This window comes from Klebsiella sp. BIGb0399, from assembly GCF_003752615.1.
Lineage (GTDB): Bacteria > Pseudomonadota > Gammaproteobacteria > Enterobacterales > Enterobacteriaceae > Klebsiella > Klebsiella lignicola.
Window position 1 is genome coordinate 57,672 of the sequence record NZ_RKHT01000009.1, and the last position, 57,671, is coordinate 115,342.

Here is a 57,671-nt window from a genome sequence, read left to right on the forward strand (position 1 = left end):
CAGCCAGTTAACCTGACCTGTTTAATATATTATGCGAACTTCCATTATATTTCCGCTTCTGATGATTAGCGCGCTGGCAGGTTGCCAGCAGAACCGTTCGTCTACGCTCAGTCCCACCGTCAGCAATGAAGCCCAGCTGGAGCAGCTCTCCTCGGTGGCGGCCGGTGCGCGCTATCTGAAAAACAAATGCAGCCGAAGCGATCTCCCAGCGGATGAAACTATCGATCGCGCCGCGTGGAATGTCGGTAAAAAAAGGGGATGGGATAATATTGATTACGCCACGCTTAGCCAGCGCAGCACGCAAATGTACCAACAACTCCAGCAGGACAGTACGCCGGAAACCACTAAGTGCAACCAATTTAATCGTCAGCTCGCACCGTTTATTGCCAGCCTACGTCAGCAATAAAATGCCGATATAAGTAAATTGTTTTTTATTTCGCGCCGATTTATTCCCCTTGCGGACTCTCTTCAATAATGCCTCCTGGCCAGTCGTCCAACGCCGCCAGGGTGAACGTTTTGCCGTTAAAGCTGAACAGCGTGACATCTTGCTGAATCTGCTCGATCACCAGGTTTGGCAGCGGCGACTCCCCCTCTTTCCAGGATTGACCATTTAACACGATACTGCGCTTATCCGCTGATGAGGCGTAGACATGTGCGCTGTAGCGTAGCGCCGGCAGATTATCATCCTCAACAATGCGCTCCGTCTGCGGTTGTGGTGGCGTTTTCTCAGGTGACGGAGCCGGCTGCGGCTGACGCGTTTTCGGCGCTGGATGTGTCATCGGAACCAGCGCCGCATGCGCCACCGGCACCATCAACGCTGGCGCCACAGCGGTATTGCGCCACTGCTCGCCCGCAAACCAGCCGAGGGCAATCAGCAGCACCGCATAGACCGGCACGGTCAGGTACGGCACCTGCACCATACGCCCGACCACCAGCGGCGGTTCCTCCGCCTCAGGCGCCAGTAACGCAGGCACACGACAGGTTTTCTCATCAGGCACGACCACAGGCTCTCCTTAATCGCTAAAACGATAGCCCGGCAACGATCGCCGGGCTATCTGGCGCAGTTTGCAACACGTTGCAAGCCACCCCCAGGTTACTGCATTACTTACTGCTCACCGGCAGGCCAGTTCCCTGGGCATCGCCCTGCGGTTTTTCCAGAACCACCACGGACCAGGCTGGCAGCGTAATCGCGCCATTGGCGGCAATCTCCACGCCGCTCGCCAGCGAAGCGTCACCAGCCGCCTGTTGAATGGCGCTCAGTTGCAGATTCTCACCGGCAAAGTCATCGAGAGTCCGGCTTTCAGGTGCGGCGTTAATCGCCACCACCAGGCCATCCACCCGACTATCAAGGCTCGTCCCCGCCTGCACGCCATCGTCGATTGTCATGATCAGCAGACCAGCCAGCTGTTCAGGTCCGGTGTTGCGGAAATCAACGCGCTTCATGACCGCGCTTCCGTCACCTAAAGTAAACAGCGGGGAGGATTTACGCAGCTGAGTCAGCTCCTGATAGAAAGCGGTCATCTGCTGCAGTTCCGCCTCGCCCGGCGTGGCGACCATCTCTTTCACGCGGGAAATCAGGTCGTAGTTATCACCATCGTCGCTGCTGCGCGGCATCCCGACGTTAAAGTTATTATCCTGCATCGCGTAATCCACGCGGTTAAACCAATCGCCGGAGTCATAGGAATCGCGGGTGAAGGATTTCGAGCGCAGCAGTTCCGAACCTTGCTGATCGAAAGCAATCCCCTGACCCAGCATCACCGTCGCCAGCGATACCGCCTGCATCCGCACCCGGGTATTCAGATCGGCCTGCTGCGCGGCTTTGTAGGTGATCATATCCCACAGGGTTTGGTTATCATGCTTGGAGACATAGTTAACCACTTCCGTCGGGTCAGCCGCATAGCCGCCAGGCGCGCCGTTGTAGTCAATCTCGCTGCCTTTTTTCACCGCACCGTCTTTATCAATCAGGATAAAGTCGGCGAGGTTGCCGGCCATGCCGAGGCGGGTCAGATCCGCCAGGTGGCGCGCATCGTCTTCACTCTGCTGGGTCAGCTCGTTAGGCAGGATCCCGGCACCGCTGCCGATACCCTGGTTCTGACGCAGCGCATCGCCGGAGTCAAATGGACCACCGCCACGCACCGCGTCACGCAGGCGATCGGAGAAGGTCCCGATGCCGGTTCCTTTCAGGTTGATTTGCGACGCGATATCAAAGCGGTCGCCCTGGCTTGAATCCCAGCCTTCACCGAAGAAGTAGATATCCGGATTTAACGCTTTCACGCGATCCCACGCCGACAGAATCTGCGCTTTCGGGTGGTAGCCCATTAAGTCGAAACGGAAGGCGTCGATCTTATAGTCGGTGGTCCATACCGCCAGAGAATCGGCGATCAGCTTGGCAAACATGCGGTGCTCCGGCGCAGAATCCGAGCAGCAGGTCGCCGACTCAACGCTACCGGTGGTTTCGTTGAGACGCTGATAGTACCAGGGGACAATTTTATCCAGCACCGATGTGCGGTCAGTTGGCCCCGCAGCATTGGTATGGTTATACACGACGTCCATAATGACGTTCATCCCCAGATCCTGCTTGATCGCCTGAATCATGGTGCGGAACTCTTTAATACGCGTGGTTCCTTCCGGGTTGGTCGCATACGATCCTTCCGGCACCGTATAGTGGAACGGATCGTAACCCCAGTTATAGGAGTCCGTCTGCGCCACCAGCGTATTCAAAGCCTGCACCTGCGGATTGTCCTGACTGTCGTTCTGCTTCAGCTGGTTGAGCACCTCTTCAACGGTGGAACCGCTTGCGCAATAGCCGGCAAATTCGCTGCTCTTCACCGCGCTGTTCACCTCGCACAGATGGCTGAACGGTTGCTGAATATCGGCGACTTTATCGCTGAACTCATTAACCGTCGCCAGATCGAAGACCGGCAGCAGCTCAACGTGGGTCACCCCTGCGCTGGAGAGCTTTTTCAGATGCTGCACCATATTGCTGTCCTGCGCGGTGAGCGCGAGATATTTACCGCGCAGCTCGGCCGGCACGGTCTGATCCCAGGCAGACAGATCGCGAATATGCGATTCATGGATCGTCATTTTGGCGAGGTCGGCCTTGGTTTTCTGGGCATGAGGCATCGCCAGGCTATCCCAGCCTTCCGGCTTGAGATCGCTGTCGTTAAGGTCAACGACCTGACTGTATTCCGAGTTCGTCGACAGGCTATGGGAGTACGGGTCGGTGACTTCGTACTGCTCAACCTGCCGCGACTGCGGATGGTAGACCGTCAGCGCATAGCGGTAGAACGCCCCTTTCAGGTCGCTGCCGCCCTGCCACGCCCAGGAGCCGGAGGCGCTGTCGCGGGTCATCGGATGGCTGGCCAGCACTTTTTTGTCGGCACTGTAGATAACCAGATCGACCTGCTGCGCGGTCGGCGCCCACAGGCGGAAATTGACCCCGCCGCTCTCAATCTGCGCGCCGTAGCTCAGCGCTTCGGCTGCCGACGCATAGGTATCATCCAGCACGCCTGCCGTTTGAACCTGGGTGGCAGAGATCAGCACCCCATCTTCCTCCGCGGCAATCGCCACGGTTTCGCCTTGCAGCAGCTCATCGGTTTTGGCGTCATCCGGCAACTTAAACGCCGCATAGCCGGAAAGCTGCGGGAAGCGCATGCTGACCTGCTGGCTGATGGTGGTTGGCGTCAGCTTCAGGTAGCTGTCGGTAAATTTCCCTTCGCTATCCGCCGCCACTTTGCTGCTGTGGCTGTAGTACAACCGCACGATGGGTTTATCTTCACCCGCCGGCCACAGCAGCGTCGTTTTATCGACCCAGTGGGCTTCGGCAAGCGCCACGCCGAAGGCTGCGCGAAACGCCTCGGCGCGGGAGTCGTAGAGCGAGCCGCTGCCGGCAATGACCGAGACCGTACGATCGGTAAAGTCACCAAACGAGACCTGCAGATCGCTGTCGATCAGTTTGTTGGTGCCATCCCGGACGATGACGTTGATACAACCGCTCTCTTTATTCAGCGGAATAACCCAGTACGGGCCGTATTTATCGCTACCGGCCGGGGTGGTGCTGACGTCATTCCAGTCGGCAACTGGCGAGCTTAACGCGTCGCAGGTTTCATTATTCCAGAGATAGAGGTTCTTACTGCTGTAATCCACCGTGCCCGTTCCGGTGATACCCGCGATATCGACCAGGTGGATGACCGCCTGGTTCGCCGTCGCCGTGGCGGCTTCGCCAGGCACCGCCACATCGGGTAAACGGACAACGACATCCTGATTATCAGGATTGCCAGGGTTATCAGGTGAGCCAGAGGAAGAAGATGAAGAACTATTATCGCAGCCGCTAAGTAAAATCAACGAGCCAAGGAATAGGGCATTACAGGTATATCTGAGCATTCGATAGTCCCTAATATGCTTAATAATTTATGGAGGGTAAGAAAGATGTTTATCTGTGAAGCGTCGCAATTAGATATTTTTGTTTTCTCCGGTTCAATCATCCATTAACAATTAATGGGGGGGCGTAGGCGGCCGGGGGAGTAAAAATAAAAAGGGAATGACGACCCCGATCGCGAAACTCATTATGATTCGCGACGACCCGTTCGGTTTCTCGAAATACCAGCTCGCAATATAAAAAAATCACCCACCAATACAGGTAGGGAGACCGTACTGCCTCGAGGGAAATTAAATGAGCGACAAAATAAAAAGATATATTTCTGTGATGCGGTTAACAAAAATAAATAAAAAAAATATTCCTCACGCCTCATCAATCGTCATGCTCATCATTTTATTACTGACCGCCCAACAGCTGGCTAAATTAAGCTGGCGGGCGATCGTCCCGGCCACCGTTCCCGATATTGAGATTAACGACACCGCCGAACCTACGACCATTCTCCCGGCAGCCAAAACGGAATTACCGCGCTTCACGCTGTTTGGCCGCGCGGAGCAAACATCGCCGTCCTCTTCCGCTGGCGGCAGCCTCGAACAGGCCCCGCTCTCCGCGCTTAAGCTGCGGATCACCGGCCTGCTCACCAGCAGCGATGCGTCGCGCTCGATCGCGATCATGGCTAAAGGGAATCAACAGGTTAGCCTGATGACTGGCGACAGTACGCCGGGCAATGAAGCCCGGATTATCGCGATTCTGGCCGACCGCATTATCGTGAATTACCGTGGGCGGAATGAAGCGATTTTATTGAATGACGACGCCACGGAAAAAGCGGCGACACCCTCCGCTACTCCGCAGACATCACGTCTCAGCCAGATTCGCCAGCAGCCGCAGAGTATTCTTAATTACCTTAATATTTCTGCGGTAATGGTCAATGAACAACTCAGCGGATATCGGCTCAACCCGGGTAAAGACCCCACGCTTTTCCGTGAATCAGGTTTACATGAAAACGATCTGGCGGTGGCTTTAAACGGTCTTGATCTCCGCGACAAACAACAGGCTCAGCAGGCATTAAAACAGCTTCCGGAGCTCAACGAAATAACACTTACCGTCGAACGTGAAGGCCAGCGACACGATATCTATTTAGCTTTGAGGGATGAATAATTGGCAAACGCAACGATTTTCCGCCTGATGTTCATCACCCTGATGATATTCAGCTCGCTGTTATTCAGACCGGCCGGCGCTGAAGAATTTTCCGCCAGTTTTAAAGGAACGGATATTCAGGAATTTATTAATACGGTGAGCAAAAACCTGAATAAAACGGTGATCATTGACCCCAACGTACGCGGGACAATTACCGTCCGCAGCTACGATATGCTCAATGAAGAACAATATTATCAGTTTTTCCTTAGCGTACTGGATGTCTATGGTTTCGCCGTTATCAATATGAATAACGGCGTGCTGAAAGTGGTCCGCTCAAAAGATGCCAAAACCGCAGCAGTACCGGTAGCCAGCGATGCCGCCCCGGGTGAAGGGGATGAAGTCGTGACCCGGGTTGTGCCGTTGACCAACGTCGCCGCCCGCGATCTGGCGCCGCTGCTGCGCCAGCTCAACGATAACGCCGGTGCCGGTAGCGTGGTCCACTACGAACCGTCTAACGTCCTGCTGATGACCGGACGGGCCGCGGTGATCAAGCGCCTGTTAACCATCGTAGAGCGCGTTGATAATGCCGGCGATCGCAGCGTGGTGACGGTCCCGCTGTCGTGGGCCTCGGCGGCCGACGTCGTCAAACTGGTCAACGAGCTGAACAAAGACACCAGCAAATCCGCCCTTCCCGGCTCGATGGTGGCAAACGTGGTCGCCGACGAACGCACCAACGCCGTGCTGGTCAGCGGCGAGCCGAACTCCCGTCAACGCATCATCGCCATGATTAAGCAACTCGACCGCCAGCAGGCGGTGCAGGGAAATACCAAAGTTATCTATCTGAAGTACGCCAAAGCAGCCGATCTGGTGGAGGTATTAACCGGGATCAGCAGCACGATACAAAGCGAAAAGCAGAGTGCCAAACCAGTGGCCGCGCTCGATAAAAATATCATTATCAAAGCCCACAGCCAGACCAACGCCCTGATTGTCACCGCCGCACCGGACGTCATGAACGACCTTGAGCGGGTTATCACCCAGCTGGATATTCGCCGCCCGCAGGTGCTGGTTGAGGCGATCATTGCCGAAGTTCAGGACGCCGACGGCCTCAATCTGGGAGTCCAGTGGGGCAACAAAAATGCCGGCATGACCCAGTTCACCAACAGCGGTCTGCCCATTTCGACGGTGGTCGCCGGGGCCAATCAATACAACCAGGACGGCACTCTCACCAGTTCGCTGTCCAGCGCCTTAAGCTCGTTTAACGGCATCGCCGCCGGGTTCTATCAGGGGAACTGGGCCATGCTGCTGACCGCACTCTCCAGCAGCACCAAAAACGATATTCTCGCCACCCCCAGCATCGTCACCCTCGACAACATGGAAGCAACCTTTAACGTCGGCCAGGAAGTGCCGGTGCTCAGTGGTTCGCAAACCACCTCCGGGGATAACATCTTCAACACCGTGGAACGTAAAACCGTCGGCATCAAGCTGAAGGTCAAACCGCAGATCAACGAAGGCGACTCGGTGCTGCTGGAGATCGAACAAGAAGTGTCCAGCGTCGCCGACTCCGCCTCCAGCACCAGCTCGGATTTGGGCGCCACCTTCAACACCCGTACGGTTAACAATGCGGTGCTGGTGGGCAGCGGCGAAACCGTGGTCGTCGGTGGGCTGCTGGATAAAAGCGTCACCGACACCGCCGATAAGGTGCCTCTGCTCGGCGATATTCCGGTCATTGGCGCCCTGTTCCGCTCCAGCAACAAGAAAGTCTCCAAGCGTAACCTGATGCTGTTTATCCGCCCGACGATCATTCGCGATCGGGATAGCTACCGTCGGGCCTCGTCCGGCCAGTACGAGGCCTTTAACGAAGCCCAGACCAAACAACGCGGCAAAGAGAACAACGAGGCCCTGCTGAACGAAGAGCGACTGCAGATTTACCCCCGCCAGGATACCGTGGTGTTCCGCCAGATCAGCGCCGCCATCGATGCCTTCAACCTTGGAGGCACCCCATGATGCCGGTAACCGAACCTCGTCCGCTGCTGCCATTCGCCTATGCCCGCACCCACAATATCGTGCTGCTAAACGATGGCGTCTCGTGCCTGGCCCGCTGTCTGAGCGGCACCTCCGCGCAGGCATTGCTGGAGGCCCGGCGGGTGGCCGACGGCCCGATTATCGTCGAGCGCCTCACCAGCGAAGCGTTTGAAAAGCTGCTGGTGCTCAGCTACCAGCGTGACTCAGCGGAAGCCCGGCGCATGATGGCCGACATCGGCAATGAGCTGGATCTCTACACCCTGGCAGAAGAGCTGCCGGATACCGATGACCTGCTGGACAGCGACGACGACGCGCCAATCATCCGCCTGATTAACGCCATGCTGACCGAGGCCATCAAAGAGAAAGCCTCAGATATTCATATCGAAACCTACGAACGCCACCTGCAAATTCGCTTTCGCGTGGATGGCGTGCTGCGTGAGATCCTGCGCCCGCAGCGGCGCCTCGCCGCGCTGCTGATCTCACGCATAAAAGTCATGGCCAGCCTCGATATCGCGGAAAAACGCATTCCTCAGGATGGACGAATGGCGCTACGCATCGGCGGGCGGGCGATCGATGTTCGCGTCTCAACGCTGCCCTCCAGCTATGGCGAACGCGTGGTATTGCGTCTGCTGGATAAAAACAGCGTCAACCTCGACCTGCTCACCCTCGGGATGCCGCCGGCGCTGCTACAGCAGGTCGACGATCTGATGGCCCGTCCGCACGGCATCATTCTGGTCACCGGCCCGACCGGCTCAGGCAAGAGCACCACTCTGTACGCTGCCCTCAGCCGGCTTGACGCCCGCGAGCGCAATATCATGACCATTGAAGACCCGGTCGAATATGAACTGGAAGGCATTGGCCAGACTCAGGTGAATGCCAAAGTGGAGATGACCTTTGCCCGCGGCCTGCGGGCGATCTTACGTCAGGACCCAGACGTAGTGCTGGTCGGTGAAATCCGCGATGGCGAGACGGCACAAATTGCCGTCCAGGCCTCGCTGACCGGGCACCTGGTGCTTTCCACCCTCCATACCAACAGCGCGCTGGGGGCCATTTCGCGCCTGCAGGATATGGGGGTGGAGCCGTTTTTACTCTCGACCTCGCTGCTGGCGGTAATGTCGCAACGGCTGGTGCGCCAGCTCTGCCCGCACTGCCGCCAGCCGCAACCGGCCGATACTCAGACCGCCGGCCAGATGGCGATCCCTCCGGGAACCCCGCTGTGGCGGGCGGTGGGCTGCGCGGAATGCAGTTTCACCGGCTATCGCGGCCGTACAGGGATCCACGAACTGCTGCGGGTTGACGACCGCGTACGCAGGGCGATCCACCGGGGAGAAAACGAAGTCACGCTGATCCAGCAGCTGGGCGAAGACTACACCACGCTGCGGGATGCCGGGCGCGCGAAGGCGCTGGCCGGTATCACCAGTTGGGAAGAGGTGCTCAGGGTGACCGAACAGCGAACAACGGAAGCAGACTAAGATGGCTATTTTCCGCTATCAGGCCCTCGATTCGCGTGGCAAAACCCAGCGCGGGGTACAGCAGGCCGATTCCGCCCGTCATGCGCGTCAGTTGCTGCGCGATAAAGGCTGGTTGCCTCTGGAGATCGACGCCGTTGAACGCGCCTCGCCAGGCGCTGCCCGCTCGCTGTTAACCAGGCGCACCAGCGCCAGCGATCTGGCTTTGCTGACCCGTCAACTGGCCACCCTGGTGGCGGCGGCCATTCCGTTAGAGAAAGCGCTGGATGCCGTGGCCCAGCAGTGCGAAAAAGCGCACCTCAAAACCCTGATGGCAGGCGTACGCAGCAAGGTCCTGGAAGGCCATTCGCTGGCCGAAGCCATGCGCGGCTATCCGGGGTGTTTTGATCGGCTGTATTGCGCCATGGTGGCCGCAGGCGAAACCTCCGGCCACCTCGACGGCGTCCTCAACCGTCTGGCGGACTATACCGAACAGCGCCAGCAGCTGCGCGCCCGCCTGCTGCAGGCGATGATCTACCCCATTGTCCTGACGCTGGTCGCCGTCAGCGTCATCGCTATTTTACTCTCCACGGTGGTACCCAAAGTCGTCGACCAGTTCATCCATCTGAAACAGGCGCTGCCGTTCTCCACCCGATTGCTCATGGCGCTCAGCGATATCGTCCGTACCGCCGGCCCCTGGCTGCTGCTGGCCCTGCTCGCCGGCGGCCTGCTGTTGCACTACCTCCTACGCCAGCCCGCGCGTCGCCTGCTGTGGCACAAACAGCTGCTGCGCCTGCCGCTGATTGGCCGGGTGGCACGCAGCATCAACAGCGCCCGCTACGCCCGAACCTTAAGCATTCTGAATGCCAGCGCCGTTCCGCTGCTGCTGGCGATGCGCATCAGTGCGGAAGTGCTGAGCAACGCCTGGGCGCGCCGCCAGCTGGAGGCGGCTACCGAAGCGGTCCGCGAAGGTATCAGCCTGCATCGCGCCCTCGAAATGACCGCCCTCTTCCCGCCCATGATGCGGTACATGGTCGCCAGCGGCGAGCAGAGCGGAGAACTCGACGGCATGCTGGCACGTGCCGCCGACAACCAGGACCGTGAGCTGAGCGCGCAAATACAGATGGCGCTCAGCCTGTTTGAACCTTTGCTGGTGGTGGTGATGGCCGGAATGGTGTTGTTCATCGTTCTGGCGATCCTGCAACCGATCCTGCAGCTCAACACCCTTATGAGTATGTAATTGTCTTAATGGAGAAAAATATGCAACGGCAGCGCGGCTTCACGTTACTCGAAATCATGGTGGTGATTGTCATCCTCGGCATTCTTGCCAGCCTGGTGGTGCCCAACTTAATGGGCAACAAAGAAAAAGCGGACCGCCAGAAGGTGGTCAGCGACCTGGTGGCGCTGGAGGGGGCGCTGGATATGTACAAGCTGGATAACAGCCGCTACCCCAACAGCGAACAGGGGCTGCAGGCGCTGGTCAGCCGCCCCACCGCCGAGCCGCAGGCGCGCAACTATCCGGAAGGGGGATACATCCGCCGTCTGCCTCAGGATCCATGGGGCAACGACTATCAGTTGCTCAGCCCGGGCCAGCACGGTCAGATCGATGTCTTTAGCGTCGGCCCTGACGGCGTGCCGGATACCAATGACGATATCGGCAACTGGACTATCGGGAAAAAATAGTGCGACAGCGCGGCTTCACGTTACTGGAAATGATGCTCATTTTGCTATTGATGGGCGTCAGCGCAAGCATGGTGCTGCTGGCCTTTCCGACGGCGCGCGACGATGACGCGACGCAGACCCTTGAGCGCTTTCAGACTCAGCTGCGCGTTATCCGCGAGCGCGGGCTGCAGACCGGGCAGTTCTTTGGCATCTCGGTTCACCCTGACCGCTGGCAGTTTATGCTGCTGCAACCGCAGGATGAACGTGAGCCGGAGAACACCTCGGACAACCGCTGGTCCGGTTATCACTGGCAGCCGCTGCCAGCCGACCGCGTCGCGACCGCCGGTCAGGTCGCTGCGGGGAAACTCACCCTGGTCTTCCCGCATGATGCCCAATGGACCCCGGGGGAGCAGCCCGATGTGCTGCTGTTTCCCGGCGGCGAAGTGACGCCGTTCCAGCTCCTGCTCGACGGCACGGCGGGAATTGCCGTCGATGCCCGCGGCGCCGTCCAACCGGCACAACAGGACGACACCCCATGAAATCACAAGCCGGGATGACGCTCCTTGAAGTTATGGTGGCGCTGGTGGTCTTCGCCCTCGCCGGACTGTCCGTGATGCAGGCCACGCTCCAGCAGACCCGCCACCTGGGACGAATGGAAGAGAAAACCCTCGCCAGCTGGCTTGCGGATAACCAGCTGGTACAGCTGAAACTGGAAAACCACTGGCCGGCGCTGCGTGACGCAGAAACCACGGTACAGGCGGCGGGCAGCAACTGGCATATCCGCTGGAAAGGGGTGGAAACGGAGCTTCCGCAGCTGCGGGCGCTGGAGGTGGAAGTCCGTCACGATAAGCGTGATAAAACGCCGATCGCCTCCCTGCGCACCTACGTGACTCAGCCATGATCGAACGCAAGATGCACGGCTTCACCCTCGTGGAAATGCTGCTGGCGCTGGCGATACTGGCAGCGCTGAGCGTGGCGGCAATGGCGGTGCTGCAAAACGTTATCCGCGCGGATACCCTGACTCGCGACAAGACACAGCAGATGCAGGCGCTGCAGCACACCTTCGGCCAGATGTCCTCCGACATCAACCAAATCATTGCGCGTCGAAGCCGCGAGAGCAGCAGCCTCTTTTTTGCCGGACGTTACCAGCTCAGCAGTGATGACTGGGCGATAAGCTTCAGCCGCAACGGCTGGCCGAACCCGCTGGGAATGCTGGCGCGCTCAGAGATCCAGAACGTCAGCTATCGTCTGCGTCAGCAGCGCCTTGAGCGTCTGAGCTATGACCAGCAGGATCCGCTGACCGGCGCGCAACCGACGGTGGAGGTTGTGCAGGAGGGCGTCCGGGCATTCCGCCTGCGCTTTTACGCCAGCGGCCGCTGGCAAGAACGCTGGGACAACACCCAAAGCCTGCCCCAGGGGCTCGAAGTGACCCTGACGCTGGACGGCTATGGCGACATCACCCGTCTGTTCCTGATAACCCAGGGTTCCAGCCAATGAATCACCGTCAGCGCGGGGTCGCACTTCTGATGGTACTGCTGATTCTGGCCCTGATGATGGTGCTGGCGAGCGCCATCACCGAGCGAACGGCGCAACTCTATCAGCAGACCGCCACCACCCTCGATAACCTGCAGGCGAAATGGTACGCGCTTGGCGCTGAAACCATGGCGGCCGCCCTGCTACAACGTGACGCGCTGGACTCTCCCAATCAAACGCACCTCGGGCAAAACTGGGCCCAGGAAGGGCGGCGTTTCACGGTCGATGGCGGCGAGATCGGCGCCACGATCCGCGACGGTCAGGCCTGCTTCAACCTGAACGCGATCAACCAGCACAACGCTGAGGAGAGCGAAGAGACGCCCTGGCCGGCAGCGACCTTTATCCGCCTGCTGGAGAATCTCGGCGAAGAGCCGCTGCGCGCACGCCAGCTCACCGCCGCGCTTGGTGACTGGGTCGACAGCGATCGCGAACCACGGCTTAACGGCGGCGAAGACGAGGTGTATATGGCGGGGACACCGGGATACCTTGCCGCTAACCAGAAGATGCAGGACGTCAGCGAACTGCGCCTGCTTAACGGGATGGACGCCGCGCTATATCAACGCCTGCTTCCCTACGTGTGCGCCCTGCCGGACGACGCGCTGCAGATCAACATCAATACCCTCAGGCCCGGTCAGGCGCGGCTGCTGATGGCGCTGTTTCCCAGCGGCGTGAATCTTCAGCAGGCGCAGCAGCTGTTGCAGGATCGTCCGCAGAGCGGCTGGAACAGCGTCGCGGCCTTCCTGGCTCTGCCAGCCTTACAGCAGAGCGATACCGCCGCCGCCCGCCCCTGGCTGGCGGTTCGCAGCGAGCGCTTTGTCGCCGCCTTTACCGTGGCGATGGGCAGCACCCAGTATCAACAACGTAGCGTCCTGCAAAAAGAAGGCCGCACGTTCCGCATTATCCAGCGGCAATATGGACGCTATAGGATGGCCGATGAATCACGATAAAACAGCGCACCGCGCGATGCTCATTGTACGTCTTGCCGCGCCCGACGCGCCCGTCGCCTGGCGGCTGGTCTGCCCGGACGACCCGCAGCAGGAGGCCGCTGGCGAATGGTCCGCCACCGGCGATGACGCCACGCTCCCCAGGCTTGCGGAACGCGTTCCCGCCTGGGTACTGATACCGGCCAGCGACTGCGCCTTTCATGACCTCACGCTTCCGCCGGGGCTGCGCAAACCACCGCTGCAGGTATTGCCGTTTTTGCTGGAAGAGCAGCTGGCCACCGACGTCGAAGAGACCCACTTCGCCCTGCTCCATCGCCAGCGCGAGCGCTGTTCGGTGGTGGCGATTGCGCGGCAGAAAATGGCTGACTGGCTGGCCCGCTGCGACAATCTGGGGTTGACGCTGCTGGCGCTGACGCCGGATGTATTGACCCTGCCTTACCACCCCGATCGCTGGAGCGCGGTCCGCAGCGATGGCCAATGGCTGATTCGCCAGGATGCCTGGTGCGCAATGGCAGCGGAAGATAGCTGGCTTGCGGAACTGCTTGCCTGCTGGGAAACCCTGCCGCCAATCGACTGCTACTCTCCGCCCCCCGCGGCCTGCGCCCCGTGGCACCCGCTCGCGCCGCAGGATCTACTCGCGCTGGCGGCGGCGAACCCGGCGGCCCGCAGCATCTGCCTGCGTCAGGGCCGTTTTGCCCCACAGCGTCGCTGGCAGCCTGCCGCTCAACGCTGGCGCCCGGCCCTGTTCGCCACCGTGGCGCTGGCGCTGCTGTGGAGCACCAACGCGGTGCTCGATCACCTGTCCCTTAGCCGCCAGGCGGATGCCGCCCGGGAGGCCAGCCTGGCGTTCTATCGCCACTGGTTCAGCCACGATAAAAACGTCATCAACCCACGGTTGCAGATGCAGCAGCATCTGCGCCAGCTGGAAACCACCACCACGGCATCCCCGCTGATTGACCATATCCGCACCCTGCAGAATGTTGTCTCTGACACCCCGGGGATCCAACTGCGGACGCTGAGCTGGGACGCCACCCGCAACATGCTACAGCTCGATGTTTCCGCCGTATCTGCGCGGGCGCTGGAGCAGTTCACCGCCCGCGCGCAGACGGGATTTCGCGTGCGCACGGGGGAGATGAAGCCCCGCCCCGATGGCATTGACGGGCGCCTGACGCTGGAGGGCCACGATGGCTGATGTTCGAGCATTATGGCAACAGCGTACCCGCCGGGAACAGGGGTTGTTGATCGGCATGGGGGTGCTGTTACTTGCGGGAACAATCTGGTCTGCTATCTGGCAGCCCTGGCTCAACCGGGAAGCGCAGTGGCAACAAACGCTCGCCAAAGAGCAGGCCAGCCTGCGCTGGATGCAGCAGCAAACACCGCGACTCCAGCAGCTCGCCCGCCAACAACCAGCCGCTCCGGCCACGGCGACCAGCGAAGAGCTATCTGCTGTCGTCATGCGGGAGGCCACCAGTCAGGCGCTGACGATCGTCCGGCTACAGCCGCAGGGCGCACGGGTCAACGTGACGCTCCAGCCCTGCACCTTTCAGGCGCTGATCGCCTGGCTGGATCTCCTCGCCCGCCAGGGGATCCTCGCCCCGACCCTGGCGGTCAGCGCCGATCCCGCCCGCCCCGGCAGGGTGACGGTCAATACCCTGATCCTGGAGCGTCAGCATGAGCAATAAAATCATGTTCGGCCTGCTGTTTTCGGCGCTCTATCTGGCGTGGATGCTGGTGAGCGCACCGGCCTGGCTTATGACCCTCGTACTACCAGAGGAGGTCAACAGCCGCGGGCTTTCCGGCACCTTGTGGCAAGGTGAAGCCCGGCAGTTGAGCTGGCGCGGCGTGCGCCTCAATCATCTCAGTTGGGCGCTGACCTTCTCTTCCGGCCTGCCGGGCTGGCGGGTCACCTTTCACGATCCCGATGGATTACGCGGCCAGGTCTCGCTGTCCCCTCTGTCGGCGCTGAGAGTGCAAAACGCGCATCTCACGATGCCGGCCAGCCTCGCCAGACGCTGGCTGACGCCGACGCTGCCGGTGGAGGCCAGCGGGCTGATTACCCTGCACCTGCCGGAAGGCCGCTTTAACCACACCGGCTGCCAGCAGGTCTCCGGAGGCCGCGCGCAGTGGCAGCAGGCGCAATTACGCTCCCCGGCGGGTTCACTGGAGCTGGTCAAGGTAAGCGGTACATTTCGCTGCACGCCCGCCGGCGCGCTGGCGCTGACCCTCAGCCAGGACTCGCATCAGCTCAGCCTCAGCGGGCAAGGCACCCTGAGTCCCGACGGACGCTACGCCTTTCACGGCCAGCTTCAGACACGCCAGTCAACCCCAGCACTGCTCGCCCTGCTGATGAGCCAAAATCAACGCAAGGATGAGCAGGGACGCATTCCCTAGCAGCTGCAGGGAAAATGGTAACCCCCAGGAGACATCATGACGCTATTGAGTGCATTTTCGCTGCAGTTTCCCCTGGTATGGGGCGTATTTTTGTTTATTTTCGGCCTGACGTTTGGCAGCTTTTTTAACGTGGTGATTCACCGTTTACCGCTGATGATGCAGCAAGAAGACAACCCGCGATTCAACCTCTGCGTGCCCGCCTCGTTCTGCCCGCAGTGCCGGCGTCCCCTTCTCTGGCGGGATAACATTCCCCTGCTGAGCTATCTCTCGCTGAAGGGGCATTCGCGCTGCTGCCAGCAGCCGATTTCTCGCCGTTATCCGCTGACGGAGCTGGCCAGCGGGCTGATCTTTGTGCTGGCGGGCGGTCTGCTGACGCCGGGATTGCCGCTACTGGGAGGGCTGATCCTGCTCTCCACGTTGCTGGTGCTGGCGATTATTGACGGGAAGACGCAGCTTCTGCCGGATCGCCTGACGCTGCCGCTGCTGTGGGCCGGCCTGCTCTTCAATCTTCACGGGACTTTTGTTCCGCTTGCCGATGCGGTGATCGGCGCCATGGCGGGCTATTTATCGCTGTGGACGGTGTACTGGCTGTTTCGCCTGCTGACCGGCAAGGAGGCGCTGGGGTACGGGGATTTTAAGCTGCTGGCCGCACTCGGCGCGTGGTCTGGCTGGGAGCTTCTGCCGCAGACGCTGCTGTGCGCATCAGCCAGCGGTCTGATCTGGACCTTACTGCAACGCCGAATCACGCTTCAGTCGCTGGATCAGCCGCTGGCCTTCGGCCCCTGGCTGGCGCTGGCCGGTAGCGGGTTGTTCCTGTGGAACCAGACGCTGTAACCGCTACGGCAATAATTGGCCATGCTCCCGGCCGGCGCGATGCTTAGCCGGCTACACCGGGCTACGAATATTTTTTGGTGCGCCGGGTCGGTGCCGTATTGGCCGGATCGTCCGGCCAGACGTGTTTGGGGTAACGCCCTTTCATCTCTTTTTGCACCTCACGGTAGGTTCCCTGCCAGAAGGCGCCGAGGTCGCGGGTGATTTGCAGCGGCCGCTGGGCGGGGGACAGCAGCTCCAGCACCAGCGCCACCCGGCCCTGGGCGATGGTCGGGGTCGTGGCCTCGCCAAACATCTCCTGCATGCGCACCGCCAGCGCCGGCGGGTTTTCCTCATGATAACGAATGGCGATCCGGCTGCCGGTGGGCACGGTGTAATGCGTTGGCAGTTCGCTCTCCAGCTTCTGACGCAGCGACCAGGGTAGCCAGTTTTGCAGCGCCTGCCGCACATCCAGCGCCTTCAGCGCCCGCAGTGAATGAACCCCGCTCATCTGGGGCAGCAACCACGCTTCAAGCGACGCCAGCAGCGATGCATCGTCCACCGCGGGCCACACTTCCTCAGGCAACCATTGCGCCGCGCAGTGCAGGCGCAGGCGCAATTGCTCCGCTTCCGGGGTCCAGTGCAGTACGCTCAGGCCTTTATCCCGGATGCCGTTGAGCATCGCCTGATGCAGCTCCTCTTCCGAGGGTTTCGCCAGCGGCTGCGTTTTCATCACCAGCTGTCCAATGCAGGTGCGCCGCCAGGCCTTCAGAGTGCCTTGCGCCTCGTCCCATTCGACGGTATCAGACTGCTGCGCCAGCCCAGGGCATTGCGTCATCAGCACGTTAATATCCAGCGGCAACGCCAGCAGAATACGCGCATCCGGCGCGCTGCTGCCCTGCAACAGCAGCGGGGCAATCAGCCACTCGTGGCGTCCCAGTGCGTCGTCGGCGTCCAGCATCGCCCCCATACCATTGGCGAGCTGATAACGGCCTTCCTGACCGCGACGACGGGCGATACGGTCGGCAAACGCCGGGGCCAGCAGCGCCGCCAGGCGCTGAGCATCAGGATGCCCGCCGCGGCTGGCGAGCCGTTTTAGTAATTGTTGCGCGCGCTGCTGCCAGTTTGGCTGCTGGCGGGCAAACGCCGCCCCGAGATCGCTGCTTGCGCCGCGCGGTGGTTCCTCAAGGATCGCCACCAGCTTCGCCGCGGTTGCCGCATCGTCAGGATCGTTCGCCGCCGTGAGGATCGCCGCCAGCCGCGGATCGTTGCCTATGCGCGCCATTTTACGACCGAGCGCCGATAACCCTTCCCCCTCCAGCGCCGACAGCGCCGTCAGCAGACGCCGGGCCGCCGCCAGGTTGGCCGCCGGAGGCAGATCGAGCCAGCTGAGCTGGGCGGGATCGCGACATCCCCACTGCAGAAGCTCCATCAGCAGTGACGACAGATCGCTGTGCAGGATTTCCGCCTCGCTCTGTGCCGCGGCCCGCTCCGCCTGCTCTTTGCCGATTAAATGCAGGCAAATCCCCGGCGCCAGACGCCCGGCGCGACCGGCGCGCTGGGTCATCGATGCCTGACTAATACGCTGGGTCACCAGCCGGGTTAACCCGGTTCGGGCGTCAAAGCGGGCGACCCGCTCCTGAGCGCAGTCCACCACCAGGCGAATCCCCTCGATGGTTAAACTGGTTTCAGCGATATTGGTCGCCAGCACCACCTTGCGCTGGCCTGGTGCCGCAGGAAGAATCGCTTTGCGCTGTTCACTCAGCGGCAGCGCGCCGTACAGCGGGCAGAGAACCACGTCGTCGGCCACCCGCTCGGCCAGCTGCGTCTGCACCCGCTGGATTTCCCCCACTCCCGGGAGAAACAGCAGCATCGAACCCTGTTCCTGGCGCAGTAATTCGGCGGCCGCGCTCGCCACCGCCTCATCAAAACGCTGATGCGCCGCAAGGGCCTGAAAACGTTTTTCCACCGGGAACGCCCGCCCTTCAGAGCTGATGGTCGGCGCCTGGGGTAACAGCTGCTGCAGGCGATCGTTATCCAGCGTCGCGGACATAATCAGCAGTTTCAGATCGTCGCGCAGCCCCTGCTGAACATCCAGCAGCAGGGCCAGCGCCAGGTCCGCCTGCAGACTACGTTCGTGAAATTCATCGAGGATCACCAACCCGACGCCGCTCAGTTCGGGATCGTGCTGGATCATCCGCGTCAGGATCCCTTCGGTGACCACCTCCAGACGCGTATCCGGCCCGACGCAGGTTTCCGCTCGCATCCGATAGCCGACGGTCGCGCCGGGCTTCTCATCCAGCAGCTCCGCCAGACGTTGGGCGACGTTGCGAGCGGCTAAGCGCCGGGGCTCCAGCAGGATAATGCGCCCCTCAATCTGGCCCGAGGCAAGAATTTGCAGCGGCAGCCATGTTGATTTACCGGCACCGGTTGGCGCATTAAGCAGCACCTGCGGCGCCTGCTGCAGTGCAATAAGAAGTTCAGGAAGGACGGCGGCGACCGGCAATGGGGACACGAAAGGCTCCGGAGGTTAACATTTGAGGGCAAGCATTGTAGCATCCTGATAATTCATAACCGAGTCTCTATCATGTCCGAGCCGAAAAGGCTGTTTTTCGCCCTTGAACTGCCCGAAGAGGTCCAGCGGCACATCGTGCAGTGGCGCGCCGCGCACTTTGCGGAAGATGCCGGACGGCCGGTCGCGGCCAGCAATCTGCATCTGACGCTGGCGTTTCTGGGAGAGGTCAGCGCGGAGAAACAGCGCGCGCTGGCGGCGATGGCCGGACGGATCCAGCAGCCGGGCTTTTCACTCACCCTCGACGATGCCGGGCAATGGCTGCGCTCCCGGGTCGTCTGGCTTGGCCCTCGTCGGCCAGCCCGCGGTCTGCTGCAGCTGGCGGACATGCTGCGCGCCCAGGCGGCCCGCAGCGGCTGCTACCAAAGCCCGCAGCCGTTCCACCCGCATATCACCCTGCTGCGCGACGCCCGCCATGCGGTAGCGATCCCGCCGCCGGGTTTTGCGTGGACCTTTGCCGCCAGTGAGTTCGTTCTCTATGAGTCCAGTTTTGCGCGCGGACGTACCCGCTATACCGCCCTGGAACGTTATCCCTTCAACAAGGAAAGCTGATGCAGTTCACTCCTCCGTTACAGTCCGCCACCCTGATTAAACGTTACAAACGATTTCTGGCGGATGTGGTGACCCCCGAGGGTCAGGAGCTCACCCTCCACTGTCCGAACACCGGCGCCATGACCGGCTGCGCGGCCCCCGGCGATACCGTCTGGTATTCGACGTCAGATAATCCCAAACGCAAATACGCCCATACCTGGGAATTAACGCAAACCCAGCAGGGGGCAATAATTTGTGTTAATACACTACGCGCGAATATACTGGCGAAAGAGGCCATCCTGGCCGGGGATATTCCGGAGCTTTCTTGCTATAACATATTGAAAAGTGAAGTTAAATACGGAGAAGAGAACAGCCGTATTGATATTATGTTACAGGCAGAAGCGCGACAAAACTGCTATATTGAAGTGAAATCGGTTACGTTGGCGGATAAAGAAAGCGGTTATTTCCCCGACGCGGTCACCGAACGCGGTCAAAAGCACCTGCGGGAGCTCATGAGCGTGGCGGCGGCAGGCGACCGGGCAGTCATTTTGTTCGCCGTACTCCATTCGGCGATTGACCGTTTCTCACCCGCGCATCACATTGATGCCAGATACGCACAGCTGTTGATTGAAGCGCAAACAAAGGGGGTGGAAATTCTCGTTTATAAGGCGGAACTTTCTACCGAGATGATGACTCTGAATAAGCCGATTACCGTGGTGTTAACCCCCGGTAAATAAACGGCTAAATAATGTCCGGGTCGCGAGCGCAAATACGCTTTTCTTCACAGGGTTGTCAAGTGTAACGTTTACATAATTGCTATCCGGAAAAGCATCTGCTATTTATAGCGGCCTGATTTTTCCCCCAACATGGGGATCGATAGTGCGTGTTAAGGAGAAGCAACATGCAAGAAGGGCAAAACCGTAAAACATCGTCCCTGAGTATTCTCGCCATCGCTGGGGTGGAGCCGTATCAAGAGAAGCCAGGCGAAGAGTATATGAACGAAGCCCAGCTGGCGCACTTCAAGCGTATTCTTGAAGCATGGCGTAATCAACTCAGGGATGAAGTGGATCGCACCGTATCGCACATGCAGGATGAAGCTGCAAACTTCCCGGACCCGGTAGACCGTGCCGCACAGGAAGAAGAGTTCAGCCTGGAACTGCGTAACCGCGACCGCGAACGTAAACTGATCAAAAAGATCGAAAAAACGCTGAAGAAAGTCGAAGACGAAGATTTTGGCTTCTGCGAATCCTGTGGCGTTGAGATTGGTATTCGCCGTCTGGAAGCGCGCCCGACCGCTGACTTGTGCATCGACTGCAAAACGCTGGCGGAAATTCGCGAAAAACAGATGGCTGGCTAATCCGCTTCGCTATCGTATCTCCGGCGGGAGTCTCTCCCGCCTACATGCTTTAATAGTCACCCCATGAATGACTCACACTATATTGGCCGCTTTGCCCCCTCACCGTCCGGCGAACTTCACTTCGGCTCTTTGATTGCCGCCCTCGGCAGCTATCTCCAGGCCCGTGCTCAACGCGGAATCTGGCGCGTGCGTATTGAAGATATCGATCCGCCACGTGAGGTCCCCGGCGCCGCCAGTACCATCCTGCATCAGTTAGAACACTACGGTCTGCACTGGGACGGCGAGGTGCTGTGGCAGTCGCAGCGTCATGAAGCCTACCGCGAACGTCTTGCCTGGCTGCACGAGCAGGGACTGTGCTATTACTGCACCTGCACGCGAGCGCGCATCCACGAGGTTGGCGGCGTTTATGATGGCCACTGCCGGGATTTACAGCTCGGGCCGCAAAATGCCGCCCTGCGTTTACGCCAGACGCGACCGGTCCTCGACTTTTACGACCAGCTGCGCGGGACCCTCGTCGCCGATGAAGCGCTGGCGCGCGAAGATTTTATTATCCATCGCCGCGATGGCCTGTTCGCCTATAATCTTGCGGTGGTGGTGGACGATCATTTCCAGGGGGTCAGCGAAATCGTGCGCGGGGCCGATCTTATCGAACCGACGGTACGGCAGATTTCCCTGTATCACCATTTCGGCTGGCAGGCCCCGGACTACGTGCATCTGCCGCTGGCCCTGAATGCCGAGGGGAGTAAACTCTCCAAACAAAATCACGCCCCGGCGCTGCCGGCAGGCGATCCGCGCCCGGAAATAATGCGGGCGTTAATGTTTCTGAATCAGGATATTGAGCAGGAATGGCGAGCGCTAAGTATTGAGGATTTACTCAAGCTTGCGGTGGCGAACTGGAACCCGAAAAAAATCCAGCATTCTCAAATGCCTCTTGCTGAGCTATGATTAGCCGCTATTTTTCTCGTCGCCTTTCAAGTTGCTCCTGCGTTGGCTGCACTTGTTCACCCAATCACATAGTTATCTATGCTGCTGGGACTCACAAGTTTGCCACCTTCCTGCAACCCGAAATGCCTAGAGTAATATTTTGATCTGAAGTCCGTCTGACACTACGAGGTGCAACATTTTTACCCGAGTCGCTAATTTTTGCCGCAAGGTGCTAAGCCGTGAGGAGCGCGAGGCAGAAGCCGCCGTTGAACAAACGCATATGACGGTTATCCCGCGTGAACAGCATGCAATTTCCCGCAAAGATATCAGTGATAATGCCCTCAAGGTGCTCTATCGACTGAACAAGGCGGGCTACGAAGCCTATCTCGTCGGCGGTGGCGTACGTGACCTTCTGTTAGGCAAAAAACCAAAAGATTTTGACGTCACCACCAGCGCAACGCCGGATCAGGTTCGTAAACTGTTCCGCAACTGCCGCCTGGTCGGCCGTCGCTTCCGCCTGGCGCACGTGATGTTCGGGCCGGAAATCATTGAAGTCGCCACCTTCCGCGGCCACCATGAAGGCCACACTACCGATCGTGTGACCTCCCAGCGCGGCCAGAACGGCATGCTGCTGCGTGACAACATCTTCGGCTCCATTGAGGAAGATGCCCAGCGTCGCGACTTCACCATCAACAGCCTGTATTACAGCGTGGCCGATTTTACCGTGCGCGACTACGTCGGCGGCATGAAAGATCTGCAAGACGGCGTGATTCGCCTGATTGGCGATCCGGAAACCCGCTATCGCGAAGACCCGGTCCGCATGCTGCGCGCGGTGCGCTTTGCCGCCAAGCTCAACATGAGCATTAGCGCCGATACCGCAGAGCCGATACCGCGCCTTGCCGCGCTGCTTCACGATGTGCCTCCGGCGCGTCTGTTCGAAGAAGTGCTGAAGCTGCTGCAGGCCGGTTACGGTTATGACACCTACATGCTGTTGCGTGAATATAACCTGTTCCAGCCGCTGTTCCCGACCATCACCCGCTACTTCACCGAGCGCGGCGATAGCCCGATGGAACACATCATTTCCCAGGTGCTGAAGAATACCGATAACCGCATCCATAACGACATGCGCGTTAACCCGGCATTCCTGTTCGCCGTGATGTTCTGGTATCCGCTGCTGGAAATGGCGCAGAAAATTACCCAGGAAAGCGGTCTGGCTTACAACGACGCCTTCGCGCTGGCAATGAACGATGTGCTGGATGAAGCCTGCCGTACGCTGGCGATTCCGAAGCGGATCACCACGCTGGTGCGCGATATCTGGCAGCTGCAGCTGCGCATGTCCCGTCGCCAGGGCAAACGCGCCTGGAAGCTGATGGAGCATCCAAAATTCCGCGCGGCCTACGATCTGCTTGAGCTGCGTGCCGGCGCCGAAAAGAATAACGAACTTCAGCGTCTGACCAAATGGTGGGGCGAGTTCCAGGTGGCTGCGCCACCAGATCAAAAAGATATGCTGAACGATCTTGATGACGAGCCGGCACCGCGCCGTCGTCATCGTCGTCCACGCAAGCGCGCACCGCGCCAGGGCAACGCGTGACCCGCGTCTACATCGCCATCGGCAGCAATCTGGCCTCTCCTCTGGAGCAGGTAAATGCTGCCGTTGCGGCCCTTGCGGCGATTCCCGACAGCCGGGTGATTGCCACCTCTTCTTTTTACCGCACCCCGCCGCTGGGACCGCAGGATCAGCCTGATTACCTCAATGCCGCCGTCGCGCTGGAGACAGAACTCCAGGCGGAAGCCTTGCTGGATCATACTCAGCGCATTGAGCTGCAGCAGGGTCGCGAGCGCAAAGCCGAACGCTGGGGGCCGCGCACGCTGGACCTCGATATCATGCTGTTCGGCGATGCGGTCATCAACACCGAACGCCTGACGGTGCCGCATTACGACATGAAAAACCGTGGTTTTATGCTGTGGCCGCTGTTCGAAATTGCCCCGACGCTCCGTTTCCCGGACGGCACCGCCCTGCGTCAGGTGCTGGAAAATCTCGCCGCCGACAAGCCGGCTATCTGGTCACTCCCCTCTTCCCAGGCTTAACCATTCTGGCTATCGGGGTAATCGGTTGCCTATACCCTAAATAATTCGAGTTGCAGGCAGGCGGCGACGCAGGGAATCCCCAGGAGCTTACATCAGTAAGTGACTGGGGTGAGTGAGGAAAGCCAACGCTCATGCAACCCGAAGTATGACGGGTATAAAACCATTGCCCCCTTCAATGCGACTGTTAGAATGCCGGTTAAAATGACTTTCATCATCAGGAAACGTTATGAAACCGACCACTATCGCCCTGCTGCAGAAATGCAAACAGGAGAAGCAGCGCTTCGCCACCATCACCGCCTATGACTACAGTTTTGCGAAGCTGTTTGCCGATGAAGGGATCAACGTGATGCTGGTAGGCGACTCGCTGGGTATGACGGTACAAGGGCACGACTCGACTTTACCGGTGACCGTGGAAGACATTGCCTATCACACTCAGGCTGTCCGTCGTGGCGCGCCGCACTGTCTGCTGCTCGCTGACCTGCCGTTTATGGCCTATGCCACGCCGGAACAGACCTTTGCCAACGCCGCTCTGGTGATGCGTGCCGGGGCCAACATGGTCAAACTGGAAGGCGGCGCATGGCTGGCGGATACCGTGAAAATGCTGGCGCAACGTGCGGTCCCGGTCTGTGGTCATCTGGGCCTGACGCCGCAGTCGGTCAACATCTTTGGCGGCTATAAGGTGCAGGGTCGCGGCGATGCGGCTCAGTCGCTGTTTGAAGACGCACTGGCCTTAGAAGCGGCCGGTGCGCAGCTGCTGGTTCTTGAGTGCGTCCCGGTGGCGCTGGCGCAGCGGATCACCGAAGCCTTAACCATTCCGGTCATCGGTATTGGCGCAGGCAACGTGACCGACGGGCAGATCCTCGTCATGCATGACGCCTTCGGCATTACCGGCGGCCATATCCCGAAATTTGCGAAAAATTTCCTCGCTGAAGCGGGCGACATGCGCGCCGCCGTGCGGCAGTATATTGCCGAAGTGGAGTCCGGCGTCTATCCGGGCGAAGAACACAGTTTCCATTAAGGAGTCTTGTTGTGTTGATTATTGAATCTCTGCCGCTGCTGCGCCAGCATATCCGCCGCTTACGTCAGGAAGGCAAGCGTATCGCGCTGGTGCCTACCATGGGCAATCTCCATGACGGCCATATGCAGCTGGTGGATAAAGCGAAAGCCAGCGCGGATGTCGTGGTGGTCAGTATTTTCGTCAACCCGATGCAGTTTGACCGCCCCGAGGATCTGCAGCGCTACCCGCGTACGCTGCAGGATGATTGCGAAAAGCTGAACAAGCGTAAGGTGGATTTCGTTTTCGCCCCGGCAGTCGCAGAGATCTATCCCAACGGCACCGAAAGCCAGACCTATGTCGATGTTCCCGGCCTGTCGACCATGCTGGAAGGCGCCAGCCGTCCGGGCCACTTCCGTGGTGTATCGACCATCGTCAGCAAACTGTTTAACCTGATTCAGCCGGACATCGCCTGCTTCGGCGAGAAGGATTTCCAGCAGCTGGCGCTGATCCGTAAAATGGTGGCCGATATGGGCTACGACATCGACATCATCGGTGTACCGATTATTCGCGCCAAAGATGGTTTAGCGCTGAGCTCACGCAACGGCTACCTCACCGCGGAACAGCGTAAGATTGCGCCGGGTCTGTACAAGGTGCTGAGCACCGTGGCCGACAAACTTGCCGCCGGCGACCGTAACCTCGATGAAATCATCACCCTTGCCGGGCAGGAGCTGAACGAGAAAGGCTTCCGCGCTGACGATATCCAGATCCGCGATGCGGATACGCTACTGGAGCTGACGGAGACCAGCAAAAACGCGGTGATCCTGATGGCGGCGTGGCTGGGCCAGGCGCGGTTGATCGATAACCACATCGTGGCGCTGAGCCAGTAGACAAGGGTTAAAAATCTGGCAATATTGCCGGGCATTTACGCCAGGCGGGTGTTAAATCCGCTTCGTATCGTTAAGGTATAACCCCTGACGCATCCAGACGACCAGCGCACGTTGATGCACCACGGGAATAAAGGTAGATATCATGATTCGTAATATGCTGCAGGGTAAACTCCACCGCGTTAAAGTCACGCAGGCAGACCTGCACTATGAAGGTTCTTGCGCCATTGACCAGGATTTTCTCGATGCTTCCGGCATTCTTGAGAACGAAGCGATCCACATCTGGAACGTGACCAATGGCAACCGTTTCTCCACCTACGCCATTGCGGCAGAACGTGGCTCCAGAATCATCTCGGTGAACGGCGCCGCCGCGCACTGCGCAAGCGTTGGAGATATTCTGATCATCGCCAGCTTCGTCACCATGCCTGATGAAGAAGCTCGCCGCTGGCAGCCGAAAGTCGCCTATTTCGAAGGCGACAACGAAATGAAGCGCCAGGCCAAAGCTATTCCGGTTCAGGTTGCCTGAACCCTCTCCAGGCCCCGGTTCAACGGGGCTTCGGGTTATCCCTGCGGCTGGTTGCTGATCAGCCGCGACATCCTCTCCAGCGAATCCGTACGCAAGATATAGAGCCTTTTCAGTAAGAACGGATTATCCCCCGGCTTAATTTTCCCTCTCACCGTGGTGACCGCCATATGAAAACCAGCGTCGTTTGCCGCCTGGATCGCCGTCGCGTTGTAGCCACCGAAAGGATAAGAGAGATAAAGCACGTGCGGATTAAATTGCGACAGCGCGCGCCGGGAATGTTCAAAATCGAACAGGATATTGTGATAGCTGCGGCTCAGCAAAATGGGATGACGCTGGGCATCAACCCGGTGCAGGAAATGGGTGTGCGACTGAATATCAAAGACGTCCTGAATCTGGCGCAGTTCGGAAATGCTCATAAACTGCAGTGATTTCGGGTCCCATTTTTGCGGATGGCGCTTGATGCGTGACGAGATAATAAATGCCGTCGCGTGGAAGCCGTATTGCTTCAGAATCGGGTAGGCGTAGCGGTTCACCGACTTCAGACCATCATCAAAGGTAATCACCACCGCGCGGGCCGGCAGATTGATTTTGTTCCGCAGGTAGCCTTCCAGCTGATACATATTTAACGTGGTGTAGCCCCGATCGCGCAGCCAGGTCATCTGGTTGCTAAAGGCCCGGACCGAGGTCGTAGTGGAGGTATGGCGAAAACGGCTGTTCTCTTCGTCGCGCAGAATATGGTGATAGGTCAGTACCGGAATACCGCGATCTTCCTGGGCATCCAGGCTGCTGATCCACGCCAGGCGGTTGCCGATGCGGATCTGAAACCAGGTCTGATTCAGACGGTCTTTCAGCTTGCCGATCACCGGGTAACGGATATTATTTGCCAGCGTGCCGAACGGCGCGCTACCGGCGGACGGCGCATCGTAGACCGGGGTATCTTTCCAGGTCAGCAGATTCTGGTTACTCAGCGGTTTATGTAGATCGCCGAGGTTATCCTCCACCCGCTGCTTACCCTGCACAGGCTCGAGATGGCCTTTATCAATAAAGCCGGTGCCGAAGCCGAAGTTAAATTCATAATAATCGGCCGCCGTCGGCACCACCGCGATAATTTGCCCGCCGCGAATATTGCCGACGCTCACCACATCATTGCCGACCTGCGCCCAGATAATCGCATCTTCGGTGGTTTGCATATAATGTGCAGGAGAACCCTGCTGGCTTAACAGGCTGGCGGAGGCGCTGACCGACGTCAGCAACAAGAACAGAGCAAAAATGCGGGCAAACATGCATGGCGGGCCGGTGAAGAAATCAGCCGCCATTGTAACAAAAGCGGCATCAATACCAACGCTTAATTCCCGAAGGCGTCATGCAGCAGACGAAAAGGTGGATTTTTTTGCTGTTGGTGCCAGAGGCTACTGACCACCGGCCCTCCGCTGCTCACGATAGTCTCGCGAAAGGCTTCGCTGCTCAGGGTGGTACGCAGAAGATACATTCGCTCCAGCAATGAATAGCTGATGCCGGAGATCACTTCGCAGTGGGTATGTTTGTGGCTCATCAGCGCGGCGATGCGATAAGGAGCTTCACCGGTTTTATCGGTCAGGAAAATCACGCCGTCGCCGCTGTCCGTAGCGTGCAATGCATCGCACATCATCCGGCTCAGCATGTTGCTGCTCAAATTACGCCAATAATTAACCGCCCGGCATTGCGCCAGCGGCCCAAACTTTTTTTCCAGACGATCCAGCCATTCCTGTGCTTTCTCGTCATGACAGGTAATCACCCAACCTAGCATCGACAGTCTCCTTACTTAGCAGGGAAATACTGTAGCAAACGGAATAAAGCAGATGAGTGATGGCTGTCAAGATTAGCGGATAGCGCTTCACCTGATCGCAGCGTGAAGCGCTAATGAGAAGAGACGGCTAGCTACGCAGGCCGCGTCCGCGCTGGATCAGATACCAGCACAGCACATAAAACGCGATGATAAAGACCACCAGCACGCCAAAGGTGGTGATCAGCGGCACATCGTTGATCCCCAGGAAGCCGTAGCGGAACCCGCTGATCATGTAGACAATCGGGTTCAGGTGCGACAGCGCCTGCCAGAACGGCGGCAGCAGGGTCAGGGAGTAGAACACCCCGCCAAGATAGGTCAGCGGCGTCAGCACGAAGGTCGGGATCAGGCTGATATCGTCAAAGGTCTTGGCAAACACGGCGTTCAGCAAACCCGCCAGCGAGAACAGCACCGCGGTCAACACCAGCGTCAGCCCCACAAACAACCACGAGTGGACCTGGAACGGTACGAAGAACAGCGATATCGCAGTCACCAGAATCCCCACGCACAGCCCACGGGCAACGCCACCGCCCACGTAGCCGGCAATGACCACGTGTGTTGGCACCGGCGCCACCAGCAGCTCTTCAATGTTGCGCTGGAACTTTGCGCTGAAGAAGGAGGAGGCCACGTTGGCATAGGCGTTGGTGATCACCGCCATCATGATCAGACCCGGTACGATAAACTGCATATAGGTGAAGCCATGCATTTCGCCGATCCGTGAGCCAATCAGGTTGCCGAAAATGACAAAATAGAGGGTCATGGTGATCACCGGCGGCACCAGCGTCTGGATCCAGATGCGCATAAAGCGGTGAATTTCTTTGGTCCAGATGCTTTTCAGCGCGACCCAGTAAAGCTGCATCATGCTGATTCTCCTTTCCGGTCATGCACCAGCGTGACAAACAGCTCTTCCAGACGGTTGGCTTTGTTACGCATACTTAATACCTGAATGCCCTGAGCGCTCAGCTGGGCAAAGACGCTGTTGATCCCCTGCTCACGCAGCACTTCCACTTCCAGTGTTGAGGTATCCACCAGGCGATACTGGTAGCCTTCCAGCGTCGGCAGCGGGCTTTTCGGCGCCAGGTCGAGGATAAAGGTTTCTGATTTCAGCTTGGACAACAGTGCCTTCATCGAGGTGTTTTCCACCAGCTCACCGCGCTGAATAATCCCGATATTGCGGCACAGCATCTCCGCCTCTTCCAGGTAGTGGGTGGTGAGGATAATGGTGGTGCCTTTATCGTTCAGATCCTTGAGGAACCCCCACATCGAGCGGCGAAGTTCAATATCCACGCCGGCGGTCGGTTCATCGAGAATCAACAGTTTCGGTTCATGCATCAGCGCACGGGCAATCATCAGACGGCGCTTCATCCCGCCAGACAACATCCGCGCACGTTCGTTGCGTTTTTCCCACAGATCGAGCTGTTTAAGGTACTTTTCGCTTCTCAGCAGCGCGTCTTTACGCTCGACGCCATAGTAACCGGCCTGGTTAACGACGATCTGCTGGACGGTTTCAAACGGGTTGAAGTTAAACTCCTGCGGCACCAGCCCGAGCTGGCGCTTGGCATTCACCACGTCCTTTTGCAGGTCGTAGCCAAACACGTTGACCTGACCGGAGGTTTTATTCACCAACGAGCTGATGATGCCGATAGTGGTCGATTTCCCCGCGCCATTTGGACCAAGCAGCGCATAAAAATCCCCCGCCTCTACCTGCAGATCAATCCCCCGAAGCGCCTGAACCCCGCCGGGGTAGGTCTTGGTGAGCTGTTTTAGTTCAAGAGCAATGGTCATTAAATTTCTCTTCTCGCGTGATGACACGCGATGGGTTGTTTTAAAAAAAGTAAGGTTAACCTATATTAGCCCAACGCACTTACTTGGTTACAGGCCGTGAACGTCCATGAACGATATAGATACACTCATCAGCAATAATGCACTATGGTCAAAAATGCTGGTGGAAGAAGACCCTGGCTTTTTCGCAAAATTGTCACAAGCGCAGAAGCCACGCTTTCTGTGGATTGGATGTTCTGACAGTCGTGTTCCCGCTGAACGGTTAACCGGCCTCGAGCCTGGCGAACTGTTCGTCCATCGTAACGTCGCCAATCTGGTGATTCATACCGACCTGAACTGTCTGTCCGTGGTGCAGTATGCCGTCGACGTGCTGGAAGTCGAGCATATCATTATCTGCGGCCACTACGGCTGCGGCGGCGTACAGTCGGCGATTGATAACACCGAGTTAGGGCTTATCGATAACTGGCTGCTGCATATCCGCGATATCTGGTTCAAGCACAGTTCGCTGCTGGGTGAAATGCCGGAAGATCGTCGGCTGGATACATTATGTGAGCTGAACGTGATGGAGCAGGTCTATAACCTGGGGCATTCGACCATTATGCAGTCGGCATGGAAGCGCGGTCAGAAAGTGACAATCCACGGCTGGGCTTACGGTATTCACGACGGGCTGTTACGCGATCTTGATGTTACCGCCGTCAGCCGTGAAACCCTCGAGCAGCGTTACCGACATGGGATTTCTAACCTCAAAATCAAACACGTCAACCACAAGTAACCTGCCCGCTTTTAGCCCCCGGCGCCGACCGTCACGTCACGCCGGGAAACCCCGGCGATGCGTCATGCCAGCGACCGGGGTCAGGTAAACGATTATTCGTCCAGCAGCACCACTTTGCCAACATACGGCAGATGGCGATAGCGCTGAGCGTAGTCAATACCGTAGCCCACCACGAACTCATCCGGAATCGCAAAACCAACGAACTCAACCGGGACATTCACTTCGCGGCGGCTTGGTTTATCCAGCAAAGTACAAATCGCCAGTGATTTCGGCTCGCGCAGGCTGAGAATTTCGCGCACTTTCGAGAGCGTGTTACCGGAGTCGATGATGTCTTCGACAATCAGTACATCTTTGCCACGAATGTCTTCATCCAGATCTTTCAGGATTTTCACATCACGGGTGGTCGACATGCCGCTACCGTAGCTGGAGGCGGTCATAAAATCGACTTCGTGCGGGACCTGAACTTCACGGCACAGGTCGGCCATAAACATAAATGAGCCGCGCAGCAGCCCCACCAGCACCATTTCACTGCCGCTGTCTTTATAGCATTCGTTGATTTGACGACCCAGTTCGGCGATACGCGCTTTGATCTCGGCTTCCGGGATCATCACTTCTACAGTATGTTTCATAAAACTAACCATTTGATTCTTAGGATAAATCATCAAAGCCGCTGCGAGCGCACCGACGTTGACCGGCAAGCTATGCAGTATACCAGTAAAAAGAAATATCCGATGCAGGGAATAATAAAGCCCATTTTGTGATTCCGATCACACTTGTTAAATCCTATAATTAATTGCACTTAAAAAATTAACAAACAAGCGAGTCTCTTTCTATGGCAGAAACAAAATCTCAACAATCACGATTACTCGTGACACTGACGGCGCTCTTTGCTGCATTCTGTGGCCTGTATCTTCTCATTGGTGGAGTCTGGCTGGCGGCGATTGGCGGTTCCTGGTACTACCCCATCGCCGGCCTGGTGATGCTGGCCGTTACCGTGAAACTCCTGCGCGGTAAGCGTTCAGCACTTTGGCTGTATGCCGCACTGCTGCTCGCCACCATGCTCTGGGGCGTCTGGGAAGTCGGCTTTGACTTCTGGGCGCTGACACCTCGCAGCGATATCCTGGTGTTCTTCGGCATCTGGCTGATTCTGCCTTTTGTCTGGCGTCGTTTGCCGTTCCCGTCTGGCGGCGCGGTTGCCGGTCTGGTTGTCGCTCTGCTGATCAGCGGCGGTATCCTGACCTGGGCGGCGTTCAATGATCCTCAGGAAGTGAACGGTACCCTGAGTGCCGACGCCACCCCTGCCGCACCGATTTCCGCTGTGGCTGATAGCGACTGGCCGGCATACGGTCGTAATCAGGAAGGCCAGCGTTTCTCGCCGCTGAAGCAGATCAACGCCGATAACGTGAAAAACCTGAAGGAAGCCTGGGTATTCCGCACCGGCGACCTGAAGCAGCCGAACGATCCGGGCGAAATCACCAACGAAGTGACGCCGATTAAAGTGGGCAACATGCTGTACCTGTGTACTGCTCACCAGCGTCTGTTCGCGCTTGATGCCGCCACCGGTAAAGAGAAATGGCACTTTGATCCGCAGCTGAATTCCGACCCGTCGTTCCAGCACGTGACCTGCCGTGGCGTCTCTTACCACGAAGCAAAAGCAGACAGCGCGCCGGCTGACGTCGTCGCTAACTGCCCGCGCCGTATCATTCTGCCGGTCAATGATGGTCGTCTGTTCGCCATTAACGCCGACAACGGTCAGCTGTGCGAATCCTTTGCCAACAAAGGGATCCTCAACCTGCAGACCAATATGCCGGTGACCACGCCGGGGATGTACGAACCAACATCTCCGCCGATCGTGACCGACACCACCATTATCATTGCCGGTGCGGTGACCGATAACTTCTCTACCCGCGAGCCGTCAGGCGTCATTCGTGGCTTCGATGTCAACACCGGTAAGCTGATGTGGGTGTTCGATCCGGGCGCGAAAGATCCAAACGCTATTCCGGATGATGAACACCACTTTACGCTGAACTCACCGAACTCGTGGGCACCGGCGGCCTATGATGCGAAGCTGGATCTGGTGTACCTGCCGATGGGCGTCACCACTCCGGATATCTGGGGCGGCAACCGTACGCCGGAACAGGAACGCTACGCCAGCTCTATCGTGGCGCTGAATGCGACAACCGGTAAACTGGCCTGGAGCTATCAGACCGTTCACCACGACCTGTGGGACATGGATATGCCGTCCCAGCCGACGCTGGCGGATATCGACGTTAACGGCAAAACCGTTCCGGTAATCTACGCGCCAGCGAAGACCGGTAATATTTTCGTCCTCGACCGTCGTAATGGCGAGCTGGTCGTCCCGGCGCCGGAAAAACCGGTTCCGCAGGGTGCCGCGAAAGGCGATTACGTCTCGAAAACGCAGCCGTTCTCCGACCTGAGCTTCCGTCCGAAGAAAGATCTGACCGGTGCGGATATGTGGGGCGCCACCATGTTCGACCAACTGGTGTGCCGCGTGATCTTCCACCAGCTGCGTTATGAAGGCATCTTCACTCCGCCGTCTGAACAGGGCACCCTGGTGTTCCCGGGTAACCTGGGGATGTTTGAATGGGGTGGTATTTCCGTCGATCCGAACCGTCAGGTGGCGATTGCTAACCCGATGGCGCTGCCGTTCGTCTCAAAACTGATCCCACGCGGCCCAGGCAACCCGATGGAACCGCCGAAAGACGCCAAAGGCTCGGGTACTGAATCCGGCATCCAGCCGCAGTACGGCGTGCCGTTCGGCGTCACCCTTAATGCTTTCCTGTCGCCGTTTGGCCTGCCGTGCAAACAGCCGGCGTGGGGCTATATCTCAGCGCTGGATCTGAAAACCAACGAAGTGGTGTGGAAAAAACGTATCGGTACCCCGCAGGACAGTCTGCCGTTCCCGATGCCTGTCCAGCTGCCGTTTAACCTCGGCATGCCAATGCTGGGCGGCCCGATCTCCACCGCTGGCAACGTGCTGTTTATTGGCGCCACCGCCGACAACTACCTGCGCGCATACAACATGAGCAACGGTGAGAAACTGTGGCAGGCCCGCCTGCCGGCTGGCGGCCAGGCAACACCGATGACCTATGAAGTGAATGGCAAGCAGTATGTTGTCATCTCCGCCGGCGGTCACGGCTCGTTCGGTACGAAGATGGGCGACTATATTGTCGCTTATGCACTGCCTGACGATGCGAAATAAGCACTGACGTCAAACGCAAAAGGCCCGGATAATAATCCGGGCCTTTTTTATTGTGCCGTTCAGCGCCAGGGAGAATGGCGGAGTACATCTTGAGCCTGGCTGAGAATACGGATAACTGTGATAACCGTTTGAGACGGAACAAAGAAAATCACATGTTTTTCTACAGGTAGGGAATGCATATCATTACCCAGTTCCGGCCTGTGCGTACCAATCTGATGCTCAGTGAGCACACCGAATACAGCCGAGATTTTTTCAATATATTCCTCAGCTGTTGCCGGCCCAAACTGCTCATAGCTATAAAACCAGATGGTTTCCAGATCTTCTATAGCCCGTGGCGTTAGCTCAATTTCCTTCATCTGCAATCCGCGTTTTCGCTTTCACCTGCTTCAGAAAAACATCTTTATTCCAGGTGGCGGCTTCACCGCTACTGATGCCTTCAGCCAGCAGGTCGCGCAAAGCCTGCAGACGCGATTCTGCCTGCTTTTCACGTAATAAACGCAAGGCATCTCGCAACACCTCACTCTGAGTCCGATAGTCACCAGATTTAACCAGTGAATCAATAAACTCACGGAGTTCATCACCTACGTCAACGGTCATTGTACGTGCCATAACTGCCCCACTGTAAGATTTGATCTTACATCATTATAGCGACTCAGGAGATCTAAGATCCATCATTAGACCGTAAACCCGAGCATCATTCCGGTGTCTTCATGTTCCAACAGGTGGCAGTGCGCCATATAGGCATGCTCTTTCGGCGCATCATGGTCGAACTTCACTAACACTTCACTGACCCCACCTTCCACCCGCACGGTATCTTTCCAGCCCGAACGGTGAGCGGCAGGCGCGGCGCCATTTTCCGACAGAATGCGGAACTGGGTCCCGTGAATATGGAACGGGTGCAGCATCATGTCGCCTTTGCCTGAAATCACCCAGCGTTCATATTGCCCTTTGGTCGCGGCAAACATCGGCGTGTTCATATCAAACGCTTTGCCATTAATCCGGTTGGCATTATGGAAATCAAAGCCCTTAGCGCCATGGTTCATCTGCCCCATATTGCCATGCTTCATGTTCCCCATATCGCCATGATTCATCTGTCCCATGTTGCCCATTTTGCCGTGATCCATCATGCCGCCATGGTCCATGCCGGACATCGCCTGGTCGCCATATTTTTGCATCAGCGCCTGCATGCCCATCATGTCGAGCATCGGGTCCATCGACAGCTGCAGTGTGCGTTGGGTCAGCCCTTCCAGCGACGGTAGCGCGGGCATGCTGACCAGTGAATCCGGAAGCGTGCCGGATGCCTGAACCGTCAATGGCTGAATGCGTAATACCGGCTGTAGCTTATCGAACGGCGTAATCGCCATCCCCATCTGACTCACCGGCAACGTGATCAGATCGAACGCTTTACCGTCGCGGGTATCTATCAGCACTTCAAAACGCTCGCCCATTAACACCGGCAGTTCATTCACCTTCACCGGCTCGGCAAGCAGGCCACCATCGCTGGCGACAACGTACATCGGTCGGTTATCACTGGTGGAGAAATTGAGCGAGCGGGCATTACAACCGTTAAGCAGGCGCAGACGCAGCCAGCCGCGCGGTGCAGCATGTTCCGGGTAGAGCGCTCCGTTCGTCAGCAGCGTATCGCCAAACCAGCCCACGGCAGCGCTCATGATGTCGAGCTGATAGTCAATCTCGCCGGCCGCGGTAAAACGCTTGTCCTGGACGATCACCGGCACATCATCGATCCCCCACTGCTTCGGCAGCAGCAGTCGTTCGCTTTCTTCATCAGATATCAGCACCAGTCCCGCCAGCCCCATAGCAACCTGATGACCGGTTTTGCCATGCTGATGCGGGTGGAACCAACAGGTCGCGGCCCGCTGGCTGGGAGTAAAACTCACGCTGCGGGAGGCGCCCGCCGCAATAATCCCCTGCGGTCCGCCGTCGACCTCCCCGGGAACCTCCAGGCCATGCCAGTGCACGGTGGTTTCTTCCGCCAGGCGGTTATGAATGTCGACGGTCACCGCCTCACCTTTTTTCAGTTTCAGCGCCGGCCCCAGCAGATTGCCGTTATAACCCCAGGTGGACGCCTGATGGGGACCAAACTGCGTCTTTCCGGCCTGGATCGTTAAGGTGATGCGATTTCGTGCGTCGGCGGTCAAAATATTGGGTACCGGCAGAGCCGGACGGCTGGCGGCAAACACCGAGCGACTCCAGAGCGGAAGCGCGCTCAATACGCCGGCTGCAGCGGTTAATTTGATAAATTCACGACGTTGCATTTTCACATCCTTTTATTCTGCTGGTGAACATTTGAGCTTAAACCTTCCCCCAACGGGAAGGTCAAGCAGAAGAGTAAGAATAAAGCTCTGCGCACTGTAACGAAGTATGCTAACGTTGAGCGTCCGTGATGCAATGGTAAAAAAAATGAAGACGCTTTTCAGAACGGTAGTGCTCGGCAGCCTGCTTACTCTTTCCAGCAATAGCTATGCGTTAAGCGAGTCCGAAGCGGAAGATATGGCTGATTTAACGGCGGTATTTGTCTTTCTGAAAAACGACTGCGGGTACCAGAACCTTCCCAATACCCAAATCCGTCGGGCGCTGGTGTTTTTTGCCCAGCAAAACCAGTGGGATCTGAGCAACTACGACAGTTTCAACATGAAAGCGCTCGGTGAAGACAGCTACCGCGATCTCAGCGGCATCAAAATCTCCACAACGAAAAAATGCAAAGCGCTGGCCCGGGATTCACTGAGCCTGCTCGCTTATGTGAAATAAATTAATCATGGAGTCTGTCGTCATACTGGCACCAGCGAAGACGCCAGTGCCATATTGCCGTTTTTTATGTTCCCCATCAGAATTAATCGTTTGATGTTTGGCAAAACCCTAATGCATACATAGCCAACCCTTTAATTTCACCCAAATAAAAACTCCACAATCAATTAAAAACAAAAAACCATTAAAACAGTGAATTATTAATACCTCTCACATCCAAACACTGAATAATATAAAATAAAAATAGTCCTATGTAACTTACAACACGTCTAAAAAACAGTCGGACTTTATTGCAATCTCATTTTTAGCACGCTAACATTCCTCGATAATACTTTATGTCAACACCTATTTATCAGTGGAATATAAACTTGAACATATCTCAACTAATCCGTATAGCACCTCTGACCATCATTTTATTGGTTGGTTGTAATACAAACCCATCCCGACAATCCGCCAGAGTGATAACGCCCTCATCAGAGGCAACATTAAACCAATCACAAGCCCAACAGAAACCCGTGGAACTTGAACAAGAGCGAATTGATTCCTGCCGCGAAGCATTGGAATCACTAAAAGAAGTTAATCCCAAGCAAGGGGAATTACTTGGGAATAACTTTACCGCTTTAATCGGTGCAGCATCACAATATAATTCTGTGCGCGGTAAGGTTGCTGAACCGACCAGGCAAGGGATTGACTCAATGTATCAGTTCAAGTCAATCAAACTGTGTGCTGACATTGAAAAAGAGCTAATAGATAGCCTTGTCAAACGTGGTGAAAACATTCCCTTATGAACCGACTAACAGCCATCAATCTCAAAGTGATAGCGCTGGCGATGACTCCCGTGCTGGCATCATTTTTAGTGCCTAATGCCTATGCAGAAAAAGATGTCACAACTGGGGTCGTTCCCCGCTCTGACAGTGACAATTCGGGGCCCGCCTTTCTTATTTTTGCTAAGCAGCAACAGGAAAAAGAAAAGGAAAAAAAATCAGCTGACAGATCGATTGAACATAAAACCAGTGAAACCAACAGTAATACTACAAGAACCACTAATAATACACCCACACAGAAAACAAAAAACATTTCACAGCAGAATGCAGTCATTGCTCAGAAAGATAAAATAATACGTCAACTCAAGAAGCAACTTGCCACCAGGCCATCTGAGATGATACCTGTCGCTGATAATCAAAAAGAACTTACTGATAAAATTAAGCAATTGCAGGGTAAATTAGAGACTGCGCTGGCAGAAAAGCAGCAACTAATAATAAAAGAAAGCACAGCGGTCAATGATAAGAAACAGAGTAACCTTAAGCTTGATGCCACTGAAAATAAAAATCAGAAACAGTCTATAGCCCTGGCTGCTGTTGAGGCGGAAAAACAAAAGCTTGAAGCTCTGCTGGCCAAAACCGAAGTTGAAAAACAAACGCAGATTAAGAAATTCGCAACTCTGACGTCAGATCAGCAAGCTCTGACGCTAAAACTCGCGACTGAGGCGCAAGAAAAACAGCTCCTCGCCGAGAAAATCACGAACGCCACGGCACAAACACAAACGCTCACCGAAAAACTTAACACTGCAACGGCAGCTCAGCAGACACTAACGGCACAGCTCAGCACTGCGACAGCGGAAAAAAAAGAGTTGATGGCTAAGCTAACGACCGCAGAGTTAGGATCGCAGGCCCTCACGGCAAAACTTGATGCATTTGTTATTAATAAAAAAAAGGTGGCGCAAGAGGATGAAGCCTTTCGGCTTCAGGTCGATAAAGATAAAGCGCTCCTGCAAGCCAAAACGGATGAGCTTAACCAGTTAAAGGCAGCGCAGGCAAATGCCAAACCGGATAAAAAATCTGCGGGAATCGATCTCACACAAAAGTCTCAGCAGCAAGCTTACGCTCTGGGTGCCTCTATGGGTGATGGTGCCCTGGAAATACTGGCTATGCGTAATACCCAGGGCATGAAAATCAATCAAGATGTGGTACTGCAAGGTTTCGCTGATTCTTTCTCTGGAAAGTTTGCTCTTGATGAAAGCACACGTAAAACAGCGCTGATTGATGCGACAAAAGAAGTCTCTTTGATTCAAAATAAGGTAGAAAAACAAAACATTAGCGACGGAAAAGCCTATCAGCAGAAGTTTGCTAAACAAAAAGGGGTCGAGTTTAAAAACGGTATCTACAGCCGCGTTGATTATGCAGGTAAGGGCAAGATTCTCGGCAGTGATATCGTCACGGTAACAATCAAGGAAGCACTTATCGATGGAACCATCATTCAAGACATGGAAGCAGAGAAAAAAGTCTGGTCGCAGGTATTAAATGCCTATCCACCATCGCTCCTCGAACCCATGAAACGCCTGGAAAACCATGGCACTGTTACCATCGTGCTCCCTCCCGATGCCGCTTACGGTAGCGAAGGCGTTCCACCCAAAATTCCGCCCGGCGCCACCATGGTCTATACGGTCAGAATAGTTGATGCCACTGCCGAAAAACCACCAGCCAACAAGCCCTGAGCCCGACGCCTCCTGATAATGGAGGCGTTTTGCGTAGGGTACTCCCCCGACTTACACTGCTGAAATACCAACCGTGCATCCTCATCTATAGTTGGCTATGATGTTGCGCTTATTTCTACAGGCGTAACGGGTGTTAACAACGGAGGATCTGCCAGTGGCCGATAGCAATCTGTGGCATGAAACGCTGCACGACCATTTTGGTCAGTACTTTGCAGTTGATAAGGTGCTGTACCACGAAAAAACCGATCACCAGGATTTGATCATTTTTGAGAACGCCGCCTTTGGCCGCGTGATGGCGCTGGACGGCGTGGTACAAACCACCGAACGCGATGAGTTTATCTATCACGAGATGATGACCCATGTGCCCCTGATGGCCCACGGCCAGGCAAAACATGTGCTCATTATCGGCGGTGGCGACGGTGCCATGCTGCGTGAAGTGTCTCGCCACAGCACCATCGAAACCATCACCATGGTGGAAATTGACGCCGGTGTGGTCTCGTTCTGCCGCCAGTACCTGCCTAATCACAGCGCAGGCGCGTACGACGATCCGCGGTTTACGCTGGTAATTGACGATGGCGTCAATTTTGTTAACCAGACGACGCAAACGTTTGACGTGATCATCTCCGACTGTACCGACCCCATCGGTCCCGGTGAAAGCCTGTTCACCTCCGCCTTTTACGAAGGCTGTAAGCGCTGCCTCAACCCTGGCGGCATTTTTGTTGCCCAGAACGGCGTCTGCTTCCTGCAACAGGATGAAGCCCTCGATAGTCACCGCAAGCTTAGCCACTACTTCAGCGATGTCAGCTTCTATCAGGCCGCCATCCCGACCTACTATGGCGGCATTATGACCTTCGCCTGGGCGACGGATAACGACGCCTTGCGCCACCTGTCCAATGAGATTATCCAGGCGCGTTTTCACAAAACGAATCTGAAGTGTCGTTACTACAATCCGGCGATTCATAAGGCGGCCTTCGCCTTGCCGCAATATCTGCTGGATACGCTGGCTGCCAGCGAACTTAAGTAAGGGGGTGAACGAAATTGAAAAAACTGAAGCTGCATGGCTTTAACAACCTCACCAAGAGCCTGAGTTTTTGCATCTACGATATCTGCTATGCCAAAACGGCAGAGGAGCGCGATGGTTACATTGCCTATATCGATGAACTCTATAACGCCAACCGCCTGACCGAAATATTGTCAGAGACCTGCTCGATTATCGGCGCCAACATTCTGAACATCGCGCGTCAGGATTATGAACCTCAGGGTGCCAGCGTCACCATTCTGGTCAGTGAAGAGCCCATTGACCCACAGCTTATCGATCAGACCGAGCATCCGGGCCCGCTGCCAAGCGCCGTGGTTGCCCATCTTGATAAAAGCCATATCTGCGTGCACACCTACCCGGAAAGCCACCCGGAAGGCGGGCTATGTACCTTCCGCGCCGATATTGAAGTGTCGACCTGCGGGGTGATCTCGCCGCTTAACGCGCTGAATTATCTGATTCATCAACTTGAATCTGACATCGTGACTATTGATTATCGCGTTCGCGGTTTTACCCGAGATATCAATGGAATGAAGCACTTCATCGATCATGAAATCAATTCAATTCAGAATTTCATGTCCGACGATATGAAAGCGCTGTATGACATGGTGGATGTTAACGTCTATCAGGAAAACATCTTCCACACCAAGATGCTGCTGAAAGAGTTCGATCTGAAGCACTACATGTTCCACACCCGGCCAGAAGACCTGACCGAGGAAGAGCGCAAGACCATTACCAGCCTGCTGTGGAAAGAGATGCGCGAAATCTACTACGCCAGAAATATCCCGGGTATCTGAGCTGATGACAGCGCTCGCGGGCGCTGTTACTCCGGCTGAACCAGTTTGAGAGTCACCTGCTGCCCTTTTAGCATGCTTTGTACTGACTGCGGCAGATTGGCGTCCGTCACCACCTCGCTAAAGTCAGCCAGCGGCGCTACGGTAAATAGCGAATGTGCGCCGTATTTGCTGCTGTCTGCCAGCAGCACCTTGCACTGGGCATTAGCAATGATTTCCTGCTTCAGTCCGGCTTTCTCTTCCGTCGGCGTTGTGACACCGGTTTCCGCGCTCCATGAGTTACAGCTCATAAACGCGATATCAGGGAAAACGCTGCGCAACATTTTGCGGCCATACTCACCGATACAAGACTGGCTGCTGTCGTCGATTCGCCCACCCACAATGGTCACTTCGATTTGCCTGAATTCAGATAAAAACAGGGCGATGTGCAAATCCACGGTAATCACCCGCAGTGGCAAATGCGTTAAGCACTTCGCCAGTTCGAGCATGGTGGTCCCGGCATCCAGCACCACGGCATCTCCGGGATGCACCAAAGAAGCGGCATAGCGCGCGATCGCCCTTTTTTCGCCGGGCGATCGTAACTGCTTTTCATTCGTAGTCGGCTGCACTGGCTCAAAGCGACGTAGCGCAACGCCGCCATGGCTGCGGCTGATAACGCCCTGCTCATCCAGCTTTATTAAATCACGTCGGATCGTCGCCGCAGACGCATCTACCGCCTCAACCAGTTGCTCTACCGTAACCAGCGTATGGCTTTTCAGATACGCGACGATTTTATCCAGACGGTGTTGTCCTTTCATAACAGGGAATTACGCCAGTTGCATTGCCAGTTTTATCGATATCGCCATGCTCTCAGATTTTGCTTTTCCCGTCCAGGCGATATCAAAAGCAGTCCCGTGATCGGCTGAAGTGCGGATAAACGGCAGGCCGGCCGTGATATTGACACCATCATAGAAGCCCAATAATTTCAAAGGGATATGCCCCTGATCGTGATACATTGCGACCACCATATCGTACTGCCCTTCATAAGCCTGCAGAAACACGGTATCGGGTGGACAGGGTCCGAACACCGCGATCCCTTTGGCCTTTGCATGTGCAATCGCCGGCGCCAGGAAACGTCCCTCTTCGTCGCCAAACAGACCGTTTTCTCCGGCATGAGGGTTCACCCCGGCAACAGCAATTCTCGGCTGCTGGTAACCAACGCGTTTCAGGAAGGTATCCGCAATATCAATGACCGTCTCGACACGCGGCGTATTCAGCGTATCAAGGAATTTACGCAGCGCAATATGGGTCGAGACATGGATGACTTTCAGCTTTTCCGTAAATAACACCATCGCGTAGTCGCGCGTCTCTGTCAGCGTAGCCAGCAGTTCGGTGTGTCCCGGATAATGGTGCCCGGCGAGATGCAGCGCCTCTTTATTTAACGGCGCGGTCGCTATCGCGTGGACATCGCCCTTCAGCGCCAGCGTCGTCGCGCGCTTCACACAGCGATAAGCCAGATCGCCTGCCTGCGCCTGCACCTTACCAATTTCAAGCGCCTGCGGATCGGCCAGAGGTTCATCGATCACATGGATCACTCCAGGCGTAAAGCGAGCCGCCGCCACGTCGTCGATAACGCAGAACTCAACGCCCTCTGCCAGACCTTTCTCCTGCAGTCGCTTCAGCGTCTGGAAACAGCCTACTACCACTACCGGTGCGCCATTTAACCGATCTTCGCTGAGCGCCTTAACGATAATTTCCGGCCCAATCCCTGCCGGATCTCCCATTGTAATTGCCACAGTCTTAATGCCCACAGTACATCTCCTCAATAAAATAAAGCGCATCGCACAACGTACGATCGGAGCCAAATCCCCCAGCCTTGGTGATCACCGGTAGATCGTCGATATCACTGTTAATAAACGTGCCGCAGGGAATACAGGGCGCGACTTCGCTCTGAATCCGATAACCTTCAGCACCCAGTGCGCTGGCGACGGCAGTGGCCATATCCCCTCCCGTCAAAAACAGGCCGCCGATGCGTGCCTGCTCAAGGATCTTTAACGTTATCTCTCCCACATGCAGACTCAGCGTCTCGCCCAACTGCTGGCGGCTCATGCCGGTAGTGGCACACAGAGTATCAATGCCCTGTCGGTCCTCCATCCGGCGGCTGGTGCGCAGGATCGTATGCCGCTGTCGGCTCAGGAGCGCGCAGGCTTGTTCCACTACCGCGGCCATCTCCTGGGTGCAGAAGGGCGACACCAGGCGAGAGACATCGATGTCCACGATCTCTGCTCGCCCCTGGCTGAGCGCATAGTCAACCTGTCGGCGCGTCGCTTCACTCATCGATCCCGCCACCACCAGCACGGGCAGTGCCAGCTTATCCTGTTTAAACATCCAGCCAGGCAACGCATTCGCCAGCCCGGCCGCCCCCACCATCAGCGGTATCTGGGTTTGTTCACAGATCGCATGCGCAATCAGTGTCAAATCCCGATCTTCCAGTGTATCGACCACAACCATGCACTCGCCTTCCGCGGCCCATGCCTCCAGCAGCGCACTGAGCCGCCCGCGACGAAGCTCCTCCAGATGGACTTCATGAACAGTGATCTGGCTTTGCAACGCGATCAGCTCGGCAATGCGAGAAGAGATAATCGGCGTTTTGGGATCGCTGGCGAATTCGGTATCCACAAGCGGGATACCGTTAACCAGGCACTGGCCATCCCGCGTCGTGCGCCCGGCAGCAGGGATCGCGGCGGCAATGACCGCGAGACGTCTGCGACTGGCTTTCATTGCCGCAGCCACTTCGGCCCCCACGTTGCCCCGAAAAGTAGAATCAATCTTTTTGTACACCAGCGGTGCGTCTGGTGTATCACACCAGGGAGCCAGCGCCGTCTGAACCATGTCTACGGCTTGTGGGGCCGGCAACGCCCGGCTTTCAGTGTTAATAACCAGCACATCGGCACGGCGGGAAGGCTTCTGGGCCGCACTTAGCATCACTTCCGTCCGCGCGCCTTTTTTCGCCAGCTGGACCCCGGTATCATTGGATCCGGTAAAATCATCAGCGATAACGATCATTTTCATGCGTTTTTTTCCTCCGCAAGCTGACGTGCCTGCCTTTTTGCCACCCAGGAAGTCAGGAGTGGCGTCAGGATCGCGGTCGTGATCACCGAGGCCGCAATCAGCGGTGCTGCCGCTGCGGCAACGGATGCCAGTGAAGGGTCGGCCTGAGCGATCGCCAACGGTGTGGCCACCGCATTTCCGGCGGTGCTGGACGCGGCAGCGCCAGCAATACCGCTTCCGCCCACCAACCGGTCAGCACGAATGTTAAAAAACCCGCCAATAAAGGTCGTCAGAACCCCGAGGAGGATGCCTGCCAGCCCGCCCTGGAGCAGCATCTCGAGATTGATCCCGGCCCCCAGCGCAAAGGCAAAAAACGGAATGAGCAGAGGCCCGCCTTTGGTCAAAAAATCACGCATGTTGGCGTCAAGATTGCCGAGGATCATGCCGACAACAAGCGGAATAAGTACCGCAACCAGCGCCATCAGAGGAATGTTGGCCATGCCGGCCGCACCCAGCGCGATCATGGTGAAGAAAGGACCGTCGTTCAGCGACAGAATAGAGATAGCCCCCACGTCGCGTTCATTGCCAAACTCTCCCACCAGCGCCGCGTAGAGCCCGCCGTTGGAATTGCTCATAGCCGCAATAATCGCTACGCCGCTCAGGCCGAAGATCCCCTCGGCGCCAAAAAGATGCTCAACACCCAGTCCTAACGCAATCGCGATAAGCAGCTTTGTGAGCGTGATGGTCCCGCCCTGTAGCAACGCCTGAGGGGCGGCTTTGACGCTGATGCCCGCCCCCATGCACAGCAAAAATGCGCCAATCAGCGGTGCCGCACCATTCTTAAATAAGGCGGTGGTAAATCCGCCGACTTCCAGCGCCTGAGGAGCAAACGTATTGATGATCGCCCCAATAACCAGTGGCACAACCATCATGCCGCCAGGTACTCGTTCTATTGTTTTCTTGATGTTCATGTCGTGCCGCCTGTCATCAATGTGATTAAATAAAATCATATTGATTATATTTAATCAATAACAAACCACAACAGACCGCGATCACAGATTTAATATGATTATAAAAAATCAAATAATCATCAATTGCAAAAAAAACCGGGAGACAGGCTCCCGGCGTGAACACATGAAGGGCGGTTAGGCTTTGCCGATAAACTCGCGGTACGCCGTCACCACCTGAAGAAAATCCTCGACGCCGCACAGGGAGAAGCTTTCTTCGTCGTAATAGCTCATCCCTTCTTCGATCTCATCGCCCGCAATATCCAGCTGATTGGCGCGGATCATCACCTCTTCGCCATCCAGCCATAACGTGTATTCATGACCGGCACGCTGCCAGGAGCGCTCGCTGCCTTTTACGGTGTGCGCTGCCTGTTCCACTTCGTCCAGCAGGGCCAGGTTTTCTTTCACTTCCTCATTAAACCAGTGCCCAACGACCTCGTGGCCCATCGACATTCGCACCTTTACCACTCCGGTAATATCGCGCAGAAATTCGTAATCCATAGTCTCTTCCTCTGCAAGGGCAATGCGTCACCGCTACATTGTACCCATAGGGTAATTATCGCAGTACCAGGGCAGAAAAAAAGTGGAGCAGACTGGGCTACAGCAAATAAAAACGCCGCAGTCTGTTAAGCGGTCGTCTTATCATCAACTGCCGAGCATGATTCCACCATCGATCGCCAGATGCTGGCCGGTGATAAAGGTATTTTGCAGTAAGAACAGATAGGCGCCGGCCAGCTCATCAATGGTCGCGGTACGTCCCAACGGGATCGTCCCGGCAAAACGCAGCCGGGTTGCTTCCAGCTGTTCGGCAGGCATATCGCGCCAGAACGGCGTGATGGTCCAGGTCGGCGAGACGGCGTTAACCCGCGCGCGCGGAGCCAGCTCTACCGCCAGCCCCTCAACCAGCGCATTAATGCCAAAGTTGCCGACGTAGCTGGCACAGGCATCCTGGGCACGCCCGCCGGTGCCGGAAGTGAAGATCAGGCTGCCGCCGGTATTCAGTTTCTCCGCCGCCAGCTGGCCAATTTTCACATTGGTGAAGAACTTCGACTCCATGACATGGCGAATTGTGGACAGTGATGCAGACAGAAAACCACCGCCCATCACATCGCCAACCATCGAAATGAGGTGATCGATGTTTGGCAACGCGGCAAACAATGCCTCCAGCGCCTGATGATCGTGCGCATCCACGGCATACGTCTCAACCGTCGCTCCCGCCGAGGTCAGACTCATTTTCGCCTCGGCAAGACGTCCGGCATGACGCCCAATCACGATCAGATTAGCCCCGGCCTCCGCCGCAAGCTGCGCAACTCGAAAACCGATCCCCGAGCTGCCGCCGATAATAGCCACTGTCTGATGTTGTAACGAAACCATATCTCTCTCCTTCCTGTCTGGGAATTCAGGACCTGTCGATACATTGAGATGTTCTGACACGGCGTGATACAGGAGAGGTTAAGGAATCGCCTGGCGGCAGTAATAGACATTTGATGCGCTTAACGCAACAGGTAACGCAGCAACAAAAAAGCCACCCCGAAGAGTGGCTTTGAGCAAGCAAGATTCGCTTATACCGCCGTCTGGAAAATCACGCCGTCAGCTTTCTCGGTGTACTCTTCCAACTGGTTGAAGTTCAGATAACGATAGGTATCCGCCGCGGTCTTATCCACCTGGGCGACGAAGGTCTGATACTCTTCCGGCGTCGGCAGCTTGCCGAGCAGAGAAGCGACCGCCGCCAGCTCAGCAGAAGCCAGATAGACGTTAGCGCCGGTACCTAAACGGTTCGGGAAGTTACGGGTTGAGGTGGATACCACCGTCGCGCCATCAGCAACACGCGCCTGGTTACCCATACACAGGGAACAGCCAGGGATTTCGATACGCGCACCGCTCTTACCAAACACGCTGTAGTAACCTTCTTCAGTCAGCTGCGCCGCATCCATACGGGTTGGCGGAGCCACCCACAGACGGGTTGGCAGCTGGCCTTTATGGCTATCAAGCAGTTTACCTGCCGCGCGGAAGTGACCGATGTTGGTCATGCAGGAACCGATAAACACTTCATCGATTTTTTCACCCTGCACGTCGGACAGCAGACGAGCATCGTCAGGATCGTTCGGTGCACAAAGGATCGGCTCTTTGATATCAGCCAGATCGATTTCGATCACCGCAGCATATTCAGCATCGGCATCCGCTTCCATCAGTTGCGGATCCGCCAGCCATTTTTCCATGCCCTGGATACGACGTTCCAGCGTACGACGGTCGCCATAACCACCGGCAATCATCCACTTCAGCAGCACGATGTTGGAGTTCAGGTACTCAACGATCGGCTCCTGGTTCAGCTTGATGGTACAGCCTGCTGCAGAACGTTCTGCGGAAGCATCGGTCAGCTCAAACGCCTGCTCAACTTTCAGATCCGGCAGACCTTCGATTTCCAGAATGCGGCCAGAGAAGATGTTTTTCTTACCTTTCTTCTCAACGGTCAGCAGGCCCTGCTTAATCGCATACAGCGGGATCGCATGGACCAGATCGCGCAGGGTGATCCCCGGCTGCATCTTGCCTTTAAAGCGCACCAGTACCGATTCCGGCATATCCAGCGGCATCACGCCGGTCGCCGCGGCAAACGCCACCAGGCCAGAACCCGCCGGGAAGGAGATACCAATCGGGAAACGGGTATGAGAGTCACCACCGGTACCAACGGTATCCGGCAGCAGCATACGGTTCAGCCAGGAGTGAATAACCCCATCGCCCGGACGCAGAGAAACACCGCCACGGTTCATGATGAAGTCTGGCAGCGTGTGGTGCGTGGTCACGTCAACCGGCTTCGGATAGGCTGCGGTGTGGCAGAAGGACTGCATCACCAGATCGGCAGAGAAGCCAAGGCACGCCAGGTCTTTCAGTTCGTCACGGGTCATCGGACCGGTGGTGTCCTGAGAACCAACGGAGGTCATCTTCGGCTCGCAGTATGCGCCAGGGCGAATACCGGCAACGCCGCATGCGCGACCGACCATTTTCTGGGCCAGCGAGTAACCACGGCTGCTTTCAGCAACATCTTTCGCATGACGGAAGACATCGCTGTGCGGCAGACCCAGGGCTTCACGTGCACGAGTCGTCAGGCCACGGCCGATAATCAGCGGAATACGGCCACCGGCGCGGACTTCGTCGATCAGCACGTCAGTTTTCAGCTCAAAGGTCGCCAGCAGCGCATCGGTGTCGTGGTTGCGGACTTCGCCTTTGAACGGGTAAACGTCGATAACGTCGCCCATGTTCAGGTCATTGACGTCGACTTCAATCGGCAGTGCGCCAGCATCTTCCATGGTGTTGAAGAAGATCGGCGCGATTTTACCGCCCAGCACCAGGCCGCCGCCGCGCTTGTTAGGCACGTTCGGGATATCGTCACCCATAAACCACAGCACCGAGTTGGTCGCGGATTTACGGGAAGAACCAGTACCGACGACGTCACCGACGTAGGCCAGCGGGAAACCTTTCTGCTGAAGCGCTTCAATTTGCTTAATCGGGCCAACTGAACCCGGCTGATCCGGCTCGATACCTTCACGGGCGTTTTTCAGCATCGCCAGGGCGTGCAGCGGGATATCCGGACGAGACCAGGCATCTGGCGCCGGCGAGAGGTCATCGGTGTTGGTTTCACCGGTCACCTTGAAAACGGTAACGGTAATTTTTTCAGCCAGCTTCGGACGGCTCAGGAACCACTCGGCGTCGGCCCAGGCTTGCATCACCTGCTTCGCGTGCTCATTACCGGCTTTTGCCTTCTCTTCTACATCGTAGAAGTTATCAAACATCAGCAACGTATGGGTGAGCGCTTTTGCAGCAATCGGTGCCAGTGCGGCATCGTCCAGTGCATCAATCAGCGGGTGAATGTTGTAACCGCCCTGCATGGTGCCCAGCAGTTCAACGGCTTTTTCAGGAGTGACCAGTGGGGAGGTCGCTTCGCCTTTGGCGATCGCGGCAAGGAATCCGGCTTTAACATAGGCGGCTTCGTCGACGCCCGGTGGTACACGGTTGATTAACAGGTCTAACAGGAATTCTTCTTCACCCGCAGGCGGGTTTTTCAGCAGTTCTACCAGCGCGGCCATTTGGGTAGCATCTAAGGGTTTTGCAACAATCCCAACGGCTGCACGCTCAGCTACGTGCTTACGGTATTCTTCTAGCACGACGGTTCTCCTCGCTCTCATTGTAAAATGCGGTAGGCGATTCTCTTCACGCTCCTGTGAGACAGCAGTTTGTAGGGTAAATGCCCGATACCGCGTCGGCAGCATAGCAGGATTTTGGCGAGGTGTTAATCTGTTTACAAAAAAGCAACATTAAAATTTAGCTGAATCGTTAAGGGCAGGATTTTACAGGCTTTCCCCTCATTTCCCGGTATATAAATTTAATTCTGTGCAAGTTAGCTGACCAAAAACCCAACAAACATCAAAAATCAAAAATAGAGCGGCTTATACTCCGGCAGGAGCGCTATTTTCGGCGATACTCAGTGGAGACAGGCCAAATTTTTGTGCCGGGAGCTAACATGATACGACCTTTTAAACCCCACGTGATTGCACTGATCTGTAGTGCAGGGATTTTAGCCGCCTCTGGCACCCTGTATGTCAAAAGTCGCGCACCACAAACCATTACCGAAGCGCCTGCAACGACTCAGCCCGCTCCTGCTGCCACCCCGGCCACACCTCAGCCGCCGGCGCCAACGGCCGCTCCGCCAGTGACCACCGCCTATACTCAGGCGCAGATTGATCAGTGGGTGGCCCCTGTCGCCCTCTACCCTGACAATCTGCTGTCACAGGTGCTGATGGCATCGACCTACCCCAGCAACGTGATGCAGGCCGTACAGTGGTCTCAGGATAATCCCTCAATGCAGGGCGACGCTGCGGTACAGGCAGTGGCCAGTCAACCCTGGGATCCGAGCGTAAAATCGCTTGTCGCTTTCCCGGCACTGCTGGCGTTGATGGGCGAAAACCCGCCGTGGGTCGAGAACCTCGGCAATGCGTTTTTAGCTCAGCCGCATGATGTGATGGATTCGGTGCAGCGGTTACGTAATATCGCGCAGCAGACCGGCACCCTGAAATCTTCGCCGCAGCAAAAAGTCACCACCACCGCCGTACCGGCCCCTGCGGCAACCGCCACGTCGACATCGACGACCGCCACAAGCACCAGCGCTGCACCCGCGCCGACTCAGGTCATTAAAATCGAATCCACCGACCCCAACGTGGTGTATGTCCCTACCTATAACCCCTCAACGGTATACGGAACCTGGCCCAACACCGCCTATCCGCCGGTCTATTTGCCGCCGCCTCCAGGGGAGCAGTTTACCAACAGTTTTGTGAATGGCCTCGGCTATAGCCTCGGCGTCGCCACGACCTGGGCGCTGTTCAGCAGCATCGACTGGGATGATGACGACGACTACCACGGTCATGGCTATGACCACGGCGGTTATTCGCATAATGGCGATAACATCAATATTAATGTCAATAATTTCAACCGCATCACCGGCGAACATCTAACGGGCGACCGGACTAACTGGCAGCATAACCCGGCATATCGCGGCAATATTCCTTACCCGAACAACAATGTCGCCCAGCGCTTCCATCAGACCAATGTGGCCGGCGGATTGAGTGCCACCCAGCACGTAGCGGGCGATCGTGATGCCCAGCGTCAGGCGGCAAAAACGCAGCTCCAGCAGCATAACGGGAGCGTTGCTAATGGCCGTATCGCCAACAATACGTCGCGTGATGCCCAGCGCAAAGCCGCCGCAACGCAGCTCAACCAGGTGACACAGCGTAACAACTATCGCGGCTACGATAAGACGCAAACGGCGGCGATCAAAAACCGCCAGAGTAGCGGGCAGCAGCAACAGCGTCGGGAAGCCGCTAAAACCCAGCTTCAGCATCCTACTGAGCACCAGCAACAGCGTCGTGCGCAAGTCAAATCAGCCACACCGGAGCAACGTCAGCAAAAGGCAAGCAACCTGCGGTCCAACGCGTTAAGCGGCAACGAGAGCCGGTCGCCATCCTGGCAATCACAACATGCTCGCGGGCAGCAAAGCCGCATCGCCTCGAACCAGAACCGGCCGCAACGCAGCGCCGTTCGGGAGAATCGGGCTGAACATCATGAACGTCGTCGCTGAGGATATGCAGATGAAAAAACAGTTAAAGATGGCTCTGCTGGCGCTGGCATTGTCACCCATGATGGCCGCGGCCCAGCAGCAGTTTTCCACCCCGGAGCTGGCGGCGAACGCCCTGGCTCAGGCAATCAATGACAATAACCCTGCGGCCTTCAGTGAACTGCTCGGCGATAACTGGCAGCAGTTTTTACCACCGGATGGTATCGATCCTGATGCGGTGGCCCGCTTTCAGCGCGACTGGAAGATAAGTCACCAGATCGTTCAGCAAAGCGATACCGCCTGGCTGGATGTTGGCCGTGAAGCGTGGCGTTTGCCGATCCCAATGGTGAAAAACAACGAAGGCTGGCATTTCGACATCGCCGCCGCGCAGGATGAAATACTCACCCGGGCCATTGGCCGTAACGAACTGTCGGCTATCCAGGCGATGCATGCCTACGTCGATGCCCAGCAGGATTACTACCAGCTAAACCACCGTTGGGCGCAGAAAATTATCAGCAGCGATGGCAAAAAAGATGGCCTGTACTGGCCTGCAGCTCCGGGGGAAGCCCCCAGCCCGCTAGGCCCGGCCTTTAGCCCCGCCGAGCCAGGTGAAGGCTACCATGGTTATCATTTCCGTATTATTCACGGCAGCGACGATCAGGCCGCGGCCCTGCTGGCATGGCCCGTCGAGTGGGGGGAAACGGGTGTGATGAGCTTTATGGTTGATCAGGACGATCGCGTATATCAGGCCAATCTTGGGGAGGAAACGGCAACCTTAGCCCAGGCCATCACCCGTTTTGCGCCGGATGCCAAATGGCAGGCTATCACGCAATAAAAAATGCCCGGCGCAGTCATCTGCCGCCGGGCATCCTGAGAGTCTGAACGCGGTTTAGCCCTGATGCGGCATCAGCTGCGGATAGCCGTTAAATGCCGGCTTCGTGCTGCTCAATGCCGCTTCATCCTGATGAATGCTGCCAGAGTTCGCCGCCCATACCCCTTCTGAGGTTTTGCTGATCAGCTGATGCTGTACATTCAGATTCTGCCCCATCGCGGCAATATGGTTGCTTTCGGTCCCGCCGCTGTTGGCAGCCCAGGGAATGGAAAGGTCAGCAGCACCGGCGATACCCGAAGCCAGCGTAGCGGCTAACAGCGTCGTGGTTAAAAAGAGTTTCATTACACACCTCACTAATAATTAACTACCTATAAGTTTAGCGAGTAATTATTTTCAAAGTATTTATAAGATGTGCCGATTTGTTTACGCAGACACAGTTCTAAACATCAGGCATAAAAAAAGCGGCTCTCAGAGCCGCTTATGTCCTGCTGCGAAAAGAAAACTTACTTCTTCTTCGCTTTCGCGTTCGGCAGGTCGGTGATGCTACCTTCGAAGACTTCCGCCGCCAGGCCTACGGACTCGTGCAGAGTCGGGTGCGCGTGGATAGTCAGGGCGATGTCTTCAGCGTCACAGCCCATTTCGATAGCCAGACCGATTTCACCCAGCAGCTCGCCGCCGTTGGTGCCGACAATCGCGCCGCCGATAACACGGTGGGACTCTTTGTCGAAGATCAGTTTGGTCATACCGTCTGCGCAATCAGAAGCGATAGCACGGCCAGAGGCTGCCCACGGGAAGGTGGCAGTTTCGTAGCTGATGCCTTTTTCTTTCGCTTCTTTCTCGGTCAGGCCAACCCAGGCAACTTCTGGCTCAGTGTAGGCGATTGACGGGATCACTTTCGGGTCGAAGTAGTGCTTCAGGCCGGAGATAACTTCAGCGGCAACGTGACCTTCGTGAACACCTTTGTGCGCCAGCATCGGCTGACCCACGATATCGCCGATAGCGAAGATGTGCGGCACGTTGGTACGCAGCTGCTTGTCAACACGGATAAAGCCGCGCTCGTCAACTTCAACGCCCGCTTTACCTGCATCGAGGTTTTTGCCGTTCGGTACGCGACCGATAGCCACCAGCACGGCGTCATAACGCTGTGCTTCTGCCGGCGCTTTTTTGCCTTCCATAGAAACATAGATGCCGTCTTCTTTCGCTTCTACGGCAGTCACTTTGGTTTCCAGCATCAGGTTGAATTTCTTGCTGATGCGTTTGGTGAAGACTTTCACGACGTCTTTGTCGGCAGCCGGAATAACCTGGTCGAACATTTCAACCACGTCAATCTCTGAACCCAGCGCATGGTACACAGTACCCATTTCCAGACCGATGATACCGCCACCCATGACCAGCAGACGTTTTGGTACGCTTTTCAGCTCCAGCGCATCGGTGGAGTCCCACACGCGCGGATCTTCATGCGGAATGAACGGCAGTTCGATCGGACGGGAACCCGCCGCGATGATGGCGTTGTCGAAGTTGATTACGGTTTTACCGTTCTCGCCTTCCACTTCCAGGGTGTTAGCCCCGGTGAATTTACCCAGACCGTTGACCACTTTCACTTTACGGCCTTTAGCCATGCCAGCCAGACCACCGGTCAGCTGAGTGATCACTTTTTCTTTCCAGGTGCGGATCTTGTCGATGTCAGTTTTCGGCTCACCGAAAACAATGCCGTGTTCGGCCAGCGCTTTCGCTTCTTCGATAACTTTCGCAACGTGCAGCAGTGCTTTAGAAGGGATACAGCCGACGTTCAGGCAGACACCGCCGAGGGTGCTGTAACGTTCTACGATGACGGTCTCCAGACCTAAATCAGCGCAACGGAAGGCAGCAGAATAACCTGCAGGACCTGCCCCAAGTACCACGACCTGAGTTTTAATTTCAGTACTCATCATGACCTCTGTAGTTTATATCCGGCGGGTCTGACGCTATTGTTATACACTTCATCCTTCAAGCCGCCTCTGCGTTGGCTGCGCTCGCTCACCCCGGTTACGTACCGCTTGTACGCTCCAGGGATTCACTCCCTTGCCGCCTTGACGCAACTCGAATTATTTTGTGTAAATTACGCCCATGTCCACCGGGTCGTTCTATCCGCCTGCATTTTACAAAATTGTTAACAATTTTGAAACAACAAACGGCAAACGATTTTGTCCTTTGTTGCTGGTAACCCCGAAACAGTGACCAGATTACCAGAAAAAAGCCGGCCGTCAGGCCGGCTTTTCGCTTACATCACCAGGCGGCGAATATCACTCAACGTATTGTTGATGATAGTGATAAAGCGCGCACCATCAGCACCATCGATCACGCGGTGGTCGAAGGACAGAGAGATAGGCATCATCAGACGCGGCACAAACTCTTTACCGTTCCACACTGGCTCCATCGCGGACTTGGAAACACCGAGGATAGCCACTTCCGGCGCGTTAACAATCGGCGCAAAGTGGGTTGTACCCAGGCCACCGATGCTGGAGATGGTGAAGCAACCGCCCTGCATTTCGCCAGCGGTCAGCTTACCGTCACGCGCTTTCTTAGAAATCACCGTCAGTTCACGAGACAGCTCGGTAATGCTCTTCTTGTTCACGTCTTTAAAGACCGGAACAACCAGACCATTCGGCGTATCAACCGCAACACCAATGTTGATGTATTTCTTCAGCGTCAGACGCTGTGCATCTTCGGACAGAGAGCTGTTGAAGCGCGGCATCTGCTCAAGCGCAGCGGCTACGGCTTTCATGATGAACACTACCGGCGTGAATTTCACATCCAGTTTACGTTTCTCAGCTTCAGCATTCTGCTGCTTACGGAACGCTTCCAGATCGGTAATGTCGGTTTTGTCGAAGTGGGTAACGTGCGGGATCATCACCCAGTTACGGCTCAGGTTAGCACCAGAGATTTTCTGGATACGGCCCAGTTCCACTTCTTCAACTTCACCAAACTTGCTGAAGTCAACTTTCGGCCACGGCAGCATGCCCGGGATACCACCGCCAGCGGCGGCTGCAGCCGGAGCGGCTTCTGCGCGTTTAACCGCGTCTTTCACGTAAGCCTGAACGTCTTCGCGCAGGATACGGCCTTTACGACCGGAACCTTTCACTTTCGCCAGGTTCACACCGAATTCGCGCGCCAGGCGGCGAATCAGCGGAGTCGCATGAACGTAAGCGTCGTTTTCAGCGAACTCAGATTTGCCTTCCGCTTTCGCTGCCGGAGCCGCGGCTTTAGCAGCCGGTGCCGGTGCGGCAGCCGCAGGAGCTGGTGCAGCAGCAGCCGGAGCCGCAGCAGGCGCAGCGCCTTCCACTTCGAAGACCATGATCAGAGAACCGGTGGAGACTTTGTCGCCGGTGCTGATTTTAATTTCTTTCACGGTACCCGCGAACGGTGCCGGGACTTCCATAGAGGCTTTGTCGCCTTCTACGGTGATCAGTGACTGCTCAGCAGCAACTTTATCGCCCACTTTCACCATCACTTCAGTGACTTCAACTTCGTCGCCACCGATGTCCGGTACGTTGACGTCTTTCGCGCCGCTGGCTGCTGGTGCCGCCGCCGCTGCCGGAGCAGCTGCCTGTGCTGGCGCCGCAGCAGGTGCAGCACCCGCCACTTCGAAGACCATGATCAGGGAACCGGTAGACACTTTGTCGCCAGTGTTGATTTTGATCTCTTTCACCACACCCGCGAACGGAGCCGGGACTTCCATAGAAGCTTTGTCGCCTTCTACGGTAATCAGGGACTGTTCAGCCGCAACGGTGTCGCCAACTTTAACCATGATCTCGGTGACTTCAACTTCGTCGCCGCCGATATCAGGTACATGAACGTCTTTCGCCGCTGCCGCAGCAGGTGCTGCTGCCGGTGCCGCTTCTTTCTTCTCTTCCTGCGCAGGTGCAGCAGCTGCTGCACCCTCGGCGGAATCGAAAATCATAATCAGTTTACCGGTCTCGGTTTTGTCGCCGACAGAGACTTTGATCTCTTTCACGACGCCAGCCTGCGGAGACGGGACTTCCATAGAGGCTTTGTCGCCTTCTACGGTGATCAGCGACTGTTCAGCTTCAACTTTGTCGCCAACTTTGACCAGGATTTCGGTGATTTCAACTTCATCTGCCCCGATATCCGGTACGTTGATTTCGATAGCCATTATTCTTTTACCTCTTACGCCAGACGCGGGTTAACTTTTTCTGCATCGATGTTGAATTTAGTGATGGCATCCGCAACCACTTTCTTATCGATTTCACCACGTTTAGCCAGTTCGCCCAGCGCCGCTACAACCACATAGGAAGCATCAACTTCGAAGTGGTGACGCAGGTTCTCACGGCTGTCAGAGCGACCGAAGCCATCAGTACCCAGTACACGGTAATCATCGGCCGGTACGTAAGTACGGACCTGCTCGGCGAACAGTTTCATATAGTCAGTAGATGCAACAGCCGGAGCGTCGTTCATCACCTGAGCGATGTACGGTACACGCGGGGTTTCCAGCGGGTGCAGCATGTTCCAACGTTCGCAATCCTGGCCATCACGCGCCAGTTCAGTGAAGGAGGTGACGGAGTAAACGTCAGAACCTACACCGTAGTCTTTCGCCAGGATCTGTGCTGCTTCACGAACGTGACGCAGGATAGAACCGGAGCCCAGCAGCTGAACTTTACCTTTGCTACCTTCAACGGTTTCGAGTTTGTAGATACCTTTACGGATACCCTCCTCGGCACCTGCTGGCATGGCCGGCATGTGGTAGTTTTCGTTCAGCGTGGTGATGTAGTAGTAAACGTTCTCTTGTTTCTCACCATACATACGCTCCAGACCGTCGTGCATGATCACAGCGACTTCGTACGCGTAAGACGGATCGTAAGAGATACAGTTCGGGATAGTCAGAGACTGAATATGGCTGTGACCATCTTCGTGCTGCAGACCTTCACCGTTCAGCGTTGTACGACCGGAAGTACCACCGACCAGGAAGCCGCGAGCCTGTTGGTCGCCAGCCTGCCAGCACAGGTCACCGATACGCTGGAAACCGAACATGGAGTAGTAGATGTAGAACGGGATCATCGGCAGGTTGTTGGTGCTGTAAGACGTTGCCGCCGCCAGCCAGGATGCGCCTGCGCCCAGTTCGTTGATGCCTTCCTGCAGGATCTGACCTTTTTCGTCTTCTTTGTAGTAAGCAACCTGCTCACGGTCCTGCGGGGTGTACTGCTGGCCGTTCGGGCTGTAGATACCAATCTGACGGAACAGACCTTCCATACCGAAAGTACGCGCTTCATCGGCGATGATCGGCACCAGGCGGTCTTTGATGGATTTGTTCTTCAGCATCACGTTCAGGGCACGAACGAAGGCGATCGTTGTAGAGATCTCTTTGTTCTGCTCTTCCAGCAGCGGTGCGAAATCTTCCAGAGTCGGCATCTCGAGCTTCTCAGAGAAGTTCGGCTGACGGCTCGGCAGATAGCCGTGCAGTTTCTGACGCTGAGCGTGCAGGTAGGTGTGCTCTTCAGAACCTTCCGGGAAGGTTACGTACGGCAGTTTTTCGATATCAGCATCGGCAACCGGTACATTGAAACGATCGCGGACGTAGCGTACGCCGTCCATGTTCATTTTCTTCACCTGGTGAGCGATGTTTTTACCTTCAGCGGTATCGCCCATGCCATAGCCTTTAATGGTATGAGCCAGGATAACGGTCGCTTTGCCTTTGGTATCCTGCGCTTTTTTCAGTGCAGCGAAGACTTTCTTCGGATCGTGACCGCCACGGTTCAGGGCCCAGATCTGCTCGTCAGTCCAGTCAGCAACCAGTGCGGCAGTTTCCGGATAT

54 protein-coding genes (1 of these 54 only partly in view) are annotated in these 57,671 nt (G+C 56.6%); 32 read left to right on the forward strand and 22 right to left on the reverse strand.

What is annotated here, in order from left to right; translation table 11 throughout:
- Positions 1 to 31 precede the first annotated feature (31 nt).
- The gene (gene gspS / locus EDF82_RS20960; protein ID WP_123757429.1) at positions 32 to 406 is read left to right on the forward strand and encodes a type II secretion system pilot lipoprotein GspS; all 375 of its coding nucleotides are present in this window, start codon (positions 32 to 34) and stop codon (positions 404 to 406) included.
- Between the two features lie 40 nt (positions 407 to 446).
- Here the strand turns inward: gspS and gspB are convergent, their stop codons facing one another.
- Both gspB and pulA read right to left on the reverse strand, forming a co-directional pair.
- Positions 447 to 1,004, reverse strand: coding sequence for a type II secretion system assembly factor GspB (gspB, locus tag EDF82_RS20965; protein WP_370453892.1), 558 nt, complete (start codon positions 1,002 to 1,004; stop codon positions 447 to 449).
- A 97-nt stretch (positions 1,005 to 1,101) separates the two neighbouring features.
- Entirely contained in the window at positions 1,102 to 4,383 is a 3,282-nt protein-coding gene (gene pulA / locus EDF82_RS20970) for a pullulanase-type alpha-1,6-glucosidase (protein ID WP_123757430.1), read from the reverse strand.
- 289 nt (positions 4,384 to 4,672) lie between these two features.
- On the opposite strand from pulA, the gene gspC reads away from it, so the two are divergent.
- The 13 genes from gspC to EDF82_RS21035 are packed head-to-tail and all read left to right on the forward strand — an operon-like array spanning position 4,673 to position 16,346.
- A complete protein-coding gene (gene gspC / locus EDF82_RS20975; RefSeq protein ID WP_123757431.1) occupies positions 4,673 to 5,533 on the forward strand; it encodes a type II secretion system protein GspC in 861 nt (286 codons plus the stop codon).
- 27 nt (positions 5,534 to 5,560) lie between these two features.
- Positions 5,561 to 7,516 (forward strand): GspD family T2SS secretin variant PulD, encoded by a 1,956-nt coding sequence (pulD, locus tag EDF82_RS20980; RefSeq protein WP_123757699.1) that lies wholly within the window; start codon positions 5,561 to 5,563, stop codon positions 7,514 to 7,516.
- Positions 7,513 to 9,006 (forward strand): type II secretion system ATPase GspE, encoded by a 1,494-nt coding sequence (gene gspE / locus EDF82_RS20985; RefSeq protein ID WP_123757432.1) that lies wholly within the window; start codon positions 7,513 to 7,515, stop codon positions 9,004 to 9,006. The genes pulD and gspE overlap by 4 nt, the downstream gene beginning before the upstream one ends.
- 1 nt (position 9,007) lies before the next feature.
- Complete coding sequence (gene gspF / locus EDF82_RS20990) at positions 9,008 to 10,222, forward strand: type II secretion system inner membrane protein GspF (RefSeq protein ID WP_123757433.1); 1,215 nt, start codon at positions 9,008 to 9,010, stop codon at positions 10,220 to 10,222.
- Positions 10,223 to 10,242: 20 nt separating this feature from the next.
- A complete protein-coding gene (gspG, locus tag EDF82_RS20995) occupies positions 10,243 to 10,665 on the forward strand; it encodes a type II secretion system major pseudopilin GspG (RefSeq protein WP_123757434.1) in 423 nt (140 codons plus the stop codon).
- The gene (gspH, locus tag EDF82_RS21000) at positions 10,665 to 11,183 is read left to right on the forward strand and encodes a type II secretion system minor pseudopilin GspH (RefSeq protein ID WP_123757435.1); all 519 of its coding nucleotides are present in this window, start codon (positions 10,665 to 10,667) and stop codon (positions 11,181 to 11,183) included. The genes gspG and gspH overlap by 1 nt, the downstream gene beginning before the upstream one ends.
- Positions 11,180 to 11,545: a type II secretion system minor pseudopilin GspI gene (gene gspI / locus EDF82_RS21005; RefSeq protein WP_123757436.1), complete on the forward strand. Its 366-nt coding sequence runs from the start codon at positions 11,180 to 11,182 to the stop codon at positions 11,543 to 11,545. The genes gspH and gspI overlap by 4 nt, the downstream gene beginning before the upstream one ends.
- The gene (gene gspJ / locus EDF82_RS21010; RefSeq protein ID WP_123757437.1) at positions 11,542 to 12,141 is read left to right on the forward strand and encodes a type II secretion system minor pseudopilin GspJ; all 600 of its coding nucleotides are present in this window, start codon (positions 11,542 to 11,544) and stop codon (positions 12,139 to 12,141) included. Before gspI ends, gspJ begins: the two co-directional genes overlap by 4 nt.
- Positions 12,138 to 13,124 (forward strand): type II secretion system minor pseudopilin GspK, encoded by a 987-nt coding sequence (gene gspK / locus EDF82_RS21015; protein WP_123757438.1) that lies wholly within the window; start codon positions 12,138 to 12,140, stop codon positions 13,122 to 13,124. The genes gspJ and gspK overlap by 4 nt, the downstream gene beginning before the upstream one ends.
- Complete coding sequence (gspL, locus tag EDF82_RS21020; protein ID WP_123757439.1) at positions 13,111 to 14,313, forward strand: type II secretion system protein GspL; 1,203 nt, start codon at positions 13,111 to 13,113, stop codon at positions 14,311 to 14,313. Before gspK ends, gspL begins: the two co-directional genes overlap by 14 nt.
- Positions 14,306 to 14,803, forward strand: a complete 498-nt coding sequence (gene gspM, locus EDF82_RS21025; protein ID WP_123757440.1) for a type II secretion system protein GspM — start codon at positions 14,306 to 14,308, stop codon at positions 14,801 to 14,803. The genes gspL and gspM overlap by 8 nt, the downstream gene beginning before the upstream one ends.
- Positions 14,793 to 15,512, forward strand: a complete 720-nt coding sequence (locus EDF82_RS21030) for a type II secretion system protein N (protein WP_123757441.1) — start codon at positions 14,793 to 14,795, stop codon at positions 15,510 to 15,512. The genes gspM and EDF82_RS21030 overlap by 11 nt, the downstream gene beginning before the upstream one ends.
- A 36-nt stretch (positions 15,513 to 15,548) precedes the next feature.
- On the forward strand, positions 15,549 to 16,346 hold the full coding sequence (locus tag EDF82_RS21035; RefSeq protein ID WP_123757442.1) for an A24 family peptidase: 798 nt from the start codon (positions 15,549 to 15,551) through the stop codon (positions 16,344 to 16,346).
- Positions 16,347 to 16,407: 61 nt separating this feature from the next.
- Here EDF82_RS21035 and hrpB read toward each other — a convergent pair whose 3' ends face one another.
- Positions 16,408 to 18,837 (reverse strand): ATP-dependent helicase HrpB, encoded by a 2,430-nt coding sequence (gene hrpB, locus EDF82_RS21040; RefSeq protein WP_123757443.1) that lies wholly within the window; start codon positions 18,835 to 18,837, stop codon positions 16,408 to 16,410.
- A gap of 72 nt (positions 18,838 to 18,909) precedes the next feature.
- Here hrpB and thpR point away from each other — a divergent pair, with 72 nt between their 5' ends.
- From thpR to panD, 9 genes are all read left to right on the forward strand, one after another.
- Positions 18,910 to 19,446, forward strand: a complete 537-nt coding sequence (gene thpR, locus EDF82_RS21045) for an RNA 2',3'-cyclic phosphodiesterase (RefSeq protein ID WP_123757444.1) — start codon at positions 18,910 to 18,912, stop codon at positions 19,444 to 19,446.
- Positions 19,446 to 20,162 carry a DNA/RNA nuclease SfsA gene (sfsA, locus tag EDF82_RS21050; protein ID WP_123757445.1) on the forward strand — a complete coding sequence of 239 codons (717 nt, stop codon included), beginning with the start codon at positions 19,446 to 19,448 and terminating at the stop codon, positions 20,160 to 20,162. Before thpR ends, sfsA begins: the two co-directional genes overlap by 1 nt.
- Positions 20,163 to 20,326: 164 nt before the next feature.
- The gene (gene dksA / locus EDF82_RS21055; protein ID WP_004858018.1) at positions 20,327 to 20,782 is read left to right on the forward strand and encodes an RNA polymerase-binding protein DksA; all 456 of its coding nucleotides are present in this window, start codon (positions 20,327 to 20,329) and stop codon (positions 20,780 to 20,782) included.
- 63 nt (positions 20,783 to 20,845) lie between these two features.
- Entirely contained in the window at positions 20,846 to 21,727 is an 882-nt protein-coding gene (gene gluQRS, locus EDF82_RS21060) for a tRNA glutamyl-Q(34) synthetase GluQRS (RefSeq protein ID WP_123757446.1), read from the forward strand.
- 175 nt (positions 21,728 to 21,902) lie between these two features.
- Positions 21,903 to 23,297, forward strand: coding sequence for a polynucleotide adenylyltransferase PcnB (gene pcnB, locus EDF82_RS21065; protein WP_123757447.1), 1,395 nt, complete (start codon positions 21,903 to 21,905; stop codon positions 23,295 to 23,297).
- Positions 23,294 to 23,794 (forward strand): 2-amino-4-hydroxy-6-hydroxymethyldihydropteridine diphosphokinase, encoded by a 501-nt coding sequence (gene folK / locus EDF82_RS21070; protein ID WP_123757448.1) that lies wholly within the window; start codon positions 23,294 to 23,296, stop codon positions 23,792 to 23,794. The genes pcnB and folK overlap by 4 nt, the downstream gene beginning before the upstream one ends.
- A 226-nt stretch (positions 23,795 to 24,020) precedes the next feature.
- The gene (panB, locus tag EDF82_RS21080; protein ID WP_123757449.1) at positions 24,021 to 24,812 is read left to right on the forward strand and encodes a 3-methyl-2-oxobutanoate hydroxymethyltransferase; all 792 of its coding nucleotides are present in this window, start codon (positions 24,021 to 24,023) and stop codon (positions 24,810 to 24,812) included.
- 11 nt (positions 24,813 to 24,823) lie between these two features.
- Entirely contained in the window at positions 24,824 to 25,678 is an 855-nt protein-coding gene (gene panC / locus EDF82_RS21085) for a pantoate--beta-alanine ligase (protein WP_123757450.1), read from the forward strand.
- A 142-nt stretch (positions 25,679 to 25,820) separates the two neighbouring features.
- A complete protein-coding gene (gene panD, locus EDF82_RS21090) occupies positions 25,821 to 26,201 on the forward strand; it encodes an aspartate 1-decarboxylase (protein ID WP_004858002.1) in 381 nt (126 codons plus the stop codon).
- A 35-nt stretch (positions 26,202 to 26,236) separates the two neighbouring features.
- Here panD and EDF82_RS21095 read toward each other — a convergent pair whose 3' ends face one another.
- From EDF82_RS21095 to EDF82_RS21110, 4 genes are all read right to left on the reverse strand, one after another.
- Positions 26,237 to 27,484: a polysaccharide deacetylase family protein gene (locus EDF82_RS21095; RefSeq protein ID WP_123757700.1), complete on the reverse strand. Its 1,248-nt coding sequence runs from the start codon at positions 27,482 to 27,484 to the stop codon at positions 26,237 to 26,239.
- Positions 27,485 to 27,546: 62 nt separating this feature from the next.
- Complete coding sequence (locus EDF82_RS21100) at positions 27,547 to 27,987, reverse strand: PTS sugar transporter subunit IIA (RefSeq protein WP_123757451.1); 441 nt, start codon at positions 27,985 to 27,987, stop codon at positions 27,547 to 27,549.
- A 127-nt stretch (positions 27,988 to 28,114) separates the two neighbouring features.
- Positions 28,115 to 28,885, reverse strand: a complete 771-nt coding sequence (locus EDF82_RS21105) for an ABC transporter permease (RefSeq protein ID WP_123757452.1) — start codon at positions 28,883 to 28,885, stop codon at positions 28,115 to 28,117.
- Positions 28,882 to 29,808: an ABC transporter ATP-binding protein gene (locus EDF82_RS21110; protein ID WP_123757453.1), complete on the reverse strand. Its 927-nt coding sequence runs from the start codon at positions 29,806 to 29,808 to the stop codon at positions 28,882 to 28,884. Before EDF82_RS21110 ends, EDF82_RS21105 begins: the two co-directional genes overlap by 4 nt.
- Before the next feature lie 106 nt (positions 29,809 to 29,914).
- Between EDF82_RS21110 and can the strand changes: the two genes are divergently transcribed.
- Positions 29,915 to 30,577 (forward strand): carbonate dehydratase, encoded by a 663-nt coding sequence (can, locus tag EDF82_RS21115; protein WP_123757454.1) that lies wholly within the window; start codon positions 29,915 to 29,917, stop codon positions 30,575 to 30,577.
- A gap of 92 nt (positions 30,578 to 30,669) precedes the next feature.
- Here can and hpt read toward each other — a convergent pair whose 3' ends face one another.
- Positions 30,670 to 31,206 carry a hypoxanthine phosphoribosyltransferase gene (hpt, locus tag EDF82_RS21120; protein WP_015585135.1) on the reverse strand — a complete coding sequence of 179 codons (537 nt, stop codon included), beginning with the start codon at positions 31,204 to 31,206 and terminating at the stop codon, positions 30,670 to 30,672.
- A gap of 203 nt (positions 31,207 to 31,409) precedes the next feature.
- Between hpt and EDF82_RS21125 the strand changes: the two genes are divergently transcribed.
- Positions 31,410 to 33,800 carry a glucose/quinate/shikimate family membrane-bound PQQ-dependent dehydrogenase gene (locus tag EDF82_RS21125; protein WP_123757455.1) on the forward strand — a complete coding sequence of 797 codons (2,391 nt, stop codon included), beginning with the start codon at positions 31,410 to 31,412 and terminating at the stop codon, positions 33,798 to 33,800.
- Positions 33,801 to 33,859: 59 nt separating this feature from the next.
- Here the strand turns inward: EDF82_RS21125 and EDF82_RS21130 are convergent, their stop codons facing one another.
- The 3 genes from EDF82_RS21130 to cueO all read right to left on the reverse strand — a co-directional run bounded on the left by EDF82_RS21130 (position 33,860) and on the right by cueO (position 36,076).
- Entirely contained in the window at positions 33,860 to 34,156 is a 297-nt protein-coding gene (locus EDF82_RS21130; protein WP_123757456.1) for a type II toxin-antitoxin system RelE/ParE family toxin, read from the reverse strand.
- Positions 34,143 to 34,409, reverse strand: coding sequence for a type II toxin-antitoxin system ParD family antitoxin (locus EDF82_RS21135; protein ID WP_123757457.1), 267 nt, complete (start codon positions 34,407 to 34,409; stop codon positions 34,143 to 34,145). The genes EDF82_RS21130 and EDF82_RS21135 overlap by 14 nt, the downstream gene beginning before the upstream one ends.
- A gap of 65 nt (positions 34,410 to 34,474) precedes the next feature.
- Complete coding sequence (gene cueO, locus EDF82_RS21140) at positions 34,475 to 36,076, reverse strand: multicopper oxidase CueO (RefSeq protein WP_123757458.1); 1,602 nt, start codon at positions 36,074 to 36,076, stop codon at positions 34,475 to 34,477.
- Between the two features lie 145 nt (positions 36,077 to 36,221).
- Between cueO and EDF82_RS21145 the strand changes: the two genes are divergently transcribed.
- From EDF82_RS21145 to speD, 5 genes are all read left to right on the forward strand, one after another.
- Positions 36,222 to 36,569 (forward strand): YacC family pilotin-like protein, encoded by a 348-nt coding sequence (locus tag EDF82_RS21145; RefSeq protein ID WP_123757459.1) that lies wholly within the window; start codon positions 36,222 to 36,224, stop codon positions 36,567 to 36,569.
- Between the two features lie 365 nt (positions 36,570 to 36,934).
- Positions 36,935 to 37,354: a hypothetical protein gene (locus EDF82_RS21150; RefSeq protein WP_315970248.1), complete on the forward strand. Its 420-nt coding sequence runs from the start codon at positions 36,935 to 36,937 to the stop codon at positions 37,352 to 37,354.
- On the forward strand, positions 37,351 to 39,060 hold the full coding sequence (locus EDF82_RS21155; protein WP_123757460.1) for an FKBP-type peptidyl-prolyl cis-trans isomerase N-terminal domain-containing protein: 1,710 nt from the start codon (positions 37,351 to 37,353) through the stop codon (positions 39,058 to 39,060). Before EDF82_RS21150 ends, EDF82_RS21155 begins: the two co-directional genes overlap by 4 nt.
- Before the next feature lie 154 nt (positions 39,061 to 39,214).
- Positions 39,215 to 40,084: a polyamine aminopropyltransferase gene (speE, locus tag EDF82_RS21160; protein ID WP_123757461.1), complete on the forward strand. Its 870-nt coding sequence runs from the start codon at positions 39,215 to 39,217 to the stop codon at positions 40,082 to 40,084.
- A gap of 14 nt (positions 40,085 to 40,098) precedes the next feature.
- The gene (gene speD, locus EDF82_RS21165; protein ID WP_123757462.1) at positions 40,099 to 40,893 is read left to right on the forward strand and encodes an adenosylmethionine decarboxylase; all 795 of its coding nucleotides are present in this window, start codon (positions 40,099 to 40,101) and stop codon (positions 40,891 to 40,893) included.
- A 26-nt stretch (positions 40,894 to 40,919) separates the two neighbouring features.
- On the opposite strand, the gene EDF82_RS21170 is transcribed toward speD, so the two are convergent.
- The 7 genes from EDF82_RS21170 to acnB all read right to left on the reverse strand — a co-directional run bounded on the left by EDF82_RS21170 (position 40,920) and on the right by acnB (position 49,087).
- Positions 40,920 to 41,687 (reverse strand): DeoR/GlpR family DNA-binding transcription regulator, encoded by a 768-nt coding sequence (locus EDF82_RS21170; RefSeq protein ID WP_123757463.1) that lies wholly within the window; start codon positions 41,685 to 41,687, stop codon positions 40,920 to 40,922.
- A gap of 9 nt (positions 41,688 to 41,696) precedes the next feature.
- Positions 41,697 to 42,680 carry a D-threonate 4-phosphate dehydrogenase gene (locus EDF82_RS21175; RefSeq protein ID WP_123757464.1) on the reverse strand — a complete coding sequence of 328 codons (984 nt, stop codon included), beginning with the start codon at positions 42,678 to 42,680 and terminating at the stop codon, positions 41,697 to 41,699.
- The gene (locus EDF82_RS21180; RefSeq protein ID WP_123757465.1) at positions 42,670 to 43,941 is read right to left on the reverse strand and encodes a four-carbon acid sugar kinase family protein; all 1,272 of its coding nucleotides are present in this window, start codon (positions 43,939 to 43,941) and stop codon (positions 42,670 to 42,672) included. The genes EDF82_RS21175 and EDF82_RS21180 overlap by 11 nt, the downstream gene beginning before the upstream one ends.
- The gene (locus EDF82_RS21185; RefSeq protein WP_123757466.1) at positions 43,938 to 44,891 is read right to left on the reverse strand and encodes a 2-keto-3-deoxygluconate permease 1; all 954 of its coding nucleotides are present in this window, start codon (positions 44,889 to 44,891) and stop codon (positions 43,938 to 43,940) included. Before EDF82_RS21185 ends, EDF82_RS21180 begins: the two co-directional genes overlap by 4 nt.
- 174 nt (positions 44,892 to 45,065) lie before the next feature.
- The gene (yacL, locus tag EDF82_RS21190) at positions 45,066 to 45,428 is read right to left on the reverse strand and encodes a protein YacL (RefSeq protein WP_123757467.1); all 363 of its coding nucleotides are present in this window, start codon (positions 45,426 to 45,428) and stop codon (positions 45,066 to 45,068) included.
- Between the two features lie 144 nt (positions 45,429 to 45,572).
- Positions 45,573 to 46,301: an SDR family oxidoreductase gene (locus tag EDF82_RS21195; protein WP_123757468.1), complete on the reverse strand. Its 729-nt coding sequence runs from the start codon at positions 46,299 to 46,301 to the stop codon at positions 45,573 to 45,575.
- A 188-nt stretch (positions 46,302 to 46,489) separates the two neighbouring features.
- On the reverse strand, positions 46,490 to 49,087 hold the full coding sequence (gene acnB, locus EDF82_RS21200) for a bifunctional aconitate hydratase 2/2-methylisocitrate dehydratase (RefSeq protein WP_123757469.1): 2,598 nt from the start codon (positions 49,085 to 49,087) through the stop codon (positions 46,490 to 46,492).
- Between the two features lie 356 nt (positions 49,088 to 49,443).
- On the opposite strand from acnB, the gene EDF82_RS21205 reads away from it, so the two are divergent.
- Together EDF82_RS21205 and EDF82_RS21210 are read left to right on the forward strand one after the other, a co-directional pair.
- Complete coding sequence (locus EDF82_RS21205) at positions 49,444 to 51,054, forward strand: DUF3300 domain-containing protein (RefSeq protein WP_123757470.1); 1,611 nt, start codon at positions 49,444 to 49,446, stop codon at positions 51,052 to 51,054.
- A gap of 10 nt (positions 51,055 to 51,064) precedes the next feature.
- Positions 51,065 to 51,865, forward strand: coding sequence for a DUF2950 family protein (locus EDF82_RS21210; RefSeq protein ID WP_123757702.1), 801 nt, complete (start codon positions 51,065 to 51,067; stop codon positions 51,863 to 51,865).
- Between the two features lie 54 nt (positions 51,866 to 51,919).
- On the opposite strand, the gene EDF82_RS21215 is transcribed toward EDF82_RS21210, so the two are convergent.
- The 4 genes from EDF82_RS21215 to aceE form a co-directional block, all read right to left on the reverse strand.
- A complete protein-coding gene (locus tag EDF82_RS21215) occupies positions 51,920 to 52,204 on the reverse strand; it encodes a hypothetical protein (RefSeq protein WP_123757471.1) in 285 nt (94 codons plus the stop codon).
- Positions 52,205 to 52,365: 161 nt separating this feature from the next.
- On the reverse strand, positions 52,366 to 53,790 hold the full coding sequence (gene lpdA, locus EDF82_RS21220) for a dihydrolipoyl dehydrogenase (RefSeq protein WP_123757472.1): 1,425 nt from the start codon (positions 53,788 to 53,790) through the stop codon (positions 52,366 to 52,368).
- Positions 53,791 to 54,122: 332 nt separating this feature from the next.
- Positions 54,123 to 56,015, reverse strand: coding sequence for a pyruvate dehydrogenase complex dihydrolipoyllysine-residue acetyltransferase (gene aceF, locus EDF82_RS21230; RefSeq protein WP_123757474.1), 1,893 nt, complete (start codon positions 56,013 to 56,015; stop codon positions 54,123 to 54,125).
- Between the two features lie 14 nt (positions 56,016 to 56,029).
- Positions 56,030 to 57,671, reverse strand: partial view of a pyruvate dehydrogenase (acetyl-transferring), homodimeric type gene (aceE, locus tag EDF82_RS21235; RefSeq protein ID WP_123757475.1) — the 3' portion only. Its footprint extends 1,022 nt past the window's final position; the window shows 1,642 of its 2,664 coding nt (coding positions 1,023-2,664); its start codon lies off the right edge, out of view — the gene reads right to left on this strand; it ends in the stop codon at positions 56,030 to 56,032.

Coding starts and splice junctions, on each gene's coding strand:
- gspS (WP_123757429.1), top strand. CDS start 32: ATGCGAACTTCCATTATATTTCCGCTTCTGATGATTAGCGCGCTGGCA.
- pulA (WP_123757430.1), bottom strand. CDS start 4,383: ATGCTCAGATATACCTGTAATGCCCTATTCCTTGGCTCGTTGATTTTA.
- gspC (WP_123757431.1), top strand. CDS start 4,673: ATGAGCGACAAAATAAAAAGATATATTTCTGTGATGCGGTTAACAAAA.
- pulD (WP_123757699.1), top strand. CDS start 5,561: ATGTTCATCACCCTGATGATATTCAGCTCGCTGTTATTCAGACCGGCC.
- gspE (WP_123757432.1), top strand. CDS start 7,513: ATGATGCCGGTAACCGAACCTCGTCCGCTGCTGCCATTCGCCTATGCC.
- gspF (WP_123757433.1), top strand. CDS start 9,008: ATGGCTATTTTCCGCTATCAGGCCCTCGATTCGCGTGGCAAAACCCAG.
- gspG (WP_123757434.1), top strand. CDS start 10,243: ATGCAACGGCAGCGCGGCTTCACGTTACTCGAAATCATGGTGGTGATT.
- gspI (WP_123757436.1), top strand. CDS start 11,180: ATGAAATCACAAGCCGGGATGACGCTCCTTGAAGTTATGGTGGCGCTG.
- gspJ (WP_123757437.1), top strand. CDS start 11,542: ATGATCGAACGCAAGATGCACGGCTTCACCCTCGTGGAAATGCTGCTG.
- gspK (WP_123757438.1), top strand. CDS start 12,138: ATGAATCACCGTCAGCGCGGGGTCGCACTTCTGATGGTACTGCTGATT.
- gspL (WP_123757439.1), top strand. CDS start 13,111: ATGAATCACGATAAAACAGCGCACCGCGCGATGCTCATTGTACGTCTT.
- gspM (WP_123757440.1), top strand. CDS start 14,306: ATGGCTGATGTTCGAGCATTATGGCAACAGCGTACCCGCCGGGAACAG.
- EDF82_RS21030 (WP_123757441.1), top strand. CDS start 14,793: ATGAGCAATAAAATCATGTTCGGCCTGCTGTTTTCGGCGCTCTATCTG.
- EDF82_RS21035 (WP_123757442.1), top strand. CDS start 15,549: ATGACGCTATTGAGTGCATTTTCGCTGCAGTTTCCCCTGGTATGGGGC.
- thpR (WP_123757444.1), top strand. CDS start 18,910: ATGTCCGAGCCGAAAAGGCTGTTTTTCGCCCTTGAACTGCCCGAAGAG.
- sfsA (WP_123757445.1), top strand. CDS start 19,446: ATGCAGTTCACTCCTCCGTTACAGTCCGCCACCCTGATTAAACGTTAC.
- dksA (WP_004858018.1), top strand. CDS start 20,327: ATGCAAGAAGGGCAAAACCGTAAAACATCGTCCCTGAGTATTCTCGCC.
- gluQRS (WP_123757446.1), top strand. CDS start 20,846: ATGAATGACTCACACTATATTGGCCGCTTTGCCCCCTCACCGTCCGGC.
- panB (WP_123757449.1), top strand. CDS start 24,021: ATGAAACCGACCACTATCGCCCTGCTGCAGAAATGCAAACAGGAGAAG.
- panD (WP_004858002.1), top strand. CDS start 25,821: ATGATTCGTAATATGCTGCAGGGTAAACTCCACCGCGTTAAAGTCACG.
- EDF82_RS21095 (WP_123757700.1), bottom strand. CDS start 27,484: ATGTTTGCCCGCATTTTTGCTCTGTTCTTGTTGCTGACGTCGGTCAGC.
- EDF82_RS21100 (WP_123757451.1), bottom strand. CDS start 27,987: ATGCTAGGTTGGGTGATTACCTGTCATGACGAGAAAGCACAGGAATGG.
- EDF82_RS21105 (WP_123757452.1), bottom strand. CDS start 28,885: ATGATGCAGCTTTACTGGGTCGCGCTGAAAAGCATCTGGACCAAAGAA.
- EDF82_RS21110 (WP_123757453.1), bottom strand. CDS start 29,808: ATGACCATTGCTCTTGAACTAAAACAGCTCACCAAGACCTACCCCGGC.
- can (WP_123757454.1), top strand. CDS start 29,915: ATGAACGATATAGATACACTCATCAGCAATAATGCACTATGGTCAAAA.
- hpt (WP_015585135.1), bottom strand. CDS start 31,206: ATGAAACATACTGTAGAAGTGATGATCCCGGAAGCCGAGATCAAAGCG.
- EDF82_RS21125 (WP_123757455.1), top strand. CDS start 31,410: ATGGCAGAAACAAAATCTCAACAATCACGATTACTCGTGACACTGACG.
- EDF82_RS21130 (WP_123757456.1), bottom strand. CDS start 34,156: ATGAAGGAAATTGAGCTAACGCCACGGGCTATAGAAGATCTGGAAACC.
- EDF82_RS21135 (WP_123757457.1), bottom strand. CDS start 34,409: ATGGCACGTACAATGACCGTTGACGTAGGTGATGAACTCCGTGAGTTT.
- cueO (WP_123757458.1), bottom strand. CDS start 36,076: ATGCAACGTCGTGAATTTATCAAATTAACCGCTGCAGCCGGCGTATTG.
- EDF82_RS21145 (WP_123757459.1), top strand. CDS start 36,222: ATGAAGACGCTTTTCAGAACGGTAGTGCTCGGCAGCCTGCTTACTCTT.
- EDF82_RS21155 (WP_123757460.1), top strand. CDS start 37,351: ATGAACCGACTAACAGCCATCAATCTCAAAGTGATAGCGCTGGCGATG.
- EDF82_RS21170 (WP_123757463.1), bottom strand. CDS start 41,687: ATGAAAGGACAACACCGTCTGGATAAAATCGTCGCGTATCTGAAAAGC.
- EDF82_RS21180 (WP_123757465.1), bottom strand. CDS start 43,941: ATGAAAATGATCGTTATCGCTGATGATTTTACCGGATCCAATGATACC.
- EDF82_RS21185 (WP_123757466.1), bottom strand. CDS start 44,891: ATGAACATCAAGAAAACAATAGAACGAGTACCTGGCGGCATGATGGTT.
- yacL (WP_123757467.1), bottom strand. CDS start 45,428: ATGGATTACGAATTTCTGCGCGATATTACCGGAGTGGTAAAGGTGCGA.
- EDF82_RS21195 (WP_123757468.1), bottom strand. CDS start 46,301: ATGGTTTCGTTACAACATCAGACAGTGGCTATTATCGGCGGCAGCTCG.
- EDF82_RS21205 (WP_123757470.1), top strand. CDS start 49,444: ATGATACGACCTTTTAAACCCCACGTGATTGCACTGATCTGTAGTGCA.
- EDF82_RS21210 (WP_123757702.1), top strand. CDS start 51,065: ATGAAAAAACAGTTAAAGATGGCTCTGCTGGCGCTGGCATTGTCACCC.
- EDF82_RS21215 (WP_123757471.1), bottom strand. CDS start 52,204: ATGAAACTCTTTTTAACCACGACGCTGTTAGCCGCTACGCTGGCTTCG.
- lpdA (WP_123757472.1), bottom strand. CDS start 53,790: ATGAGTACTGAAATTAAAACTCAGGTCGTGGTACTTGGGGCAGGTCCT.
- aceF (WP_123757474.1), bottom strand. CDS start 56,015: ATGGCTATCGAAATCAACGTACCGGATATCGGGGCAGATGAAGTTGAA.